Here is a 56,395-nt window from a genome sequence, read left to right on the forward strand (position 1 = left end):
GATGACGATAGCACCCGGCGAAACGTTTGCGCTTATCGTGCCGTCGCGGAACTTAACCTTGCGTCGCGGCACCAGGGTTTGCCTTAACCCCGCGCCGAGTGCCATTTCGTCGTTACCTTGCAGGCGGTTTACGGCGATATCGATTCATGCGGATTCGATATCCGGACCCATTGGGCCGTTTGAGGATTGCAGCAAGGATGCTAAAGTCACCAGCTACCAGCGGTTAGCCGAGGCGACGTTTCTCCGTTCCATGGTGTCTCCCATGACGACCGATCAAAAGACCGTTTCAAACGTCCTTGCCCAACTCTCGCTCAAGTCCGCCGTCGAACACGGCATGTCGCCGCACGATTTCACGCGCCTCACCGGCATAACGGAGGCGGAACTCGCCCATCCGGACGGGCGCATCCCCGCTCACAAGCACATTGCGATGCTCAATCTGCTGGAGCCTGGCTACCAGGCTTCGGAGCGGCTCGAAATTATCTCCAGTTATTCCTTTCGCGCACCCATTAGCACGTTATTGGCCATCGTCACGAATAGCCCGACGTTGACGAAGGCCTTTGACCAGTTTCTGCGCTACCGGGTGTTGATCGGAAATGTCGATTCTGTGAAGGTCAAGCGGGCAGGCCAGACGTTCGAATTCGAATACGTTCTGGACGGCCCGCGCAGAAGTTCGTCGAGCGCTTTCTATAATTTCCTGCTGCTCATTCGCCTCGCCGGGCAGTACAACGACGACGAGCCCTATCCCACCCAGATCGAGCTGACCGGCGAATCGTTTGCGCCCGTCTCCCAGCTCTCGCACCTGTGTGGCGCGACGGTGAAATTCAGGCAAAGCCGCAACCGCATGCTGATAAAAACGGGAGCGGCGGACCTGCCGTATCGCAAGTACAACGAGATCACCGAAAACATACTCTGCGGGCAGGCCGATGCCGATATCCGACGCTTCGTTGTCGGCCATTCGTTTTCTTCGAGAATCGAAGATTTCGTGACGAAGATGATTCGTGAGGCGCATTCCGGCCTGCCGTTTTCGAACCCCATGGAGGAGGTCTGCGGCCGCCTTGGCATTTCACGCTCGACCCTGCACCGGCGCTTGCAGGGTGAAGGGACGAACTTCCAGGCGATCCTGGCTCACGCGCGGCTCGAGGAGGCCAGGCGGTTGCTGCCGCTGGCCGATTATTCGGTGGCCGCGGTTAGCGATCTTCTCGGCTTTTCTTCTCCCTCCGCGTTCTCGCGTTTCTTTCTCGAGAACAGCGGCAAGTCCCCTTCGCGCTACAAGTTCGAAAACTGCAGGTTCTAGTGAGCTTTCTCGACAGACTGCGCCTGCGTTGTCCGCCCTCGAACCGAAAGGCGGAGGGCGGGATCGATGCGCGGTCTCCGATCGCAGACTCCGGGACAATCATAAAAGCATGCCGCGCGTTAATCTGGAGTCCACGAGGCAATGAGTACTTTCCCCTTCGTTCCCCTTTCCGGAGAAAAAGCGGACTACGACGCGTTGATTGGCGAGGCGCCGGCGTTTCGTCAGCTGGTCAGGATGATCGATCGCGTCGCGCCCACCGATCACGCCTTGCTCATCATCGGGCCGACGGGCTCGGGCAAGGAACTGGTCGCGCGCCGCGTGCACAGGCGCAGCCTGCGCCGCGATCAACCGTTCGTTGACGTCAACTGCGGGGCGATTCCCGAGCACCTCGTCGAAGCGGAACTGTTCGGGCACGTCAAAGGCGCTTTCACCGGCGCCGGCGAAAGTCGTCCCGGGCTCTTGCAGCAGGTCGGCAAAGGCACGCTGCTGCTCGACGAAATCGGCGAGCTGCCGCTCGCGCTGCAGCCCAAGCTCCTGCGTGCGCTGGAAACGCGGACGTTCCGCCCGGTCGGCGCCTCGTCGAGCGTGCGTTTCGAGGGGCGCGTGGTCGCCTCGACGCACCGGGATCTGCGCGAACTGGCGCGCCAGGGGCTGTTTCGCGAAGACCTGTTCTACCGGCTCGCGGTGTTCGTGCTGGCCGTGCCCGGGCTCGACCAGCGCGTCGAGGACATTCCTGCGCTCGCCGCCCATTTCGCCTCGCAACAGGAGCGCCGCATCGAGTTTTCGCCGGCTGCGCTGCGGCGGCTCGGCCGGCATGCCTGGCCGGGCCACATCCGGCAATTGCGCAACCTGGTCAGCCAGCTGAGCGTGCTTGCCGAAAAGCCGCTGATCGAGGAAGACACGCTCGAACCGTTTCTGCTCAGCGAAACGGCCGGAGCGGTTTCGCGCGCCGCGCTCGCCGACATGCTGCTGCAACTCGAGGGACGCGACAAACTCGCCGCCGCCGAAGACCTCCTCATCGACCGCGCGCTGGAGCGGACCACGGGGAACAAGAGCGCCGCCGCGACCTTGCTCGGGGTCGGTCGCAAAACAGTCGAACGCCGCCTGAAGTCGCGCGAGGAACACCATCGCGAAGCGCACAAGAGTCTCGAACATGCGATGGCGCTGATCGATGCGGCGCGCTTCGCCGAGGCCATTCCCCATTTGCGGCGTTGCCTCGACGTGCTGCAGACGAGCCGCGACGAGGCCGGCGCGCGCCGCGCCCAGTTCGATGCCTACCGGCTGCTCGGCATGAGCCTGCGCAGCGTGCATGGCTGGTTGTACGCAGAAGCCACGGCCTGCTACGCGGCGGCGCTCGAGGTCGGAGAAGGGATCTGCGAGCCTGGTGAAATCGCGGCGATCCAGTTCGGCGTCTGGACGACCCAGTTGACGACGCTCCAGCTCAAGCAGGCGCGCGCGAGCGCACAGGAGATGCTGCAGCGCGCCCAGAACAGCGGGGACCGCGTGTCGCTCGACGAAGCGCACGTCGCCATGGCCAACACGCTCTACTGGCTAGGCGACAGCGAAGAAGCCCTCGCCTGCCTCGCGCGCGGCAATCTGCTCGGCGTGACGCGCGACGATGCGCGCACGGGTTCGCAGGGAATCGATCTGGCGAGCCTCGCGTTGACATTCGAGGGGCTGGCCGCCTACCAGATCGGCGAGTTCGGGCAAGCCCGGCGCGCGATGGATATGCTGATCCTGCGCGCGGGCGAGCCGGGTGCGCATGCATTGGCGCACGTTCTCAACCTGCAGGGCGCCGCGTGGCTGGCGTCCCTTTTCGACGATCAGCGGAGCGGGCCGCTCGCGAGCGAACTCGAATCGGTGTCGATCGCCAACGGCTTCCCTTTCTATCGCGGCATGGGCCAGATCTTCCGCGGCGTCGATCTCAGCGCGCAAGGCTTGAACGCGGAAGCCGAAGCCGTGATGCTCGACGGTTACGACAACCACATGGTCTGCAACGGCGGCGCGCTGTTCCATTCCTTCAAGATGTGGCAACACGGCGAAGTCCTGCTGCGATCCGGCCGCGCACAACAATGCGCAACGATGCTGTCCGCCGCGGTCGACGAAACCCTCGCGCGCCAGGAGCGCGCCCACCTTGGCGAACTGCTGGTCACCCGCGCGCGGGCGCAGTGGGCGCTCGGCGATCTGACGTCTGCCGAGCAGGGATTGCGCACCGCCCTTTCGACGGCGCTCGCGTTCGGTTCGGTGCCCGCGCGCGTGGAGGCCGCGCGCTATCTCGCCAACCTCCTGCGCGCCACGGGCCGCCGCAGCGAAGCGATCGACACGCTCGCCCGCGCGTTGCGGGATCAATCGGCTGATTCCACCCGCCGCATAGCGGACGCTATCGCGTTGCTGGCCGAACTGCGCCATGAAGCGTCTGCCGACCCGGGCGAGCAGGGACCCGCCGCGGGCCGCTAAGCCGCGCAAGTTACGCCACGACGTCACCCAAGCCACGCCACGCTGGGAACTGGACGGAATCGTCCACTCCCGGCGATTTCTCCGGTCGAAATCGTCCTGCCCCGCCCTCCCACGCGCTGCCGTAACCCGTCACCACGGGGCTGCGCAGCGCGGGCACGATCGTTGCTTACTGTTGAATATTCGGGACCAGAAAGAAAGCCGACACGCGCACGAAACCACGACGGGGTCGATGAACAGAGCGCAATACGCGTGGATGGCGAATATCTTCGACGGCAAGGCAAAATAATGATAATTGCAATTGAACGGGAAACATCGCAGCGTCCGCAGTCCGCCAATCTAGATGCGAAGCGTGTGACCGCACGCGAGGACGCGAAAACCGGGGCACAGGGAGTCAGTCCGTATACGGCGAAAAATCTCGACGGCGCCATCACGCACCTCGAAATCGCCATCGCCTTCGACGGCAACATCGCCGTGTTCGGCCAGCGCTACTGGCTCGATCGCGTCCAGCGCATCGCGTCCACTCCGGAGATCATGCCCGCCCAGGCCCGGCGACTTCGGCACTTGCTGGATCAGCTCAAGGTCGCATGAGCGCCCGATCCACCCTGACGAAGGCGCCAGTCAATGCGCAGGGCCGAAGAAAGCCTGCGCACCTTCCGATGGCGTCAGTCCGGCGGAGAAATAGCCTTCGAGGCGTTCGGCCTTGGCGTCGTCGAGCAAGAACGGCGGACGCACGAGCCCTTGTGCAATCGCGTGGTCGTACCACCGGCTCATCCACTCGCGCAGCTCCGTTTCATAGGGGGACGGCAATTCGTCTGGCGCGATCTCTTCCATGCGCAATCTCCGCTCGCGGCCTGCCCGCCGCTATATTCTTGTCGCTACACGTGCTGCGCCCATCGAAGGACGCAGGATATCGGGTGGAAACACTTGCCATCCCCGGTCGGGATGGCGGAAGAAAAAAAGCGCGCGCGGTCCGTCCGCTGTCTGCGCCTCGATGAATACGCTCGCGATCCGCCCGGACGGCGAACGATGCACCGTCACGACCCGCACTGTCTGTCTGCTGGTGGGGTTCAGCCACTTCACGACTGCTGCCCCCAACGACTGCCGCACCGCCATCGCCGCCCCCCACGCTTCATGTGAAATCATCGTAGACAGCCGTAAAACCGGCCGCCATCGGGACGGGTAGATAGTTCCCTCGGGATTGTCTGGTTCGCTTGTCAGGATTTCCTTCTCGCCGCGCGTCACTCGCCGACCAGACCATGCCGGATCGCATAGCGGATCACCTCCGCGTTATTGCCCAGCCCGAGCTTTTGCATCAGCCGCATCTTGTGCGTGCTGATCGTCTTGGCGCTGAGCGCGCACGCATCGGCGATATCGTTGATGCTCTTGCCCGACGCCAGCATCTGCAGCACCTGGAATTCGCGGTCCGAGAGCACCTCGTGCGGGGGCACGTCGCCCGCATGCTTCTCGAACACCATGGCGTCCACGAGTTTCGGGTCGATAAAGCGCCCGCCGTCCGCGAGCTTGCGAATCGCGGCGAGCAGCACCTCGGGATCGCTGTCCTTCGTCACATAGCCTGTCGCGCCGGCCCGCAGCGCTCGCGATGCGACCTGGGCTTCGTTGTGGATGCTGAGCACGAGCACCGGCAACGCAGGTTCCTCGGCGCGCACGCGACGGATGAGATCGACGCCGCTGATGCCCGGCATCGTCATGTCCAGCAGCAGCAGGTCGACTTCGCAGGTCCTCAGCTTTTCGATCACCTCCGAACCCTGGCCGGCCTCCGCGGTCACGACCATGTCGGCAGTCGTCGCGAGGATCTGCTTGAGTCCGCCACGCACGATGGCATGGTCATCGGCGATGAGTATTCTGATCATGGGGGTTTTCAAGCGGAACGTGGATCGAAATCGTGGTGCCAGACGCAATGCCAATAGTCAGGTCTTTGCAGGGCTGACTGTCGATGCTCAACGTACCACCAATCAGTCGCGCGCGCTCTGTCATGCCAAGCAGGCCGTATGCGTACCTTGCATACGCGGCAGCCACGTCGAAGCCGCGGCCGTCGTCGCGCACACGCAAGTCGAGCGAGCCGGGCCCCGTAGTGAGCGCGACCTCGACGCGCTGCGCCGCCGCGTGGCGCGCGACGTTCGTCAACGCAGCCTCCACGATGCGGAAGAGCGCCGTGGCCTGCATGTCCGACAAGGCGGGCTCGCCGCTTGCCATGTGCAGTTCGCACGGGATGGCGTTGTGCCGGCTCCATTGACTGGTCAGCCATTCGAGCGCCGAAACGAGGCCGAAGTTTAGCGCAGCGGGCCGCAGGTGGCTTGCGACGTTGCGGACCATCCAGATCGTGCCTTCGACCAGTTCGCGCATGTCGTCGGCCCGGCCGACGGCCTCGGGATCGTCGGTGAGCCGCATCCTCAGCAGCGAGACATCCATTTTCAGCGCGGTCAGCAACTGGCCCAGTTCGTCCTGAATCTCCAGCGCGCTGCGCTTGCGCTCGTCTTCGCGAATCCCCTCCAGATAGGCCGACAGGGCCCGCTGCTGCTCGCGCGAGCGCACGAGTTCGTCTTCCACGCGCTTGCGGCCGGAAATATCGTGCAGGCCCACGTAGATGGCCGGTGCGCCATCGTAGTTCGACAGCCGTGCCGTCGCCATGGCCCAGAACTGCGTCCCGTCCGGCCGACGCAGTTTCACCTCGGCGTCGCCGAAGCTGCCTTGCGCCGCGAGACAACGCACCAGTCTTTCGCGCTCCAGCGGGTCGACGTAGAAGTCGACAATATTGACGTTCTTGCACGCCGCTTCATCGAGGCGCAGCAGTTCGCGAAACCGTGCGTTGGCATAGAGCAGATGGCCGTCGGGCATCGAGGTAATGCCCATGGCCACCGGGCCCGATTCGACGATCGCGCGAAAACGCGTTTCGCACGCTTTGAGGCCGCGCTGCTGCATGCCGAGCTGGCGGTGGGCCGAACGCAACGCGAGGTGCGTGCGGACCCTGGCCATCAGTTCCTCGACGTGCACGGGCTTGCGCACATGGTCGGCTGCGCCGGCGCTGAGACCATCGGCCAGGTCGCGATGATGGCCTGCCGGCATCATGAGCACCACCGGAATATCGCGCGTGCGCGCGTCCGACTTCAGGCTGCGGCAGGTGGCCAGCGCGCCCACGCTGGCGGCCTCTGAATCGAGCAGAATCAGTTCGGGCTGGGAGACGCACGAACGCTCCAGTACCTCGAGGCCGCTGTTCGCGGCGAGCACCTCGAAGCCCTCCCATACGAGGTGATCGGCGATCAAACGGGTCTCGTTCGGCGTACCGCCCGCGACCAGAATCGTGCAGGCGTTCGTTGTCGTGGCCTGCGAGTCAGTCATCTTGCCCACGGTTGCTCCGGCCCTGGTTGCTTTGTTTTGTCCTCGTCGCCAAAGCCATGGCCCTTCGGCAACCCTTTATCACGGATGCGGGTAATACGGATTCCGCGCCCCCGTCAGCCCTCCAGGCTCCAGGCGCCCTACGTGGCGAACGAATGTCTTGCAGAGATTTCCGCACGGTCGATCAGTTCGTCGAGACTGCTAGCGAGTTCGCCAAGCGCGTATAACGCATACAGATCGAGCTTGTCCGCATGGTTGCGGCGCAAGTCTTTCATGCTTTCCTGCAAGCGCCGGATCGTGCCCGCGCGGCTGTCCGGCAGCGGCCAGCAGTGCATCAAATAAGCCAGCGGCGTGAGATTGCGGGATTCGCACCATGTATCGAACAGGCGCATGCAGATCGAGTTCACGTCCTGCACGCGCGCCTTACGGTCGCCCCACTCGGAAATCATCGCGCGTCGCCTCTGCTGCTTCGAAAATTTGCTGACGTCATGATGATCCCGCCAATGATCGCGTGCAGTCGTCTTCGACTGCAAACGGTAAAGGGGAATTCTGAATTTTGTGTCAGGAAATCCTGAATGGCGGACTTCAACCGGCAATCGCACCCTTGAATGTCCGCCGCGAATTCCCGTCCTCGCCCGAAGTAAAGCGGATTGTCGGCGAGATTACGTCGCGTTATGCTGCGCGCGACTGCCCCTTCGGTTCCACACAATGCCGCGCATGGCATACGCAGATTTCGTATGAACAGAAGACAGATGATCGCGCAATGCGTCGGTATAGGCGCGAGCCTGGTAACGATGCGGGCGACCATGGCGTTGCCGGTCAGCCGCCCGCCAGCAAGCGTCGTATTTCTGAATCCCGGCGAAAGCGTGGAACACGATACGGGCCAGCACTGGCAACTCGTGTCGCGCTTCATGGGTGCGACTGCCAGACGCTTCGGCATGCAACTCGAAGTGCTTTATGCGGAGCGCGATCATCTGCTGATGCTGCGTCAGGCCGAATCGGTGGCGGCGCGTGCGGCGGCGCCCGACTATGTGGTGATCGTCAACGAAAAGATGGCCGCGCCCCAGATGCTGCAAACGCTGGCGCGCTCGGCCGCCAAAGTGCTGTTGATCCACAACGATCTGACCGAAGCCCAGCGTGCCCAGACCGGCAACGAGCGCGAACGGATCGCGAACTGGATCGGCACCGTCACCGCCGATGCCGGGCGCGGAAGCTTTCGGCTCATGGACTACCTGATCCGCTTGAACGGCAGCGGGCCCGCACGCGTGATCGGCATTACCGGCGACCCTGCCACGCCGGTTTCGGCGGAGCGCGCCGCGGGCGTGCAGGCCGCGCTGGCGCGCCGGCCGCAGGACCGCATCGATCAGCTCGTCTATGGCGACTGGAGCTTTTCCGACGGCCGCGACAAGGCGCGCGTGCTGCTCTCGCGCTATCCGGACGCCAATATCCTTTGGGCTGCCAACGATACGATGACGCTTGGCGCAATGAGTGCGGTGCAGGAACGGCATCTGTCCACCATCGTCGGCGGCCTCGGTGCGCTGCCCGAAGCCGTGGCTTCGGTCATTCGCGGCGAGCTGGCCGCGATCGTCGCAGGCGACCAGTTCATCGGCGCCTGCGCGATGGTCCTCATTCACGACTACCATTACGGCGCGGACTTCGCGCAAGTGGGCGGACCGCGTCAGCGGCTCGACTATCTGAAGGTGCTCGACAGCAGCGACGCCAGGCGTTACGCCGAGATTGCCTTTCAAGGCCGCACGTCCCCCGACTTCAGCGGTTTCTCACGCGTGCAAAGCCGGCGTGCCGGCGCCTACACGTTCGATCTCGACACCCTGCTCAATTCCGCTTCAAAGGCCGCGTGATGCTGCAAACCCTTTTGCGTGCGCGCTTCCCACGCAGCCTGCATGCGCAGCTCATGCTCTCGCTGCTGGTGCTCTGTACGCTGGTGGCGGGCACGTCGGCTTTCTTCCTGCTGGAGCATGCGCGCGAACGCCGGATCGCGGAACTCGACGAACGCGCGAACCGCATTGCCGATCTCTTCAGTCAGTCGCTCGCACAGCCGCTCTGGAATGTCGATCGCGAGGCGATCGCGCGGCAACTGAATGTGCTCAAACCGAATCCGGAGGTGGTGAGCTTCACCGTGACCGCGACCAACTACGGCGTGCTCGCCGACGCGAGCAACGCGCCGATGCCTGCCCCGCAGGCGCGCGTGGTTCGGGTGCGGCCGATAGAATTCACGCCGCCCGGCGACGCGCCGCCCGAAAAGATCGGCGAGGTCCGCGTGGTCTTGACGAGGGCCGCCGCCGACCGGGGCTTCGAGGCCGCGCGCGCGGCGGTGCTGGGAACACTCGCGCTCGTGCTCGCCGTGTTGTACGTCACGACCTTTCTGCTCATCAAACACCTGGTGCGCGAGCCCATCCGGCGCCTGGAGGAAATGGTCGACCGCATCGCGTCCGGCGATCTGGACAGCCGCTGCGCAATCGAATCCAGTGTCGAGCTGGGCCGGCTCGCCGCGCGCGTCAACGTGATGGCGGAACGGCTGCGCGACTCGACGGCATCGCTCAGGGAGAGCGAGCGCAAGTACCGCAGCATCATCGAGAACTCACTCGAAGGATTCTTCGTCCTCGATCGCAACGGCAAGCTCTGCGACGCCAATCCCGCGATGGCTCAACTGCTCGGCTATCGCGACGTTCGGGGCATGATGACGGCGCGAGGCTACGACGCGAGCGCGGTTCATGCTCCGCTACAGCCATTCACCAGCGGGAAGACCGCCCAACTCTTTGCGATGCTGCAACTGACCGGCAAGATCGCGGGGCTGGAAATCGAGCTGGCCCGCGCCGACGGCACCGCGGTATGGTGTCAGCTCAACGCCCGCGGCATACGCTACAACGGCGCGGGACCCCAATGCCTCGAAGGACAGTTGACCGATATCTCGGGCCGCAAGCAGGCGATGGAGATCCTTACGCGCCATCGCGATCAACTCGAGGAGGAAGTGCGCGAACGCACGCGAACCGAGCAGCTGCTGCGGCATTCGCGCGAACAGCTGCGCCAGCTTTCGTCCCATCAGGAATCGATCCGCGAAGAAGAGCGGCGGCAGATCGCCATGACGATTCACGACGAACTGGGCCAATTGCTCACCGCGATCAAGATCAATGTGTCCCTGCTCAAGCTCGCGCTGAGCCAGGGCGCCGAGTGGAAACAAAAGGTGGGCGACATCGGCGGGCTGGCTGAACGCACCATCGACATCGTGCGCAACGTCGCGAGCCACCTGCGGCCGGCCGCGCTGAACTTCGGCCTTCTTTCGGCGCTCGAATGGCTCGTTCAGGACTTCACACGGCACAACGCAACGGTCTGCACGTTCCGGCTCGAAGGCCGTGAACCGTCATTGGGCGACGACCGCGCGACGGCGGTGTTCCGCATCGTCCAGGAGGCGCTCACCAACGTCAGCCGGCACGCGCAGGCCTCGCATGCGGAGGTCGTCCTGCGCTGCATCCATAACCACTTCGAACTCGAGGTCCATGACGACGGCAACGGATTCGACGTGGCGAAAGCGATCCGTGGCAATTCGTACGGGCTACAGGGCATGCAGGAGCGCGCACGGATGATCGGCGCGCAGTTTCATATCGGGAGCCGGGACGGGCCGGGATCGACGGTTCGCATCGTGTTCAATGAGACGCCGGAAAACGCCAGTCGGGCCCTGACCGCCGACAACGAACTCAGGTAGTCATGCCTCATCCGCCTGGCGCTTTTCTAGCGCACGCAGCATCTCGTTGGTCTTGTCGAGAAACGCGGCGTGATAGGCGCCAGGCAGCGTGACGTCGTCCATGACCGACATGACGTCTTCCAGCACTCGCCTGAGCGCCCCATGGATCTCGCCGCATTGCGCCGGCGTCAGTTTCGGCAAGGCCAGCTCGATGAACTTCTGCATGACGAGCGACCTTGCCGCGAGTCGCCTCATGTTCCCGCGCCCGGCGTCGGCTGCGCGAGCCGCCACGCGAGATTGGCGCGTGCCGCCGCCTCGCAATGCGAATGAAAGTAATCGGTCAGGTAGATGCGCGGCCGCGCCAGCAGGGCTTCCAGAATCCGCCGCTCGTGCATGGCGTACGCGTGGTCGTCGAGGTCCGGGCGTTCGGCTCTCAGGCGCAGGCCGTTGTCCTGAAACTGGCGGCGCGGTGCGCCGAGCGACGCGAGATCGATGTCGCACGCGAAGCGCGCATCCAGTGCATCCGGCGCGCGGGTGTGCCGGGTCGCGAGAATCGCTTCGCAAATGCGCTCGCAAGCCGCGATATGATCGTCTGCGCAGCGCCGCAACCACTGCGCGCTGCGCTCCTCATTGTCCTGGGCGCCCGGAACGTAGATCACGTCGTGGCACCACAGCGCAAGCTCCACGAGATCGCCATGCGCAATGGCCTCGCGCGCCTGATCGAAGTCGCGCAGGCAGCGGCGCACGTGGCGCAACGTATGGTAGTGCCGCCCCGCTTCGCCATAACGACGCGCGAGATCGGCATAGACGGCCTCGGCGCGCGCGCCCCCGCTGCGCGACCATAACTCGACGAAGCGTCCCTGCGTGCGGTTCACCCCTGCTCCTTTGCGCACTGCGCGATGCTCAGAGAAATTCCTCGCGAATGTCGATGCTCGAGCGCTGGCCGATATCCGCGTAGTGCTGCGCGAGCCAGGCATCCGCTTCCTTGCGGCCGTTGTCGCGCAGCTCGCACAGGAAATCCCAGTCCGCGTTGTACTTGCTCGACACGCTGAGCGCGCACATGGCGGCGTCGGAGCGGATCGAATGAATCAGCATTTCCTTCATCTCGTCGCGAGCGAGCTTGCCTTGCTGGATCAACTCGGTGACGAACGCAATCGCGCGCATTTCGCGCATGAGAGACGAATTGAAACTGATCTCGCTGATGCGATTCAGAATGTCCGCCGCCGTGACCGGCACGCCGGCGCGCACGAGCGGGTTGATATGGACGATCACCACGTCACGCGTCTTGCAGTGATAGATCAGCGGATAAATGGCCGGGTTGCCCATATAACCGCCGTCCCAGTAGTGCTGGCCTGCGATCGCGACCGCATGGAACAGCGTCGGCACACATGCAGAGGCGAGCACGGCGTCCGCGCAGATGTCCTCGCCGGTAAAGAGGCGGATTTTGCCCGTCTCCACGTTAGTCGCGCACAGGTACAGCAGAATGGGGCACGCCTTGCGCAGCGCGGCGAAGTCGACCTGGCTTTCGAGCACCTGGCGCAGCGGGTTCAGGTTGCCCGGATTGAACTGGTAAGGCGAGAACACGCGCAGCATCATGTCGGCGATCGCATAGAGCGGCGAATGATCGAGCCCGAAGCTGTGCGAGCCCTTGAGCCACGGCACCCAGCGCAGCGGGTTGTAGCGCTCGGCCGACTCGGCAACCGCCTGCCAGAAGTCGTGCAGCGCCTGGCGCGCGCCGCCCACGCCTCCCTGTAACAGCCCGTACGCGAGCACCGCGCCGTTCATGGCGCCGGCGCTGGTCGCGCTCACGCCTTCGATCGCGAGCCGTTCGTCTTCGAGCAGACGGTCGAGCACGCCCCATGTGAACGCGCCGTGCATCCCGCCGCCCTGTAATGCGAGCGCGATCGGCCTGGGCGCCGCGGGGTCATGATCGCTTTTCTGGCTTCTTGTTCGCTTCGTCGCCATGGGTCGCCTCCTCGGGCGGCACGCTCATCCATGCACGTCATCGATCGCTCACGCATCGCTCGATACGAGCGTGTCCAGCAATGTCCTGGCTTCTCGCAGGTCGGCGGTGTCGAAGCCCTCTGTGAACGTGTCGAGAATTGCGGACAGCACCTGCCTCGCCTCGTCTGCTCGACCTGCACGCTGCCAGAGGCGCGCCAGGCTCGAAGCCGCGCGCAGCGCCAGCGACCTCGCGCCCTGCGCGCGGGCCACGGCAATCGCCTTGAGAAAGCACGCTTGCGCTTCGTCGCTCGACGCAGCGGGCAGCAGGGTCCCCTTGAGCCGATGCAATTCGGCCTCGTAGAAACGCTCGCCGGTTGTGTCCACGATCGCCATGGCTTGCGCCAGCGTGCGCAGGCCGCCTTCTGCGTCGCCGGCTCTGCCCTGGCAGTCGGCCAGCAAGCCCAGAAAGTACGAGCGGTGCTCCTCGCCGCCAGCGGACTGTTCGGCGTGCAAGCCTTGGCGCAACTGGGCGATGCCTTCCTGCAGGCTGCCCGGTTCGATGCGCGCCCAGCCCGACAAAATGGTTCCCCAGGCGAGCCAGTACGGCAAGCCGTGTTCGTTCGCAACGGCGAGGGCCGCTTCGGCGCGCTCCCGCGCCAGCGGCGCCTCGCGCCGCAACTGATGCAGTTCGGCCACGTAAGCGAGCGTGAATGCGAGCGTCGGCCCGTAGGCGAGCTTGCGCGCGAGCGCAAGCGCCTCCATGCTGCGCGCGTGCGCCTGATCGGGATAGCCTTGAAACCAGCGGATCAAGGCCAGAAAATTCAACGCCCGGCTGCCGGGATCCACGCCATGCGCGAACACATGGGCCTGATGGCGCTCGGGATCATAGAGGGAGAGCGCCTGTTCCAGGTGCGCACCGGCCACGTCCAGTTCGCCCTGCAGAAAGAGGCACGCCCCGAGTGCGCCGTGGGCCTCCAGCAGCCAGTCCAGATCCCCGGCATGCTCCGCCATGCGTAGCATGCGCTCGCCCAGTTCGCGCGCCACCGCGTAATTCGCGCGCGTCATGTTATGGATTCTCAACCCGAGCAGCGCCGCAAATAGCTGCGGCGTCTCGCTGAGCTGCTCGCCCAACTGCCGTGCGCGCGTGTAGGTCGCCGCGACCTCGGGCGCGCCATAGCCGCGCACGTTCATCAAGGCCGGCCCCAGTGCCAGCAGCAACGTCAGCTCGCGGGACGCGCGCGCGGGCGTATCGGGCAATCGCTCGAGCAGACCCAGGGCGGCGCCGAGGTGATGCATCGCGTCAGGGTCGGCCGCATGCCTGAGCGCCTGCTGCCCCGCGCGGTGCAGATATTCCACCGCCTTCGGAATATTGCCGCTCAGGCTGTAGTGATGCGCCAGTTCGCTGCAGTAGTCCGCGATGCGCGTGGGAAACAGCGCCTCGATCGCCTTCGCGGTGCGCTCGTGCAACGCGCTGCGACGTTCCGTGAGCAGCGAATGACCCGCCACTTCCTGCGTCAGCGCGTGCTTGAACGAGTACTCGACCTCCGGGTAAGCCGGCCGCTCGTAAATGAACTCCGCGGCTTCGAGGTGCGCGAGCAGCCCGCGCAGGTCGTCGTCGGTGCGCGCGAGCTGTCCGCCGCAAATACGCTGCATCAGGCTGAACGGAAAGTCCTTGCCGATCACGGCGAGCGTTTGCAGCAGGTCCTTCTGCGCGAGCGGAAGCCGGTCGATACGCGCGGCGAGCACGCCCTGCACCGTGGTCGGGATGTGCAGCGAGGCCGGTGTCCGCTCGATCCGGTAGCGCCCCGGCTCGCCGAGCAGCGAGCGCTCCTCCGCGAGCGTCTGCACCACTTCCTCCATGAAGAACGGATTGCCCTCCGTCTTTTCGAGAATGCGCTGCTTGAGGGGCGAGAGCGACGCATCGTCGCCGAGCAGTACCGTCAGGAGTCCCTGGGCTTCGCCCGGTCCGAGCGCTTCGAGCCGTAGCTGACTGCATTCCCACGCCGGCCGGTACTCCGGCCGGAAGTTCACGAGCAGCAGGATACGGGCGCCCGGCACGCGCTCGACAAGATAGACGAGGAACGCCTCGGTCTCACGGTCCAGCCATTGCAGGTCTTCGAACAGCAACTCGACAGGCTGGCTTTGGCTCTCGCGCGTGAGAATCTGCGTGATGGCGTCGAAGGTCCGGTCGCGGCGAATCTTCGGGTCCATGTCCGCCAGCGCCGGCGCGGATTCCCCGGTGCCGAGCAGATACAGCAGATAAGGCACGAGGTCCTCGAAACTGCGCTCGAGCGTCAACACCTTGCCGACGACTTTTTCGCGGCAACGCCGCTCATCGTCGCGCGCGGTGATCTGAAAATAGCTCTTCAGGAGTTCGATCAGCGGCAGATTGGCGAACGCCTTGCCGTGCGAGACCGAAAACGTTTCCAGCACCAGGCACCCTCGGCGGGAACGCTCCTTGAATTCGTGAAAGAGCCGCGACTTCCCGACACCGGCTTCGCCGACCACGCCGACGACCTGTCCCCGCCCCGCCCGCGCCGTCTCCAGCGCCCGGTTCAGGTGGGCCATTTCCGCCTCGCGCCCGACGAAGCGCGCGAGGCCGCGATGCGCAGCCAGTTGCAGTCGCGTGCGCAGCGCGCCCGGGCCCAGCACCTCGTACACCGGAAGCGGTTCGGGAACGCCCTTGACCTGGGCCGCCCCCAGCGCCTTGAACTCGAAGTAGCCCTCGGCGAGCTTGTGAGTCGATTCGCTCACGAGGATCGACGTGGGCGTGGCAATGCCCTCCATGCGCGATGCAATGTGGATCGTGTGGCCAACCGGGTCGTAATCGGTGTGCAAATCGTCGGTGCGGATCGAGCGCACGACGACCTCGCCGGTGTGCACGCCCACACGGATCTGCAGCGGAATGCCTTTTTCCAGCCGAATGCGGTCGCCATGCCGGCGCATGGCCTGCTGCATCCGCAAGGCCGCGAAAAGCGCGCGTTGCGGATGGTCTTCGTGAGCGATCGGCGCGCCAAACAGCGCGAGGATGCCGTCGCCCAGCGATTTGGCGACGTAGCCCTCGTAATAGTGGACGGCTTCCATCATCAATGCGACGACGGGTTCGATCAGATGGTGCGCCTCTTCCGGGTCGAGGCCGTGGATCAAGGCCGTGGAACCGGCCATGTCGGCGAACAGCGCGGTGACGGTCTTGCGCTCGCCTGCGGTCTCGCCTCTTGCTTCCATGGCGACGTGCTCGGCACGGATACGCTCGGCCAGGTGATGGGGGGTGTAATGAATTGGCGCAGGTGGCGGTTCCGCGGTGGATCGCGCAGACTCCGGCGTCGCGTCGAGTTGCGCCCCGCACTCGTTGCAGAATCGGGCGGCGGCGGCGGCCTCATGCCCGCAACGGGGACACGTGCGCGTGAGCAGGGTCCCGCAAGCTTCGCAGAATCTGGCCTGGTTGAGATTCTCGAATCCGCAGTTTGTGCAGCGCATACAACCTCGTCGCGGCCAGGGACCAACATGGGCTCATTATGCGCCGCATGCCCTGAGGGAACAGCCCCGATATTCACCTGGCATGGCGTTGGCAACATCGATGCAAACGTATACTCCCTGCCAGTATTCGCCTATACTGCCCCACAGTATCCTCAATCACCGCCGTCATGCCTCATTCCCCCGAAGAAAAGAAGCGCGTGCTCACGCGCGTGCGCAAGGTTCGCGGCCAGCTGGACGCGCTCGAGCGGGCGCTTGAGGAAGGCGCGGACTGCGCGCCGGTGCTCCAGCAGCTGGCAGCGATTCGCGGCGCGATCAACGGCGTGATGGCCGGTGTGCTCGAAAGCCACCTGCGCGAAGAATTCACCCACCTTGCGGGATCAGCGGAGTCCCCAGGATCGATCGACGATGTCGTGACCCTCGTTCGAACCTATTTACGCTAGCTCACTGCGGGATTTCCTGCGCCGATTTGGCCGAACCCCTTTTTTTACAGGACTACTATGAAATCGCGTGCTGCAGTTGCGTTTGCGCCGGGCAAGCCCCTCGAGATCGTCGAGATCGACGTCGAACCGCCCCGCAAGGGCGAGGTGCTGGTCAAGATCACGCATACCGGCGTTTGTCATACCGATGCCTTCACGCTCTCCGGCGACGACCCCGAAGGCCTCTTCCCTGTCGTGCTCGGCCATGAGGGTGCCGGGATCGTCGTGGAAGTGGGTGAAGGCGTGACCAGCGTGAAGCCCGGCGATCACGTGATCCCGCTCTACACCGCCGAATGCGGCGAGTGTCTGTTCTGCAAGAGCGGCAAGACCAATCTGTGCGTGTCCGTGCGCGCGACCCAGGGCAAGGGCGTGATGCCCGACGGCACGTCCCGCTTCAGCTACAACGGCCAGCCCCTCTATCACTACATGGGCTGCTCCACGTTCAGCGAGTACACGGTGGTGGCCGAAGTGTCGCTCGCCAAAATCAACCCGCAAGCCAATCCCGAGCAGGTGTGCCTGCTCGGCTGCGGCGTGACCACGGGCCTGGGCGCGGTGAAGAACACCGCAAAAGTCCAGGAAGGCGATACCGTCGCCGTGTTTGGCCTGGGCGGCATCGGACTTGCTGTTATCCAGGGCGCGAAGCTCGCCAAGGCTGGTCGCATCATCGCCGTCGACACCAATCCGGGCAAGTTCGACCTGGCTCGCGCCTTTGGCGCCACCGACTGCGTGAACCCCAAGGACCACGAAAAACCCATCCAGCAGGTGATCGTCGACATGACGGGCTGGGGCGTGGATCACAGCTTCGAATGTATCGGCAACGTCAACGTGATGCGCGCGGCGCTCGAATGCGCGCACCGTGGCTGGGGCCAGTCGGTCGTCATCGGCGTGGCCGGTGCGGGGCAGGAAATCTCCACGCGCCCGTTCCAGCTCGTGACCGGCCGCCGCTGGCTGGGCACGGCCTTCGGCGGCGTAAAGGGCCGCTCGCAATTGCCGGGCATGGTCGAAGACGCGATGGAGGGCAAGATCCAGCTCGCGCCGTTCGTCACCCACACGAAGCCGCTCTCGGGAATCAACGAAGCCTTCGACTTGATGCACGAGGGCAAATCGATCCGGACCGTCGTTCACTACTGATACGCAAGGAAGGAGAGAGACCATGGCCTCAGCCATTCACCCCACCGTTGACCGCGGCATCCAGAAAGGCGCCGAAAACTTCGCGGGCGGCACGCTGCGCTGCCAGTGCGCGCAAGATCCGGTCGAAGTGCGCATCGACTCGCAGGTCCTGTTCAACCACGCCTGTGGATGCACCCAGTGCTGGAAACCCGCCGGCGCGCTGTTCTCCGTCGTGGGCGTCGTGCCGCGCGACAAAGTGACGGTCGCGGCGCACGGTGAAAAGCTGAAGGTCGTGGACGACAAAGCCACGATCCTGCGTCACGCCTGCACGGCCTGCGGTACGCACCTGTATGGCCGCATCGAGAAGAAGGATCACGCGTTCTACGGTCTCGACTTCATCCACACCGAGTTGTCGAAAGACGCGGGCTGGGACGGCCCCGGCTTCGCGGCCTTCGTCTCCTCGATCATCGAGAGCGGCACGCCGCCTTCGGCCATGGCCGACGTGCGCCAGACGCTGCGCGACAAGGGCCTCGAGCCATACGACTGCCTGAGCCCCGCGCTCATGGATCTTCTCTCCACCCAGGCCGCCAAGGCCAAAGGCACTTACCGGGAGGCCTGAAACGCTTATGGAGCGCATTGAACGACACGTCAGCCACGGCGGAAGCCAGGAGGTCTGGAAGCACGCCTCTTCCACCGTTGGCGGCGACATGAAGTTTGGCATCTATCTGCCCGAGGCCGCGCTGCGCGGGCAGAAGTGTCCCGTGCTGTACTGGCTTTCGGGCCTGACCTGCACCGAGCAAAATTTCATCACCAAGGCCGGTGTGCAACGCTACGCGGCGGAACACGGGATTATCGTCGTCGCGCCGGACACCAGTCCGCGTGGCAGCGATGTGCCCGATTCGCCCGACTATGATCTCGGCCAGGGCGCGGGCTTCTACGTGAACGCCACGCGGGAACCGTGGGCGAAGCATTTCCGCATGTACGATTACGTGGTCTCCGAATTGCCCGCCGTCGTCGAAGCCGGGTTTGCAGCGAGCGACGCGCGCTCGATCAGCGGGCATTCGATGGGCGGGCACGGCGCGCTGGTCGTTGCATTGCGCAATCCGGGCCGGTATCGCAGCGTATCCGCGTTCTCGCCGATCGTCGCACCGAGCCAGGTGCCGTGGGGCGAGAAGGCGCTCACCGCCTACCTCGGCGATGACCGCGAGGCGTGGAGGCAGTATGACGCCGTGGAGCTGGTCGGCAACGCGAGGGCACACTTGCCGCTACTCGTGGATCAAGGCGGCGGCGACGAATTCCTCAATACGCAGCTACGGCCGGAACTGCTGCAGGCGGCCTGCGAAAAGGCGGGGCAACCGCTGGCGCTCAACGTTCGCGAAGGCTACGACCACAGCTATTACTTCATCGCCAGCTTTATCGGCGAGCATATGGCCTTTCACGCCAAAGCGCTGGCTTGAACCGCGCCCGGCGCCCGCCCGCTTGTTTCGGCGGCCGGGCGCGTTTTCTATAGTCGTTCATAGGCGAGGCGCCGAGGCCTCGTCTACGCATAACCCAGTGTAATGCGACTACGAAAATAAAGCGCATTGACGCTGTACTCGCCATCCTCCAATACTCAACGGCAACACACCATAAAAGCCAGCCAGGAGAAAGAGGATGACGAGCGCCCCGCTTTTCGATGCGGCACGCAACACAATCGAGCCGAACGGCAAAGACGCGGTTTTGCGTGACGTCCGGGCCTGGCGGCTCGCGCGCGTGCAGGAACAATTGCGCAAGCATAACGTGCCCGCCAGCACGCCGTCCGCTATTGCGCGGGTGGCCAGAACTTATGACGGATTGCAGCGCGAATCACGAGCTGATTCGAGTTCGAGGAAACGTCTGCCGCACCCGGAACATAGGCGACGTCGAGCACCGTTTGAGTCTTGTCGCCGCCAACGTGCTGATAGGCTCCCTGCAAATACAGATCCGTACGTTTCGACAGATTGTAGTCCGCCATCTCATCGAAGTCCTCCAAACCTGGTTGCCATTCGATAACGAATGTTCGTATGCAAGTTTTATGATTGATTAAATGCGTAGTTAACCTACGTATTTTCGCGCTGATAGTGTCCTTTTCTTGCAATCAATCTTTGGCACGACGAGGAAGCGGTGCGCGGAGTATTGAAGCAACGCCGCAGGCTGTCAACGTGATTTATTTTCCTTGTCGAATGACTTTAAGTTATGTGACCTCCCAGCACGTCTACCGCAATCTATGCGATTCGCCTCGCAGTTGGCGAGCCGGTGTCTCGACATATTCATCAGGCAACGGCGTATCCGCCTCCGGCGTTCCCAGTAGCGCCTCATGAGCATTTGGCAGCCGCGTCGTGCGATATTCGTTGGGCGACTCGCCAAACTCCTTGCGGAACTCGCGCCCAAGATGCGATGCGTCGGAGAAGCCGCATGACGAAGCGATATCCGCAACCGTGCGGTCCGAACTCGTCAACAGCCATGACGCCATGCGTATGCGGATCTGCCTCGCGTACGCGCCCGGCGATTTGCCGGTTTCCGTCGTGAAAAGGCGTTCGAGCTGGCGCACCGAAACATCGAGCCTGTGCGCCAGGTCCGGCAGACTCAGCGGCTGGCCAACGTGTTGCTCCATCAGCAGAATCGCGCGCCTGACCTTGGGATGCGTGGCAGGCTCGAGGCCCGGCGGATGCGGTTGCGGCGCGTTGCCTTTCTGCGCGTCGTCCACGAGCAGAATACGCAGCGCCTTGCGCACGATCGTGGCCTCGACGTGGCGCAGCAGAATCGCCGCGGCCACGTCGATCGACGCACGGCCGCCGGAACACGTAATGCGCCTTCTGTCGATCACGAAGAGCCGGTCGGCAACGAGGTCGCGCTCATCGGCTTGCGGAAAACGCTCGACGAAATCCCAGTAGTGGAACCAGCTCACGCAAATTCGATAGCCGTTCATCACGCCGGCCCGGGCGAGTGCGAACGCCCCCGTGCAGAGTCCCACGAGCGTGGCCGGCGTTTCGGCCATCGCGCGAATGAAGGAGAGTGTTGCGTCGCTCGCTGGCGGTCCCGAATGCAGCAGCCCGCCTACGATCACGACATAGTCGAACGCCTCGGCCGCATCGAAGGTCGTCCACGGCGTGATCTGGATTCCGCAGCTGGCGCGAACCGGAACGAGGTTTTCTCCGACGATGGTCCATGAGCACCGCACCGGCCGGCTCATGTCGCCTTCGTCGCTTGCGAGCCTGAGCAAATCGACGAAGCCGGAGAACGCGGTCAACGTGAAGTTGGGCAATAGCACGATCCCGAAACGCAGCCGCCTCGCCGCCGTGGCTTCGCTGTCAATCGCTTGGTGAACCATGAGGACCGCCTCTGTCAATGCATTCCAGACAATCGATACGGTCGAAATCCGTTGCCCGTTGATTAGCCTGTGTTAATTAGCCGGTGACCGCAACACCGGCATCGAGCCAGTCGCGCATCATCGCACCGGCTTCTTCGCTGAGCCAGGTCCGAAACTGCAGATACTCGGTGCGAGGCCGCGCATTCCGATGCGTAATCAGATAGTGGTAGCGGTCTCTAAAGACAAGCGCATCCGGAACAGGCCGTATCAGGCGTCCCTGCTCGACCTGAAGATGGAGCAGATGATGCCAGCCCAGCAGCGTCCCTTCGCCGGCTTCCGCCTGCGCGACGAGGAGCCGATAGTCGTTGCTCTCCAGGTTGCGGTTTTCAGCCAGCATGTCCGTGCCGTCGCCCTGCTGGAACCAGTTGCGCCACACTCGCCAATCCACGTGTTCGCACACCTGGGCGCGCCCGAGCAACGAGAGATTCAACGTGGGTTCGGAAAGCAGGTCGAGCGGCTTGAGTTTCTTGCCGCGAAAATACCGGTCGTAAAACGTCGGGCTGCAAACCGGATAAACGACATCATGAAACAGCGGCTCGACCTCGTATTCCGGCTCGCGAGGCGGATTCTTCGTGATGATGATGTCGGGCTCCATGAGCTCGTCCAGCTCCATGAAGTGCTCGGTCACCATCACATGCAGCCGGATATCCGGAAAGCGCGCGCGAAACGCCGGCAGGCGCTGCGATAACCACAGGGCCGAAAACGTATGCGAGACGCAAATCGTTAATGCGTGCCGGTCCGTGCGTCGCACCGCCTCCGCCGCTTCGGCGATATTCATGATGGAGAGGTACGACGCGTTGTACAGAATGCGTCCGGCATCGGTCAGCGCGATATGCCGGCCGGTGCGCTCGAACAGCGCGACATCGAGCGAATCTTCGAGCTCCTTGATTTGTCTGCTGATTGCGGCCTGCGTCACGCAGAGCACCTCCGCCGCCTGGGTGAAGCTTTCGTATCTCGCCGCCGTCACGAAGCAACGGAGTGCACGGAGCGATGGCATCTGGGCGAGGAGTCTGTCTGCGAATAGCTGCTTCTTTAACATGGCTTGCGCTCTTTAAACGGGTGCCCGCATGACGCGATCAGGCGCGCCACGAACCATAAAGGGATTCGGATGAGAATAGTTTGCGAGTCCGTTTGCCCGGTGGCAAGTAAGGTGTTCCATAGTAAGGGTCTTATAAATGGCAAAGCACCGCCCCTCCAATGTGGCGCCTGGCTTACGTCCCGCCGACGACCCGCTTCAACACCCTGTCGAGCGCCTCTCCATAGTGAGTGTAGGTGCCGCGCTCCGTTAGCTCGGCGTGCAATTGCGCGTTGAGGCCGCCGGGCGTCATGCAGTGCTCAAGTGCCGCCAGTTCGGCAGACGTTTTTTGCCGCGCGGAGAAAGCGTGATCCGCTCGAATGACATGCCCGAGCGCAGCGGCCCGGTCACCACGGCCTTTGTGATTGCCCCCGTTCCAACGAATCCGATGCGCATCTGCATGCAAGTCCTGTTCAGGTGTGGCGCAAGCCCGCCACGGAATGCGAGCCGGGCCTGACGGCCCGCTCGCGCGCTTTACCGCCGCCAGGTCAAGCGAGCTTCAACCAGGTCGTCTTTAGCTCGCAATACTGGTCGTGTGCGTAGACCGACTTGTCGCGGCCGCCAAAGCCCGATTGCCTGAAGCCGCCGAATGGCGTCGAAAGATCGCCCTCTCCGAAGCAGTTTACCGTGACCGTGCCCGCACGGATACGCGCCGCAACCTTATGCGCACTGTTCACGTTATCGGTCCACAGCGAAGCCGCCAGTCCGTAGCAGGTGTCGTTCGCGATACGGATGGCGTCTTCCACGTCGTCGTATTCGATAAAGCACACGACCGGTCCGAACACTTCTTCCCGCGCGATGGCCATATCCGGCGTGACCTGATCGAAGATGGTCGGCTCGACGAACCATCCGCCGGTCTCGGTCAGCACGGCACGTCCGCCGCAAATCACGCGCGCGCCCTGCTCCTTCGCTTTCTCGATGTGCGCCAGCACCTTTTCGTAATGCTTTTGCTCGATCAGCGCGCCGAGCTTCGCGTCCGGGTCGAGCGGGTCACCCGTCCTCCAGCCCGCGAGAACGGCCTGAACTTTCTCGACCAGTTCCGCCCGCTTGCTCGAAGGAACGAGAATGCGCGAGCCGGCGCTGCAGTTTTCTCCCATGTTCCAGAACGCAGCGGCGACGGCCTGTTCGGCGACCGCATCGAGATTCGCGACATCGGGAAGAATCACCTGCGGATTCTTGCCGCCGCATTCGAGCACCACACGCTTGAGGTTGGTATCCGCGGAATAGTGCAAAAAGCGCTTGCCGGTCGCGGTCGAGCCGGTGAACGCGACGAGATCGACATCGGGATGGCGGCCCAGCGCCTGTCCCGCGCTATCGCCGAAACCTGTGACGACGCTAAGCACGCCCGCCGGCACGCCGGCTTCGAGCGCGAGATCCGCGATGCGCAAGGTCGAGAGCGACGTTTGCTCCGCAGGCTTCACGACCACGGTATTGCCAACCGACAAAGCCGGACCGATCTTCCAGGCCAGCATCAACGCGGGGAAATTCCAGGGCAGGACCGCGCCCACCACGCCAATCGGTTCACGCGTAATCATGCTGACGACATCCGCGCCCGAAGGCGACAGCGCGTCGTATCGCTTGTCAGTCACTTCGGCATGCCAACGAATGCAGGCTGCCGACTCGGGAATATCCAGCGCGAGGCATTCGCTGATCGGCTTGCCCGCCTCCAGCGCTTCGAGCAGCGCTAGTTCGTCCGCGTGCTCGTCGATCAGTTGCGCGAGGCGAAGCAGGACCGCCTTGCGATGGGCCGGCGCGGCCTTCGACCACACGCCCGATTCGAATGCATTGCGGGCAGCGGCGACCGCGTGATCCACATCCTTTTCATCGCATTTCGCCACTTGCGCCAGCACCTTGCCCGACGCGGGGTTGAGCGTGGCGAACGTTTCTCCCGACGCCGCTCCACACCGCTCTCCGGCGATCAATGCCCGGCCGTCGAGCGCCAGGTCCGCGGCTTTCTGCTTCCACTGCTGATGCGTCGTCATCTCATGTCCTTGGTTAATTAAAGCTCGGCGCCCGCCGACATTTCCTTTGCCCAGATCGTGGCCGACACCGCCATGTCCACAATGGGCCGAACCGGCAGCGAGCGCGGATGGGGCTGGTTCAGAAGCTGGTGGACAAGCTTGTTGGTCTGGCCAAGCGCGTATTCGGCGATCAGCTTGCCCGACGACGATCCTCTGCTCAGCCCGAGCCCGTTGCAGCCCACCGCTTCCAGAATTCCATCGTCGCGCCGGCCGAACAGCGCGCCGTTATTCGCCGAGAGACACAGTGGACCACCCCATGTGTACTCCAGCTCGACGCCATCGAGCATGGGGAATCGACGGTCGAACGAGCGCTGATGCAGCGCTTTCGCCTTCGCGAGATCGGCGTCGGACACCTGCAGTCCCGGCCTGAACGCGAAATGGTTGCGCACGCAAATACGGTCCGTATCTAGACGGCGCACGGTCGTGCCCATGGGATCCGCCGGGATCAGCGACCACGACCGCGTTCCGCCCAGCCTTTCAACCTCGCCGGCGTTCATGACGCGGGTCATCGATGCAAATGTGTAGACGGGCAGCAAGCCATTCGGGTGGATGCCGAACGTCGCCGCATAAGCGTTCGTGCACAGAATCACCTGTTTGGCGACGATCTTTCCTCTAGCGAAATGTAGAACTTTTTCATTGTTGCGATTCTCGATTTCGGTGACGGCGCTCAGCTCGAAGACCGTGACGTTTTCCGGCTGCGTGGCCGCGAGGCCGCGCATGAGCGCAGCCGGCTGCACCGTGCTGCAGCCCGGCGTAAATAGCGCCCCCTGATAAAAGTCCGTGCCCGTTACCTTGCGGATGGCCGCCTGATCGAGCCATTCGAAACCTTCGTCGATGCGCGTCAGGCCCTGCGCAAAGTGCGAGAGTGCGTCGAGCCCCTTCTTGTTGACCGAGCCGTGGAATTTGCCCTCGTCGCGCCAATCGCAGTCGATGTCGTGTTGCCGTACGATCGAACGCACGTAGTCGATCCCGTGCCGCTGGAACCGCACGTCGGCCTTGTCCTCCGCCACGCTGCGCGAGTAGCTTTCACTGCTGATATCGTGCGGCAAGTCGACGAAGAATCCGGAATTGCGTCCGGCCGTCGTGCGCCCGATGCGATCGGCCTCGACGAGCGCGATCGACGCATCGGGCGCCAGTTCGGCAAGCCGGCGAGCCGCGCAAAGCCCGGTGATGCCTCCGCCCACAACGACCCAGTCGTATCGATGCTCCGACGACACGCTTCTGGCAGGCCCCGCTGGCGGGAGACTCTCCCACCACCCGTTGACGCCATCTGGAGCAGGAAACCGCGCGAATTCCAGGTTCGAGACCATTTTCAGTGATTACTGGGCGTTGCGAATGAGAGGTTTCACAAGCTGCGCAAACGCGCTGCGCTCCTCTTGCGTGAGCGAGCCGAGCGGTGCACGCGCCACGCCAACCGGCAGCCCCACCAGTTCGCAACCGTAGCGCACGTACTGGATGAATTTGCCGCTGCGCTCGAGCAGTTCGAGCACCGGCAACAGTTGCGTCATCAGCTTGCGGCCCAGAACGAAATCGTTCTGTTTGACGCACGCGTCGAACAGCGCCGTGTGCGCTTCCGGCAGGAAGTTGGAGGCGCCGCCTACCCAGCTCTTCGCGCCCCACGCGAAGAATTCGAGCGCCTGGTCGTCCATGCCGCAGCTGAGCACCAGGCGGTCCTTGAAGTGCGTGACGAGATGATGCAGATGCGAAATGTCGCCCGTGCTCTCCTTCATGGCGATGAAGTTCGGACGCTCGAGCAGCGTTGCCAGCACGCCATCGCTGATTTCCGTTCCCGTGCGGGCCGGAAAGTTGTACAGCATGATCGGCATGTCGAGCGCGTCGTCCACCTTCAGCATGTGGCTGAGCAGTTCTTCCTGCGTCGGCTGCGCGTAGTACGGCGCGGCAACCAGCAGCGACGACAAACCTGCACGCCTGGCCTCGAGGCCCAGGCGAATCACCTCCTTCGTCGTAGTCGCGTTGATGCCCGCGGTCAGATACGTTTTTCCACCCGCCGCCTCGGCAACGGTGTTGAAAGTCTTGACGCGTTCCTCGAAGCTCAACGCGTAGTATTCGCCCGTGGTGCCGCCGATCCCGAGTCCCGATACGCGGCCTGCGAGATTCGCTGCGTGCTTGCCGAGCAGAGCATGGTCGATTTCACCGTCTTCCTTGAACGGTGTGACCAGCGGAGTATGTACGCCCTCGAAGCTCATTTCGATTCCTCTCTTCAGTAATCTTCAAACAGATAAACGGGTTTTCACTGTATTCGCGCGCCGAGTGCCTGGCTCATGCCAGGGCGTCGGCGTGCGAATAAATCGGAAACTGGTTGCACAGATCCCGCACGCGGCTACGCACGGCGCGCTCGACATGGTCGTCGCCGCCCGGCTCGTGCTCGAGGCCCGCCAGCACTTCGAGAATCATTTCGCCGATCTGCTCGAATTGAGCGGTGCCGAATCCGCGCGTCGTACCGGCCGGCGTGCCAAGACGGATGCCGGAAGTCACGGTCGGGTTTTCCGTGTCGAACGGAATGCCGTTCTTGTTGCAGGTAATGCCCGCGCGCTCGAGGGCTTTCTCGGCCTGCGTGCCCGTAATGCCTTTGGAACGAAGATCGACGAGCAGCAGATGGTTGTCGGTGCCGCCCGTGACGAGCGAGAGTCCGCCGGATTGCAGCACGTTGCCGAGCGCCTCCGCATTACGCAGCACGCGGTCGATATAGCCCGCGAACTCCGGACGCAGCGCTTCGCCGAACGCCACCGCCTTGCCCGCGATGACATGCATGAGCGGACCGCCCTGCAGGCCGGGGAACACGGCGGAGTTGATCTTCTTGGCGAGGTCGCCGTTGTTGGTCAGGATGAAGCCGCCACGCGGGCCGCGCAGCGTCTTGTGCGTGGTCGACGTCACCACGTCCGCGTACTTGATCGGGTTTTCATGACGGCCGGCCGCGACGATGCCCGCGATATGCGCCATGTCGACCATCAGCAGGGCTCCGACGCTATCGGCGATCTCACGGAAAGCCGCAAAGTCGAGCGCGCGCGGATACGCCGAATAGCCCGCGATGATGAGCTTCGGCCGGTGCTCCTGCGTGAGCCGCCGCACCGCGTCGTAGTCGATACGATACGTCTGCGGGCTCACACCGTACTGCACGGCATTGAACCACTTGCCGGAAAGCGCCGGCCGCGCGCCATGCGTGAGGTGGCCGCCGGCGTCCAGCGACATGCCCATCACCGTGTCGCCCGGCTTGACCAGCGCGAGCATGACGGCGCCGTTTGCCTGCGCGCCGGAATGCGGCTGCACATTGGCGTACCCGGCGTCGAACAGCGCCTTCACGCGGTCGATCGCGAGCGCCTCGATGCGGTCGACGTGCTCGCAGCCGCCGTAATAGCGCTTCGACGGATAACCCTCGGCATACTTGTTGGTCAGCACCGTCCCTTGCGCTTCCATCACCGCCGCCGAAACGATGTTTTCGGAAGCGATCAATTCGATCTGCGTTTGTTGCCGGCGCAATTCGAGCGCGATCTCCGATGCAATAACCGGGTCACGGCTCTGGAGCGTTTCAGAAAAGAAGCACGAGTTTTCGCTCACAGGTCACTCCAGGAAGTAATCGTGTCAAGCAGGCCCTGCTGGAACATGAAAATCGTCGGGGCAGCGGGCCTTTCCTGCCCCCGTGAATACGAACCTGCTGGTTACTGCTGCAGCCAGGCTTTCAGCTTGTCCGGGTGCGCGTCGACGAACTTCTTCGCGGCGGTCGCATAGTCGTTCGTGCTGTTGCCTTCGAGTTCGATGGCTTCGACGTCAGCCAGCGTCAGCTTGAAGTGCTTGAAGAACACATCGGCGCGGGGAAACTTGGTGGCGAACTGTTTGGACGCGAACGCGTGGACCTGTTCTTCGCCGCCCAGCGTGCCCTTGGGGTCCTTCAGATAGCGCATCTGCCATTTCTGCCAGAGCCAGTGCGGGCTCCAGACCGTGGCGACGACCCACTGCTTCGTTTGATACGCGCGCGACACGGCAGCGAGCATCCCGGCTTCGCTCGACGACTGCAGGTTGTAGCCATTCAGGTCGTAGGCCTGAACCGACTTCTGGGAGGCCTGCATCAGGCCCGAGCCCGGACCAATGCCCTGGATCGTGCCGTCGAGCTTGCTTTTGACGTCCGGCTTGTTCAGGTCCGAAATCGACGACACTTCCGACTCCGGCACGTAGACGGGCACGGCCCAGCCGTTTCGGCCACCCGTGTAGATCACGCCGACATCATCCAGATCGTTCTTGTACTTCGCGTAGTACACAGCGTGCGTCACCGGCAGCCAGCCGCCCACCATGATGTCGAGGTCGCCGCGCGCCACGCCCTGGAACTGAATGCCGATGTCCGCATTGACGAACTTGACCGGCTGATTCAGTTTCGTTTCGAGCACGTACTTGGCAACGTTGGCCGTGGCGAGAACGTCGGCCCAGTCGGTGATCGCCAGCTTGATCGGCTCTGCCGCCACGGCAGACCCGACGCCGACACTCATGGCGACGACCGCCGATAGCGCAACCTTCGTCATGAATGATTTGAAAATATCGCTAAGCATGTTAGTACTCCGGATTTATATTGAAACTACCTATTCATCACGGATGCCTGCCTGTGATTTCAGGCAGGCATCCGGCTAGTCAGCTATGCGCCGCTTCGGTGGTGCCAGCTTTGCCCACTTTCGTGACGGGTCTCCTCTTCTTCGACTTCACGCCGAACGTCTCCGTCAGGCGGTCCAGCACGATGGCCAGCAGCACGACGCCGAGGCCACCTTCGAAGCCAATGCCGATGTCAAGCCGCTGAATGCCGCTCAACACATACTCGCCGAGGCCGCCCGCGCCGATCATCGAGGCGATCACGACCATCGAAAGCGACATCATGATGGTCTGGTTCACGCCGGCCATGATGGACGGCAATGCATTCGGCAACTGGATTTTCCAGAGCAGCTGCGCGTCGGTGCTGCCGAACGAGCGGCCCGCTTCCAGCAATTCCTCGCGGACCTGGCGGATGCCGAGCGTCGTGAGCCGCACCACGGGCGGCATGGCGAACACGACGGTCGCGATCACGGCAGGCACGCGGCCGAGGCCAAACAGGATCACGGCGGGAATCAAATAAACGAACGCCGGCATGGTCTGCATGAAATCGAGCAGCGAGCGCAGAATCAGTTCGACCCGCTTGTTGCGCGCGCCCCAGATGCCGAGCGGCACGCCGACGATGAGGCTGAACACCGTCGCGGCGACGACAAGGGCCAACGTCGCGACCGTTTGCGGCCACAGCCCCATGTAGTGAATGAGCAGCAGCGCGATGCCGACGAACACCGCGAAGGCGATCCCACGGCGCCACAATGCGAACGCCACGAGAAAGACGAGCATCGCGACGAAGGGAATCGCCCCGAGGCCGTCTTCGAGCAGCTTGACGACTGCGCCCAGCGCCGCGGAAAACGCGTTGAATCCGCCCTGAAAGTGATTGAAAAGAAAATTGACGGCGTTCTCTGCGAACTTGCCGATGACTGACGAATTCATGCTGCCCTCCGCTCCATAACCTGTTTGAGTATCGTTCGGCACGACACGACGCCCGCGAGCTTGCCTGCCGCGTCCGTCACCGGCACGTCGTGTTGCTGGCTCAGTGCGATCGCGGAGAGTTCGTGCAGGTCGGTGTCCAGCGAGACCGTGCTCAAGTCCTTGAGCAACGCGTCGCGCAGGGGTTGGGCACCCGCCTTGTGCAGCGACGCGGGCGTGACGCAGCCCTGGTAACGGCCGGCTTGATCGCACACGTAACCGCACTCGGCGCCGCTATCGATCAGTTGATTGAGGTAGCGCTCAGCGGGCGCGCCGACGTCGCCGGAAATCAGTCCGCGCTCGACGCGGGTCAGCAGGCTCTCAGCCTTGAGGAAACGCGACACGTCGACGTGACGGAAAAAGTCCCGCACGTAGTCGTCCGCCGGAGACTGGATCAGTTCGGCCGGCGTGCCGACTTGAATCAGGCAGCCGTCCTTCATGATGCCGATACGGCCGCCGATCTTGATGGCCTCTTCGATATCGTGCGAAATGAAGACGATGGTCCGCTGCTCCTCCTTCTGGAGCCGCAGCAGTTCGCTCTGCATTTCGAAGCGGATCAGCGGATCGAGCGCCGAGAAGGCTTCATCCATCAGCAGCACGGCAGGATTGACCGCCAGGGCGCGCGCAAGACCGACCCGCTGCTGCATGCCGCCCGAGAGTTCGCTGGGCAGAAGCTTTTCGTATGAGCCGAGTCCCACGCGCGTAAGCGCTGCCCGTGCGATTTCATAGCGCTCGGACTTCTTCATGCCCGCGACTTCCAGGCCATACGAGATGTTGTCGAGCACCGAGCGGTTCGGCAGCAGCGCAAACGACTGGAACACCATCGCCATCTTCTTGCGGCGCACTTCCCGCAGTTCGGGCGTGGACATCGGCGCAATGTCGCGCCCTTCGAGTACGACCTGGCCGGACGTCGGCTCGATCAGGCGATTGAGCAGCCGTACGAGCGTCGACTTGCCGGAACCCGAGAGTCCCATGATGACGAAGATCTCGCCGGCCTTCACGTTGAGGCTGACGTCGTTGACCGCCACCATGTTGCCGGTGCGCTTGAAGATCTCATCGCGTCCCAGGCCTTGCTTGACCAGTTGCGCGGCGACCTCGGGCTTCGGGCCGAAGATCTTCGACAGGTTCTTGACCGTCAGGATGTCGGTTCCTGATATGGCGATGGGCCGGGCCACCGAAGGCGTACCCGCTGTGTTGATTGCGCCTGGCGGCAACGCGTCGCCCGGTGCGAACGTCAGATGAGGGGCCATTTGTCATCCCAACTGGCTGGTTCAAAAAATTGGCGCTGGCGAACTCCGGTACGACCTGAAGTTCCAGCGTGGCGATTCAGCTAGCATCCCGGCTTCGAATCCAATACTTCGGCGGTTTCGGTTCTGGCGCGGCCGTTGATGCAGTGATTGCAGCGTAGCAATCCAAATTGCGCGCTCCAGCTACATTTTTTCGGCCCTTTCCCATACCTTTGGTAATGCGTGCGAGGCGCCAGGTGAGCAATGAAACGTTTAGCGAATAGGCGAGAGGCGCGTGGACCCTATATAGATTGCGGCTTTGCGGGCAGTCGAATGGCGGGAATGGCCGCGTTTGGCCAATGAACGGGAAACGGCGCGCGCCGTACCGAACAAGGGAAAGTCCTGGGGGGGATTGAGTCAGGGAAACTACCAGGAAAATGCGAGAAAAATGGGAGAAACTGCGAGGGAATCAGGCGAAAGCTCAGACGACAAAATGGAAATGCCCCGGCGCGCCACGCAACGCATTGCGGACCGGCCTGCGCGGCCGGTGCGGCGCTGGCCTCAGCGACTGGCGCTTCAGCACAGTCCACGGTCTGCGCGAAGTTGAAGCTTTCCTGATGGTAGCGGGCGGGGTCATGGCCGCCGTCCGCGAGCATCTTTCTGGAAGCGTCGGCATAGCGCGGCAACGCAATTACCGGAGCCCCCATGTATCAGCGGCATCAGAACCTCGAGCATTTCATTCGCGTTGCCCGAACGCTGTTTCAGGCGCCAGCCTTGCCGGAGGCTGGCCGTCAGATGGCCGCGAAAGTATTCGAGCGTCTCGAACAACCGTCCGACGACGGCAAGCGCAACCGCGAACGCTATCCCGCCTGCGATCTCCTCGATGCATCGCTCGCACCGCTGCTTGCTGACTCAACCAGTCTCGGCGACGCGGCCCGCGCTATCAAAACGCTCGAATCCGCTATCGGCTGGCAGCGGCGAACGTCCGGAGCGAATGGAAGCCAGGACTATGTCGAGCAGCACGTGAACGGCATGATTTGCGGCCCCGGCGGCATGGAAAGCCGATACGACGTGCAGCTAGGGTTTTCGCTGCTCGCGCCGCACACGCGATACCCCGATCATCGACATCCCCCTGAAGAGGCCTATGTGCTGCTCAGCGCAGGCGAATTCCGCCAGCGCGATGGAGACTGGTTCGATCCGGGCATCGGCGGCGGCCTGCACAATCCGCCCAACAGCCTGCACGCCATGCGCGCGGGCACCACCCCGCTCCTCGCGCTATGGTGCCTGCTGGTATGAGCGCGCTTTTCGAATATCGGCCGCCCGATCAAAGGCTCAGCAGCCCGCGATACAAGCCGTAGCCCGCCACGACCGCGGCCACGAGCACGGCTGCGAATACGATTTTCTCCAGGTGCGTAAACACGTGCTGCCCGGCCTCGCGCCTCGCCTTGGCGAACAGGACGACGCTCGGCGCGTAAAGCAGTGACGAAAGGAGAAGATATTTCACGCCGCCCGCATAAAGCAGCCAGACCGCGTAGAGTACGGAAACCGCAGCAATCGTCAAATCCCTGCGGCGCTCCTTTTGCGACAGTTCGTAGGTCTCGCCGCGAATGGCGAGCAGTAACGCATAGGTCGCCGACCAGAAGTAAGGCACGAGAATCATCGAGGTGGCGAGATAGATGAGTGAGAGGTACGTGCCTTTCGACACCAGCGTGATGAGCAGAAACATCTGCACCATGCCGTTGGTCAGCCATAAGGCGTTGGCCGGCACCTGTCTCGCGTTTTCCTTGCGCAGGAACGCGGGCATCGTGCGGTCACGCGCGGCCGAGAACAGAATCTCCGCGCACAGCATGACCCACGAAAGCAGTGCGCCAGCCAGCGAAATGGCGAGCCCCACGCTCACCAGCACCACGCCCCAATGTCCGATAGCGTGCTCGAGCACGCCTGCCATCGAGGGATTCTTCAAGCCGGCGAGTTGACGCTGCGTCATGATGCCGAGCGCCAGCACGTTGACGAGCACCAGCACGAGAAGCACGACGAAAAATCCGATCACCGTGGCCTTGCCGACGCTCTTGCGGTCCGCGGCGCGTGCCGAAAAAACAGTCGCCCCCTCGATGCCGACGAACACCCAGACCGTGACGAGCATCATGTTCCGGACCTGATCGAGCACACCGCCCAGCGCCGGATTCGAGCGCGCCCAGATATCGGCCGAGAAGACATCGAGCCGAAACGCGAGCAGGCAGATGAGAATGAAAAGGACGAGCGGAACGATCTTCGCAATCGTCGTGATCTGATTGATGAAGCTCGCCTCTTTGATGCCCCGTAGCACCAGAAAATGCACGCTCCACAGCAACACCGAAGAGCAGGCGATTGCGGGTAACGTATTGCCTTCGCCGAAGACGGGGAAAAAATACCCGAGCGTGCTGAATAGCAGCACGTAGTAGCCGACGTTGCCGAGCCACGCGCTGATCCAGTAGCCCCAAGCCGAGGCGAAGCCCATGTAATTGCCGAATCCGGCCTTGGCGTAAGCGTAGACGCCGCCATCGAGATTCGGCTTGCGGTTGGCGAGTGTCTGAAATACCAGCGCGAGGGCCAGCATGCCGAAGGCCGTAATGACCCAGCCAATCAGAACGGCGCCCACGCCGGCGGAAGCGGCCATATTCTGCGGCAACGAAAAGATGCCGCCGCCGATCATCGAGCCCACGACGAGGGCAACGAGCGCGCCCAGTCGCAGCCCGTTTGTGTCCCTGTGTTCCCCGGCGGCATCGAACCCGTGGGTAGCGTCGCTCATATCTGCTCCGTCTTCGCAGTGTCAGGTCGGGGGCATCCGGCTCCATTGCGAAATCAATGTTGGCAGGAATGCAGGCAAATGCAAGGAAAACGCAGTGCATCCGGAAACGACTGGAAACGTCGGGCAATGCGCAGCGCATCGCCGGCATTGCGATATGATCGCGCTTTACTGTGCCGGGATTCCCTACATGCAAGTGCTGGTCGACGCTGACGCCTGCCCCGCCGTCATCAAGGACATGTTGTTTCGGGCCGCGCGGCGTGCCGAAGTCCAGGTGACGCTGGTGGCAAACCAATATCTGCGCACACCGCCGTCGCCCTTCATCAAGTCGATTCAGGTGCCGGCGGGATTCGACGCGGCCGACGCCCGCATTGTCGAACTGGTCGAGGCGGGCGACCTCGTGATTACCGCCGACATTCCGCTTGCCGCCGCGGTGCTCGAAAAGAACGCGCAGGCGCTCGATCCGCGCGGCAACTGGTTCACGCGCGAAAATATTCAGGAACGGCTGACGATGCGCGACGTGATGGATCAACTGCGCAGTGCAGGCATCGAAACGGGCGGTCCGGCGCCGTTCAGCGCGCGTGACAGCAAGGCGTTTGCCAGCCAGCTCGATCGATTTCTCGCGCGGCATAGTCCGCCGCCGCGCAAGACTGGGTGATGGCTCAAAGCGCGAGACGTTTGGGATCGTCATGGCCCCGCACACGCGAATCGCGCGCGATTAGAGCCGAAATATTCACTGTGTGCTGCTAACCCCTGTCGCGCACAGGGTTTTTTATCAGATGATTTGACGCCAAAATTGGGGCGGCGCGACTGCGAACTCCGCTATTTCCCGAAAGTAGCCGATCCCCCGCCCGCCCCGGCGCAGCCGGACTTTGCCGCCGATCACGCATGCCGGCCATGATGCGTATTGGGCAGGCACGATAGTTCGGCCTCCTCACCGCCATGCGTTTCGCTCTTGCCATTGGGCGGCGTCTTTCCTATGATCTTCAAACGCGAATCACTCTCATTCGTATCGAAACGCCACCGCCCGCGCAAACGGTTGCGCGGTTGCGCCTCGTGAGCTTTCTCGCCGTCTTCGTCCTTCGATGAGGTAACCCGACATGGTCCTTTCCGCTCCAGGTGAAAGTTCAATCATGAGTACAACTAATGTCGAGCCAGGTCCGCCCTCGCCCGTGCTCGACTTCGTGGCGATCGGCCTCGGACCGTTCAATCTGAGTCTCGCCTGCCTGGCCGATCCGATCCGCGATCTGCGCGGCCTCTTCCTCGAACGCAACGAGGACTTCGACTGGCACCCGGGCATGCTGATCGACGACACGACGCTGCAAAACCCATTTCTTGCCGACCTCGTGAGCCTCGCGGATCCCCAAAGCAAGTTCAGCTTCCTCAATTACTGCAAGCAGGAAGGCAAGCTCTATGCGTATTACATCCGCGAGCGCTTCTATCTGAGCCGCGCCGAATATAACCGCTACTGCAAATGGGCCATCGGCCAGCTGTCGAGCATCGCGTTCGGCTCGAGTGTGGAGCACGTTGAATACGACGCGCAGCAAGGCCATTACGTGGTGCGCGGGCGGCACGTGCGCACCGGCCAGCCGTTCACGCATCGCGCCGCGCGCCTCGTGATCGGCGTGGGCTCCGTGCCGCAATTGCCACCCTGCTGCGGCGAGCTGCGCGAGCGCTGCATCCATAGCGCGCATTACGTGGCGCGCAAAGCCGAGCTGCAGCAAAAGCGGGCGATCGCCGTGATCGGCAGCGGCCAGAGCGCAGCCGAGATCTTCTATGACCTGCTCAAGGAAAGCGACGAGCACGACTACACGCTCACGTGGATCACGCGTTCGCCGCGTTTTTTCCAGATGGAGAACACGAAGCTCACGCTGGAAATGATCTCGCCCGACTATATCGACTACTTCTATAACCTGCCGGACGGCGTGCGAGAAAACATCATCGCCAAGCAGGACAGTCTCTACAAAGGCGTGAACGCCTCGCTCATCAACCAGATCTACGACCTGCTCGACGACCGCCGCAGCCGCGGCAGCAACAGCGCGCGCCTCATCACCAATTCCGAGCTGAGCGCCTGTCATCACGACCGCATCGACGACTGCTTTCACCTGCGCTTCGTGCAGCGCGACGAGGGCGTGCAGTACACCCATGTCACGGACGGCGCGATCTTCGCGACCGGCTATGGGCAGAACGTACCCGGTTTCATCGACGGCATTCGCGCCCGCATCCGCTGGGACGACAAGGGGCGCTACCGGCTCTCGCGCAACTACGCGATCGACGTGAGCGGGCGCGAGATCTTCGTGCAAAACGCGGGGCTCTACAGCCACGGCCTGACCAACCCCGACCTCGGCATGAGCTGCTATCGCAACTCCTGCATTCTGCGCGAGCTGACCGGCGTCGAACACTACAAGATCGAGCGGCGTATCGCGCTGCAGGACTTCTCGGTGCCCGACACGGAAGCGTTCGTGAAGATGCCGCTGGAGGCGCAATGAAGCTGCGCAGCACGATCATCCTGATGACGACCTTCGCCGTCGTCAGCGATGCGATCCTGATTCCGTTCTACCCGCAGTTCTTCGCCGCGCGCTATGGCGTCACGAGCCCCGTGCATGCGGGCGCTTACGTGGCGTTCATCTCCATTGTCGTGATGCTCACGCTGCCGCTCTGGGCGCGCATTGCGAAGCGCCTCGACGCCATGCATCTGCTCGTCTATACGCAGTGCGCCGCGGGCGTGCTTTCGCTCGCGAGCTATTTCGCGGCGACGGTGCCGCTCTTCTGGGTGCTCTCGCTCGCGATGTTCATGTGCAAAAGCAGCTATCTGCTGATGTACCCGTACATGATGCGGCTCGAAGCGAAAGAATCGCATGCGCATACCATCGGCGTGCTTTCGGTGGTGGTGCACTTCGGCGCGATTGCGGGCGCGGTGGCGGGCGGCTTCGTCATGCAGGTCTGGGACGCGCATCACTGCATCTTCGCGATGGCCGCCGGCGACTTCGTACAGATGGCGATCTGCCTTGCGCTGATCCGCACGCATGGCATTGCGCGGCGCTGCCGGTTCGCGGGCGATGCCGATGAAGCACACGTCAAGCCGGGTCTGCGTGCGCGCATGCCGATCCTGCGCCTCGCACTGCTCATGCTCGCGTTCGACTTCTGCGTGTATCTCATCCGACCGTTCATGGCGTCGTACTGGCAAGCGGTCACCCACGCGCCTGGCGAGCTGGTTCCAGGGCTCGTGTTTGCCATACCCGGCATGGTCGCGCTCGTCGCGCTGCGCCTGAACAAGCGCCTCGCCACGCAGGGCAAGCGAGTGCCCGACCACATGCTCGCGAACCTGCTGCTGTGCACCGCCGGCATGCTGCTGCAAGGCGTGGAGGCACCGCTGTGGATCGTGGTGGGTCGCATGATGTTCGGCTGGGCGCTGTTCCAGATCGTCGTGAAGCTCGACGTGACGATGTTCGCACTGAGCACGCCCGCCTCGTATGCCGCCGACTACAGCGTCATTAACTTCTTCCAGAACCTTGGCGTGCTGCTGGCCTCGTTCGCGGCCGGCGCCATTGTCGACGAAGCCGGCTTGCGTACGCCGTTCTTCGTGGCGTCCGTGGGCCTCGTTTTCACGGCGTTCGCGAGCGTCTGGCTGCTCGCCGGGCCGCGCGCCCAGGTCGCCGCCCTTTCCAATCCAATTACCGAAACAGGAGTCCCCGCCCGTGCGAACTGAAATCGCTGCCGACGAAATCGCGCTGCGTCATGTCCCGGCTGGACGCATGGCCGGAGCCAAGGCCTTTCACATCCGCCCGCTCGACGCGCAACGCGACGCGCCCGCGCTGCACCGCTGGTTCATCGAAGAACGCGCCGCCTTCTGGAACATGCGCGACAAGAGCGTGGCGGACGTGGCCGCTTTCTATCAGGCGATCGAGGACTCGGGGCACGCGCGCGCCTGGCTCGGCTTGCAGGATGACGTACCCGCCTTCCTGTTCGAAAGCTACGACCCGGCCCACGAAGAGATCGGCGAGCACTACGACGTGCGCGCGGGCGACCTCGGCATGCATCTGTTCGTCGGCCCCGCTGCCAGGCGAACATCCGGCTATACGCACCACGTGTTCGAAACACTCATGGCGTTCCTGTTCGAGCACCTTGACGCGCAACGCGTCGTCGTCGAGCCAGATGCGCGTAACGCACGCATCCACGCGCTGAATCGCGCGATCGGCTTCGTGTATACGAAGGACGTCGCGTTTCGCGAGAAGACCGCCTCGCTCGCGTTCTGCACACGAGCCGCTTTTTACGCTGCCATTAAGCAGGATCACTAAATTCCATAAGGACATCGCATCATGAATCACGTCGCAACTCAGGCTTCCATGCAACATGTTCCCCTCACGCCCCACGAGGCTACCGCCCACCTCACACCCGAGGTGTGGCAGCGCGCGAACCGCATGCTGGTGCGCAAGGCCATTGCTGAGTACGCGCACGAACTGATCGTCGAGCCGCAGCGCGTGGGCGATGCGCCCGGCGAGCACTACGCGCGCTATGCGCTGGAATCCGACGACGGCACACGCGTCTACACCTTCGATGCGCGCCTGCTCGCGCTGCGCCACTGGAGCATTCGCGCCGAAACCATCGTGTGCTCGCAGGACGGCGCGCCGCAACCGCTCGACGCGCTCGCCTTCATTCTCGACGTGAAAGCGCGGCTTGGCATCAAGGAGGAGATGCTGCCCATTTACCTCGATGAAATCAGCAGCACCCTGTATGGCGCGGCCTACAAAGCGGTGAAAGACGGCCCGGACACGGCCGAACTGCTCGATGCCGATTTTCAGGCGATCGAAACCGCGATGAGCGAAGGCCATCCGGGCTTCGTCGCCAACAACGGCAGGCTCGGCTTCGACGCGGGCGACTATCGCGCGTTCGCGCCCGAGGCGGGCTCGCCGCTCCAGATCGTCTGGCTCGCCGTGCACAAGGAGAACGCCGCGTTCCACAGCGCCGCCGACCTCGACTACGAACAGCTCATGGAAGAAGAACTGGGCGTGGAGACCATCGTGCGCTTTCGCTCGATCGTCGAAGCGCGCGGCGTGGACTTTGCCGACTATCGGCTGATGCCGGCGCACCCGTGGCAGTGGTTCAACAAGCTTTCGATCGCGTTTGCGAGCTATGTCGCGACCAACCGCATCATTTGCCTCGGCTTCGGCGAGGACCGCTATCTGGCCCAGCAGTCGATCCGCACGTTCTTCAATCTCTCGGACCGTTCGAAACGCTATGTGAAGACGTCACTCTCGATTCTCAACATGGGCTTCATGCGGGGGCTCTCGCCGTACTACATGTCGGGCACGCCCGCCATCAACGACTTCATCAAAGGCCTCGTGGCGAGCGATCCTTATCTGCAGGACAAAGGGTTCACCATTCTGCGCGAAGTCGCGTCCATCGGTTTTCGCAATCGCTATTACGAAGCGGCCGTCCAGGTGGATAGCCCCTATAAGAAGATGTTTTCGGCACTCTGGCGCGAGAATCCGCTCAGGCTCGCGGCACAAGGCCAGCGGCTCATGACCATGGCCGCGCTGCTGCATACGGACCGCCATGGCGAGGCGCTGCTGCCCGCGTTGATCGAAGCTTCGGGGCTCACGGCGCAAGCCTGGCTCGAGCGCTACATGGAGGCGTACCTGGCTCCCCTCGTCCATTGCTTTTACGCGCACGATCTCGTGTTCATGCCGCACGGCGAGAATCTCATCCTGGTGCTCGAAAATCATGTGCCTGTGCGCGCGATCATGAAGGACATCGCGGAAGAATCTGCCATCCTCAACAAGGACGCGCAGCTTCCGGAAAACGTCAAGCGCCTCGCCGTGGACGTGCCCGAGCGCGTCAAGCTGCTCGCGATCTTCATCGACGTGTTCGACGGCTATTTCCGCTACATGAATCAGGTACTCGTCGAGCACGGTTGCTGCACGGAAGACCAGTTCTGGGACTCGGTGGCGCGCTGCGTCGCGCGCTATCAGGACGAGCACCCGCAACTCGCGCGCAAATACGCCGATTACGACCTCTTCGCGCCCGTGTTCCTGCACTCATGCCTGAACCGTCTGCAGCTGGGAAACAACCTGCAGATGGTCAATCTCGCCGATCCCGCGGGCAATCTGAAGATGGCGGGCAATCTGCGCAATCCGCTGGCGGGCAGGCGCGGCGCGCCGCGAGACGCCGCGCAGGCGAATGGCATGAGCGCCGAAGCGGTCGCGGCATAAGCATGGCCGCAAACCGCGCGCTCGACGACATGCTGCATCTCGCCGCGCGGCTCGTACCGGGGTTGCAGGGCGTGGTAGCCGCGCGCCCCGCACAAGGCATCGTGCATACGCGCCCTGCACCGCCCAACAGCGAGACCAATCGCGCTGCGCTCGATGCGCTCTTTACCTTCTGGTCGCGCACCTACCCCGAAGCGGGCCGCCCCTACTGGTCGTCGCGCTGCTGGGGCATCCTGATCTGGCAACCGCTCTACTTGAGCGTGATCGGGGTGCATGCGGCTGGCGTGTCCCTGTCGCTGGCGGACATCGCGCAGCCCATTGCCGAGGGCTGGACCCGCGAGGTCCGCATACGCGATCACGAACCGGCGCAGGGCGACACGCACGCGCTGATCACGCACGCCGCACGCGAAATCCTCTCGAGTTGCGAGCAGATGGACGACGAGTTGATGCCGGTGATCCGTCTGAATCCAGCATCGGCGCGCGGCACGCAAGCCGACGTGGTGCTCGCCGCCCTGCTTGCGGCGCGCAAGGCGCAGCCCGCATGGAGTGACGCACAGGTCGAGGCGCACGGCCGGCAATGGCTCGCGGCGCTCGGCCTGCAAGGCTACTCAGGCTATTTCCCGTTCTCGCGCACGGACGGCGCAAGCGCGCTCGCGCTGGAACGGCGCACCTGCTGCTACCACTATCGCCGCCGCGACGGCGGACTCTGCAGCACCTGCCCGCGGCTCGCAAAGCATGAACGCATCGTGCGCCTGAACGCGCAACACGAAACAGGATGAAACCGACCGATGAACGATATCAGTGACCTCGCGCATCTCGCGCTGCCGCCCGATACGGAGGAAGCGCACGGGCAATTGCCCGCGAGCGCCTATTTCGACGAGGCGCTGTTCGAGCGCGAGATGGCGCGTATCTTCGCGCACTCGGCGCTATACGTGGGCCACGAACAGTCGGTGCCCGAGCGCGGCGACTGGCGGCACCTGCCGCAGGATGAAGCCGGCCGCGTGCTGGTGCGCGGCGAGAGCGGCGTGCAATTGCTCTCGAACGTCTGCCGCCATCGCCAGGCGCTCATGCTGGGCGGCATGGCTGGCAACGTCGCTGCGACCGGCAGTGCCCCCGCGCAAGGCAATCTCGCCGCGAGCGGCGGCAACATCGTGTGTCCTTTGCATCGCTGGACGTACACGCCTGGCGGCGAGCTGATCGGCGCGCCCGAGTTCGAGCGCAAACCGTGCCGCAATCTCGAACGTTTCGAACTGCGAAATTGCCATGGCCTGCTCTACGAAGGGCCACGCGAGCCCGCGCGCGACATGGCACGCGTGTTCGCCCGCCCGGAGTTCGACTTCTCCGAGTACGTGCTCGATCACGTGGAAAGGCATACCTGCCGGTACAACTGGAAGACTTTCATCGAAGTCTATCTGGAGGATTATCACGTCGCGCCATTCCACCCGGGGCTCGGACGCTTCGTGACCTGCGAAACGCTAGACTGGGAATTCGCCGAGACGTACAGCATGCAGCGCGTGGGCGTGCACGCCGCGCTTGCGCAGCCGGGTTCGGAAATCTATCGCGCGTGGCACGATAGATTGCTCGATTATCGCGGCGGCGAGGCGCCCGAGTTCGGCGCCATCTGGCTCGCGTATTTCCCCACGCAGACGATCGAGCTTTATCCGCACGTGCTCGTGGTCTCGACGCTATATCCGAAGAGTCCGCAGGAAACGCTCAACGTGGTGGAGTTCTACTACCCGGAAGAAATCGCGGCATTCGAACGCGAATTCATCGAAGCCCAGCGCGCGGCGTATCTGGAGACGATGATCGAGGACGACGAGATCGCCGAGCGCATGGACGCGGGACGACTGCGGCTCCACCGGCGCGGCATCAGCGACGCCGGGCCGTATCAGTCGCCGCTCGAAGACGGCATGCGCCATTTCCATGCGTGGTATCGGCGCGCCCTCGCGGGACCGCTCGGGTGAGCCATGAGAAACCGCGCAAGGCAGGCGGTTTCGCATTGGCGCGGCGAATGCAACGCACGCCCCGCGCCTGCTCGCCGCGTCAGGCGTCGGCCACTTCGCTCAGGCTGGGATAGTCCGTATAGCCTTGCGCGGCGCCCCCAAAGAAGCCGTTGCGATCCGCCGCGTTCATCACCGCGTTGCGCTGCAGGCGGGTGACGAAATCCGGATTCGCCAGCACCATCTGACCGTAGGACTCCAGATCCGCCAGCCCCGTGGCCGCATCGGCGCCAATCTGTTCGCGCGGGCGGCCGGCCCGGTTCACGATCAACGCGCCCTTCCACAGCTTGCGAATGTCACCCAGCAGCGCCTCGTCGCCCTGATGCGCGATGTGCAGATAGGCGAGCCCCAGCTTGTCGAGTTCGGCCACCAGATAGCGGTAAAGATCGGGGCCTTGCGCGCCTTCGTCGATGCCCCACAGCGTCGCGCCAGGCGAAAGCCGGATGGCCGTGCGGTCCGCGCCGATTTCCCCGGCAATGGCGGCCGCGACTTCAAGCGCAAAGCGTGCGCGGTTTTCAATCGAGCCGCCGTATTCGTCGGTACGCGTATTGGCGCTCGGCGCGAGGAACTGCTGAACCAGATAGGCATTCGCGCCGTGGATTTCGACACCGTCCGCGCCGGCATCGACCGCGCGGCGGGCGGCGGTACGGAAGTCCTGGACGGTGCGGCGGATTTCCTCGATGGTCAACGCACGCGGCACGGGAATGTCCTGCATGCCGCTGGCCGTGAACATGGCCGTGCCCGGCGCAATGGCGGAAGGCGCGACGCCCACGCGGTGGTGCCGCGTATTGTCGGGATGCGACATGCGGCCGGCGTGCATGAGCTGGATGAAGAGATGGCCGCCTCTCGCATGCACGGCCGAGGTGACTTTATTCCACCCGGCGACATGCGCGTCGCTATAAATGCCCGGGGTCGTGATGTAGCCCTGGCCATCATCCGAAGGCTGCGTGCCCTCGGTGACGATCAAGCCAACGCTCGCGCGCTGGGCGTAATACTCGGCGGCCAGTTCGCCGGGCGTGCCGTCGGCCAGCGCGCGCGAACGGGTCATGGGCGCCATGACCAGGCGGTTTGGCAGCGTGTAACGCCCGACGCGCACGGATTCGAAAAGCTTGCTCATGATGATCACCTCGACTGGTTTGGATGGGTGCATCATCGCCTGCTTCACGATTGGGATAAATATGGTAATTTGGATATCATTGATCCGTGCATGGAGCAGTCAAGGTGGAATTACTGAACGACATGGCCTTGTTCGTCGAGGTCGTCAAAGCCAAGGGGTTTCGCAGTGCCGCGGACGTGACGGGCATGCCGAACTCCACGATTTCGCGCCGAATCAGCGGTCTGGAAAAGGCGATCGGGCTGCGCCTGCTGCATCGCACGACGCGCAAGATCGAGTTGACCGAAGCAGGCCAGATCTATTTCGAGCGCTGCAAGCGCATTGTCGATGAAGCCCGCCTCGCGCACGAGCAGCTAGGCCACATGGTCGCGCAGCCCAGCGGCGTGCTGCGGGCCTCGTTTCCGGTCGATTTCGCCGTCACTTACCTCGCACCCCTGATCGCCGAATTCGCCGGCCTGTACCCCGCCATCACTTTCGATTTCGAACTGAATCCGCGGCGCGTCGATCTGGTGAGCGATCCGTTCGACGTGGCGATCCGCATGGGGGAGTCCGAAAGCTCGCAACTGATTGCGCGTCCGCTGGCGTCGCTCACGCCGTACGTTTATGCGTCGCCGGGCTATCTCGAGCGCGCGGGCGAGCCTGGCAAACCGGCCGAGCTGGAACAGCACGAATGCCTGGGCATCCTGAAGGCCGACACGTGGACCTTGCACGACGCCAAGCGCACGAGCACGGTGAAGGTGGGTGGACGCTTCACGCTCAACAGCGTCGGCATGATCCGCCGCCTCGCTACGCTCGATATGGGCATCGTGCTGGTGCCGGAAGAAATCGTGGCCGACGAAGTGGCCAGTGGAGCGTTGCGGCAGATTTTGCCGCAGTGGCATGGCACGCCCACGCCGGTCTACGCCATTACGGAAACGCGTCTGCTGCCAGCCAAGACGCAGCGCTTCATCGAGTTTCTGCGGGAGCGGCTGGCGCGGTAGCTCGCCGCCGAGGACACATGACCGCTGAGACATCCGCGAGCGGTGCTGCGGCCGCTCGCGGATACGGCACTACGGTTTAGAAGGCGACGTAGGCCGATGTGGCAACGCCAGAATTGCCGTCGGTGTTCGGATCGTAATTGACGTACACAGTGCGGCCATAGAAGAACGGCATGCCGAAATCGAAGGCGACGCCCGTCATGATTCCGCCGACGTTTGCGTACGCGAAGCCACCGTCCTCGAACAAACTCAGCGCGTTGGCGATGCTAAGCCCAGCCGAAACGCTGGTGCCGTTGAACCCTGTGACGGAAGGCGTCCGCGACACCGTCGAAGTCGGGCAGTAGAAGCCGATCGCGAGCTTGCACATCGTCGATGACAATGTGCTGTCGGGGAAGAACAACCCGTTTGAGCCTGTATCGAAGAATGCCGCCGACACGCTCGTACCGCTCAGCGATGCACTTTGCACGTTGCCATAATGGTCGGTCGTGAGCTTCTGAATGCCGGAAGTCGGCACAGCATTGTTCGATTGCGTACCGATGCCGAACGTCAGGAACCCGGTCGCGCTCGTCGAGCCCGACGACGTCACGGCCGGCATGTTCAGGATCACACCCGTGTTGTCGATCGGGAACAACCGGACCGGATTCGTCACTTGCGCCGTTTCCGCTACCCCCAGGTCCGTGCAGCTCGTCGAACTCCCCGACCCCGTGCAGCCGAAATAGACGCCGTTCGGCGGGGTCGCGCAGCCATTGCCGCAGTCGTATTCCGCGGGGCCGATGCCGAGAATACCGTGCGCGGCGATTGACGACGACGTGTCATTGAGCGAGCCAGTTGCGCAGCTGTTGTTAGTGCCGCCGGCTGCCGTTTGCGGCAGATCGCCCATGACATGGATGGGCACGCTCGAAGCCGTTTCACCGCCGATCGTCACATCCGCCGTACGAACGGAACCCCAGGCGTTGCCGTCGGCGAAACCGAAGCACTCGGCAACGGATTTGCCGCTCGCCGTCTCGACCGGCAACGCGGTCTGCATGGTGCTGTTCAGCGCATCCAGCGTGAGTCGCAACCCCCATGACCCCGTATCGACCTGAATGTTGTTGATCGTTTGGCAAGTGGTCGAGTTGTGGACGCAAATCGTGACGCTGACCGTCGGAATGTTCGGAGCGTTTTTGACGCCCGACGCCACGGTCACGGCAACCTGGTTGCTCGCGAGCGTCGCGGGCAAGCTCGATACCGGCGCGCCGGCAGCGAGGACCGTGCCGCCCGTGCTGTTGGCGGTGCCGCCCGTGCCGCCGCTGCCTGTCGACGTGCTCGCCGACGAATTGCCCGATCCGCCGCCGCCGCAACCCGCGACGAGAGCGACAGCCGCCGCCAGACCGAATGCGGCCAGCATTCGGGCCAGTTTCCCATTGATAATCAACATGGTTCGCCTTGTTTTTGTTTGTTATTGGATGTCGGTGGCGCTCACGCCAGCTGGCAACGACTGCGGCAGGTAGGCCTGCCCGGAGAACGCACCCATGTGGCCGCCGGAATGGACGACAAGATTGGGAAGCTCGACACTCAGCGGACCACGGCCCGGATTAGCCGTGCGCTGCGAGACGCGCGCGCTGTCGTATTGCGTGAAGTAGGTGCCGAGCAGTACGGGGAGATTCGGCATGATCGGCCCACTCCACGCAATGCCGAATACCGTTCCCGCCGCCGTGGCGTACTCACGCACGACCGTGCCGGTCGCGAAAGTCGTTTGCGTCACCGTGTACGAGGCGGCGCTCGTGGTACCGGCGACGTCCGATGCAGCATGGACGACGGCCGCATTGGCCGAACTGGAGACAGCTCCAGCCGGCGCGGGCGTGGGCATGCCGCCGAGTGCAGCCGAGGCAGGTGCCGCCGCGCCCAGCGCGGCGCAACTGAACGCCGCGCAAAGCGCGACGTGCAAGATCTGATTCGACATCAGGAGAGAACCTTTTTATGGTTGGTTTTATCGCGCACATCGGCGCGGGTTTGCCGTTGCCATCCTTGCGAAAATCAACGGCGAGAATCGAACCCTTACTTCACGCCAGGGCGTCCCGGAAATTACCCGGAATGCCTCGCGGCGCATACGGTCCGCAGAACGGTGTATCCATTTCTCTAGTCTCCCCAGTCGCCCCAATTTGCTCGCAGTCGGTTTCAATCATTGAGCTTTAGTCTGCCGAGGCGATCTCCGCCTCGATTATCCTGGCCGTTATCTTCGATCTGGTAAACGCGCGTACGCACCGCGGGAAGGTCGGGCGGCTCCTTAGCGATTCCCCATGCGCTCAGCAAGCCTTCGAACGACGCGCCGGCCGGTGCTGTCCGTGGCTCCGGCAGAGGCACGCCGGTCGAGCGGTAGCGCGCGGTTCCTCGCGCACTCGCGCCCTTGTTGACGCGCTCGGCGGCGCCGTTGCGCATGGCGTAGCGAACGACATCCGAGGCTTCGCGTGAACTCATCAATCCCGACGCAGTCATTTCGCTGACTGACGCACTTTCGCGTTGCGCCAGCCAATGCAGCAGCGTGAGCGCACTAGCGTGAACCTTCATTACTGGCCTCTCCCGTCTTTGTCTTGTCCCTGTCCCCGGCGCTGACCGCGCGACGCAATGGACGAATTCCGCATTCTCCGCAATGCCATAGCCTTATCCGCCCGCTGGAGTCGTGGCCGTGCCATCGGGTTTGAGTGCGGGGGTGAAAAGCGCGCGGGCGTGGGCCGCACGCGCAGACAGGCCATCGGCTTTGCATTCGTTTCAGTCCCCGCAGGCGCGGGCGTACGCGGTAACCCCGGAGCGGCTGGCACGCCGCGTGTTTGCATTCATATTTATCTGCTCATCCGAGGGTATCGGCAACCGTCAGACGAATCTTTAGCGCAAGCGATCAATTAATGAAGGCGGCTTCTTTTGTAATAAAAATGAAGGCATCCGAAATTCAATTGCATCAGCCACGGGAAGGTTTGGTCTGCCATCCCACATACTCCCAGCCCGCCGCTCGTCACAATCGACGCGGCCGCCCGGGCCAGCGGCGAATGATGCAAAACACATAAACGCCTGACTGGCGCCTCGAGGCGACCGCAAAAAAACAACGCGCAAGGGGTTCGAATGGAGTCGATCACATTTGGTCAGTGCGTGAAGGGCGCATGGCGCGACGGCTGGCGATACTTCCGCCACCGCCCCGTATTTGCGGTTTTGCTCCCGCTCTACGCGTGGCTGTCGTCGTCCGTCATGAACGGACTGCGCCCCGACAGCACGCCGCCGTTCCGGCTCCTCACCTACGTCCCGTTGGGCGTCTTCACACTGATGGACAGCGCACTATTTTCGCTTCTCATCATGCACGCCATACGCTTCGTATTGCTTGACAATGATTCGCCGAAGGCGCAGCCGATCCCGGCGCCGAGTTATTGGCGATTTCTTGGCTGCACCTGGGGACTGGCCATGCTCGCGCCGCTGCTCGTCTGCCTGGCGCTGGTGCCCATCTGCCTCGCCATGGCGCTGTATATCGGGCTGATGATCGGGCTCGCTCACACAGCGAAAATCGCGATTGTGCTGCATCCTGTCGAGGCGCGCATCCTGATAGCGTTCGTCGGGGCAGGTCTCGTGCTGTTTGCCGGAGGCCTCACTTGTTTCGTGCTCACGCGGCTGAGCCTGCTGCACACGCATGTCGCCATGGGTGGCACGCTCAGGATACGGGAAGTCTGGACCGATACGCGCGGGCATTGCTGGAGCCTCTGGCTCACACAGTGGTGCGCCGGACTGCCAACCTGGGTCCTGGTCGCCGCCTACGAACTCGCGTCGCGGCATCAGGGTCTCGCTTCGCTCAACACGCTCAATACGTTCAGCGCGCCCACTACGGCGCTCTCCGCTTTCGGCGCGCTCTACATTGGCGCGCCGTGTTCCGCCTGGCTATACCGGCGCTACGCCAACACACTCAAGGCCAGCCCGGCCCGCTGAAGCTTCTCACGCAGCCGGGGCGCGCCGCGTGAACAGGCGCCGCGCCAGGTCGAACGCCACGAGGTTGCCAGAAACGACCAGCAAAAGCCCGACGACGGCGAGCAAGGACCAGCGGTAGCCCTCGTAGACCGTCGAAACCGCCAGCGCCACGATCGGGAACAAGACCGTGCAATACGCGGCGCGCTCGGGCCCGATCCGGCCAACCAGCGTCAGATAGGCCGTGAACCCGATCACCGATCCTGCCACGACGAGCCAGGCCAGCGCGCAGAGGTAGCGCGCATCCATTTCGAGCCTGAACGGCAATCCGGCAACGGCACTCCCGGCCACGAGCACAGCGGTGCCGATCAGCATGGCCCAGCCATTCGTGACGAGCGGATTGAGCCCCATCGACTGCATGCGGCTCGACAGCAGATTGCCCGTGGAAAAACACAGCGTGCCGAGAAACGCCACGGCGAGCCCGAGCCACGCGGTCTGGTCGCCGATATGGCCGGCCATCTGCTGCAGGAAGAGGCAGACGATCCCGATCAGGCCAAGTACGGCGCCCCCCACGGCGGTGGGTTGCAGCGGCCGGCCCATGAAAATGCGTCCGTTGATCGAATTCAGCAGCGGCGCGGTTGAAAACACCACGGCGACGAGCCCGCTCGGCACGATGTTCTCGGCATAGTAAAAGCACAGAAAATTGAGGCAGAACAGCGCGAGCCCCTGGGCGACGAGATAGCGCCACGCCGCGCGCGGCGGCCAGATCGGGCGGCGCATCACGCCCAGCAGCGCGAACATCAGGAGCGCCGCGAGCCCGAAACGCCAGGCGATCGAGACAGGCGCGGGCACGACGCCAAGCTGCCACTTGATAGCGATCCAGGTGGTGCCCCAGATCAGGACGGTGAGCACGTAGAGTAAAAGATTCATTGCCGGAAAGGACCTCGAGTCGATGCCCCAACTATGGCGCACGGGGGCGGCGCGGACTTGTCCAGGATTGCGCATTTCTTGCCTGCGCCCTGCCACGGCCAGCAACTGCCGGGGCGCGAGCGTATACTTCGGAAACCTGCTTTTACAACCGCTTTGACGACCCCATCGCCGACTTGCAGCCCGCCGCCCCGACCATGAACGCCCAGGTGCCGCTTCCCGCGCCCGCTCTCGCCGAGACGCCCTTTGGGCTGCATTCGGTGTGCCGCACGCTGAGCGCGGCCAATGCGACGCTGGAGCGCTTTGCCTGGCTCGGCGACCAGTTTGCGGCCGCCGTCTGGACGCGCGTCACGCGCGAGGCCGAAACCGTCTATGACCGACCGGGCCATCACACGCTGTCGTGCTATCTCGACGGCGGCTACCGCACGGAGCGGCAGAAGCTGCCCGGCGTATACGGTGCGCCAAGCCGCCTGTGCGCGCTGCCCGGCGACCATGAATCGCGCTGGTGGGTGCGCGGCCACATGCATTTCATGCATCTGTATTTCCTCCCCGAGCACTTCACACAGCGCGCGGTGCGCGAACTCGACCGGGAACCGCGCGAACTCACGCTGGCCGATCGCACGTATTTCGAAGACGAGCGCATTGCCGTGCTCTGCCAGGCGCTGGCCAACGAGAACTGGGCCGATCCAGACGGACTCCTGCGCAGCAACGAAACGGCACACGAAGTGCTGAGCCTGCTGCTGCGCAGCCAGGGCGTGCGGCGCGCAGGCGCGGCCCTCAGGGGCGGGCTCGCCGTATCGACACGGCGGCGCCTGCGCGACTATATCGACGCCCACCTGAGCGAGACACTGACGCTCGGCGCACTGGCCGATGTCGCGTGCCTTTCCGAGTATCATCTCGCGCGCATGTTTCGCGCCTCGTTCGGGCTGCCGCCGCATGCGTGGATCGCCGCCCAGCGTCGGGAGCGGGCCCGCTTGCTGCTGCGCACGACCGCCCTGCCGCTCGCGCAGATTGCGGCAGAGTGCGGGTACGCGAACGCGAGCCACTTCAGCCATCGCTTTCGCGACGCGTTCGGCGCCGCACCGAATGTCTATCGTCAAGCATTCCTGAAGTAGTCGTATGTCCCTCGATCCCGTCCGTGCGTGGCCCCATGTTTTGAGGCACCACTGGGTCTTGTCGCGTCTACCGGGCCTGCCTATCGTGACGTCATGCCTTCGACGTTCACTGAAAAGAGCCCGCCATGTTCAGAACCATCGTCGAACAGACTTCGCGCTTGAGCGCGATTGCCCCCTTCTCGCCCGCTCTGCGCGCAATCTTGCGCGGCGTCGCGATTCTGGTTGCGGCAGTCATGGCGTTCACGCTTGCGCTCATGTTCGGGCCAGACAGCACCCGCGCCAATCTTGCACTGTGTCTTGCATCGCAGTCCGAATCACATTCGAAGAGCGGAAAGATCGATTCGCACAGCACCCAGTCCGCCCAGTCCCTCGCAATCGAACGTTGCCTCGACTAGCCGCGATGCTCCACCAGCAAAAATCCCCCATACGGCCGAGGCTTTGTCACAATGGGCGCTACGCGCCGGCAATGAGGCGCCTTGTCAAAGGAGATCGTGATGGCGGAGCTTGTGACTTGCCTGTGGTTCGATGACGGTAGAGCACGCGAAGCGGCGGAGTTCTATGCCGCGACGTTTCCGGACAGCCATGTCGGGGCTGGCCATGTTTCCCCGATACCCGGCATCGGCGCGGGGGCGGAACTGGTGGTCGAATTCACGGTGCTCGGCCGGCGCTTCGTGGGCCTGAACGGCGGCCCCAACTTCCAGGCGAACCAGGCCGTGAGCTTCATGGTCGAGACCCACAGCCAGGAAGAGACCGACCGCTACTGGAACGCCATCGTCGGCAACGGCGGCGAGGAGTCGGACTGTGGCTGGTGCAAGGATCGCTGGGGATTTTCGTGGCAGATCACGCCGAAGCGCCTGCTCGAATCCGTCTTCGGTGCCGATCGCGAGGCCGGCAAGCGCGCGATGGAAGCGATGATGACAATGCGCAAGATCGACATCGCCGCAATCGAGCGCGCCGCTGCCGCGAAGTAAGCGGCACGCCGGAGTCCTGCGGTCGCCATCCCGTTGCCGCATAGCTGGCATACGGATGGCGCCAGCATGACCTGAGCGGCTGGGCGTCGTTTGCCACGCATCCGGTGCGCGAAACCTTCCACGTCGTCTTGCTCGCCCGCCAGCCGTATCTGTCGAGCGTGCTGCCGATGTATGTCATATTTGCGCTGTGCGTGCCCGCTGCAGTGCCCTTCGCCCGCCGCGCGCCACTCGCCACGCTGGTCTGCAGCCTGCTGCTTTGGGCCTTCGCGCCGCTGCTGGCTGCGCTCGTCGGCGCGAGCACGTTCGCGAACTGGCCGTTGAACCCATTTGCGTGGCAGTTGATGTTCGTATTCGGCATGCTCTGCCGGCTGCACCCGGTTCCGCCCGGCTTCAGGACCTCGCAAACCGCGCGCTGGCTGGTACGATGCGCGTTCGCCGCGGTGGTGCTGTTCGCGGCGGTTAAATGGTTCGTCCTGACTCAACCCATACCTGGGACAATGAAACAGCATCTGGCCTTCGCGCGCGTCGTCAACTTTATCGGCATTGCCATGGTGGCGGCGTATTTCGTCCATCGCGGCACGATCGCGCGGATCGCCGCGCGCGTGCCCGCCGTCGTGACCGTGGGCCGCACCGGGCTAGTGTGCTTCGTCGGCGGCACGCTGATCTCGGTGATCGTCGGAACGGCCACGCCACACGCGCTGCACGGTGCGCCGGCGTTCGTGGCCGCGCTGGCCGGCGACATCGTCGCGATCGGCGCGACGCTCATGCTCGCCAGGGCCTGGCGCGGCACGCTCGGGCGCCAGAAGGAGAAGGCCCGTGCGCGCGTCAACGGAGCCGGCTGCGGATGATACGACGGGGCACGCGCGCACTCGAATCCCTCAAGGCGATCGCCATCGCCACGCTTACGCTCATCGCTAGCGGCCCCGCTTTCGCCCAGCACACGCCTTCGCTGCCGCTGCATTGCACCGACCTTGCCGGCGCGCTACTGCCGCCCGCGAGCATCGGCCTGCCGACCAACGGTGCGCTCGTGCAGAGCGCCGCGATGATCTCCGCGACCGCCACAGGCAATCTCAACGGCGACTTCTGCCGCTTGACCGGCGTGATCCGCGCCCAGAGCGCCGGGACGCCGGACATCCACTTCGAAGTGAACCTGCCGAGCCGCTGGAACGGCCGCGCGCTGCAATTCGGCGGTGGCGGCTACAGCGGCGTCGTGGTGACGGGAACCGGCCCGATGCGCTTCTCGCCCGACCGCGCGCCGCTCGCGCGCGGCTATGCGACCTTCGGTGACGATTCAGGCCACAACGGCACGTCGTCGGAGGCCAACTTCGGACTACTTGAAGAAGCCGTGACCAACTTTGGCTACGCGCATCTGAAGAAGGCGCATGACGTTGCGCTCGCACTGATCACGCTGGGCTATGGGCGGCCGCCGGAGCACATGTATTTCGCGGGCGGCTCGACGGGCGGCCGCGAAGGCTACACCGTGATCCAGCGCTATCCCGACGACTACGACGGCGTGATCGCGAATTCGCCCGCGCTGAACTTCTCGGGCGTGCGCTTGACAGGCGTCGTGGTGGGCCAGCACGAATACCGCACGCCGGGCGGCTATCTGTCGCCGCAACTGCTGGAGCATGTGTACGAGCGCGTGATGCAGGTATGCGATACGCTCGACGGCGCGGCGGACGGCCTCATCAGCGACGTCGAAGCCTGCCGCGCGAAAGAGCCCGAGATCATCGACTCGCTGCGTTGCTCCTCACAGGATCAGACGGATCGCCAGCACGCCCCCGACGACTGCCTCACGCCGCCGCAGATCGCGACGCTGGAAAGCTTGCGCGACGGCCTGCGCCTGCCCTACGCGCTTGCCTGGAATACCGACACGTATCGCGGCTACAACGTCTTCCAGGGCACGCGCTTCACGAGCATGCTGGGTCTTGCGCATTCACCACAGCGGCTGACCCAGCTGGGGTTCGTCACCAATGGCTACCTGTACGCGCAGGGCGATGCCTACCTCAAATACTTCATCACGCACGACCCGACTTTCGATTCGACGAACTTCGACGTGATGCATCCCGGCCGTTACCGCGAGCGGCTCTTTACGCTGTCGACGACGATCGGCGCGATGAATCCCGACGTGTCGCGCTACATCGCACGAGGCGGCAAGCTCATCACCTTGCAGGGACTCGCCGACGAGGTCATCAGCCCGAACCAGACCATCGCGTATTACCAGGGGCTGGTGGAGCGCTACGGCGAAGAGCGCGTGGACAGCTTCATGCGGCTTTACATGGTGCCGGGCTATCAGCACGGCAACGGTGTGTTCATTCCATCCGTCGATCTGCTCGGCGCGCTCGACGACTGGGTCACGCGCGGCAGCGCGCCGGAAACGCTGTTCACGACCGACATTGCCCAGCCCACGAACGGCCGCACGCGGCCGCTGTGCCGCTACCCGGCGTTTCCGCGCTACTTGGGCAAGGGCAATCTGAATCGCGCGACCAGTTTCACGTGCGTGATGCCGCAATGACCCATGCGCGCTACGCGTCGCGCGTCCGGCTAGCGGCACGCTGAGGCAGCACCACGATGCAGCCGACGATAAAGATCACCAGCAGCGCGGACGCGTAAAAGCGGCTGAAGTGCAGGCCACCATCGGCGACAGGCTTGTCGAGCAGATCGCCCAGCGTCGCGCCGAGCGGACGCGTGAGCACGAACGCGAACCAGAAAATCGCCGTGCGCGACACGCGCGGCCACAACCACAGCAGCGCCACGACAACGAGACCCGCGCCGAAGATCGCAGCGCCGTATTCGTAGCCCACGCCAAGGCCACCGCGGTCTTCGCCCGCCACCCAGTCGCCCAGCGCGGTGCCGAGCGTTTGGGAAAACAGGATCGTAATCCAGTAAAACCACTCGACGCGCGGCGTCGCGACGCTCTCGATCGAAACCGTGCCTTCCACGCGGTACCAGATCGCGAGACTGGCCACGAGCAACAGGAGAATGATCGATACGCCGCCGGGATAGCCTACGCCGAGCGAGCGGTCGCAAAAGTCGGCGAGCGTCGTGCCGAGCGTGGTCGTGGCGACGATCGTCGCCCAATAGAGCCACGGGTAGAAGCGCTGTGCGCGGATCTGTGCCGTAACCAGCACGACGAAGCACGCGAAAAAAATGAGCGTGCCGACCAGATAGCCCAGATTCAGTGACATCGTCACCCAGTCACCGCCGGTTTCGCCGAGCGTGGTGCAAGCAATCTTGATGATCCAGAAGCCGAACGTCACGGCGGGGACCTTGCTGACCGCATCTTCGATGAGACTTTGCGTGGTGGTGGACATGAATACTCCTTGCGCCGCATGAGGGGCGGAACGAAACAACCTGGGACTATAAACTGCCGTTGCTTAACTAAGCCTTAACCACGGCTGAATATGCGCTAAACGCGAACCGTTGCCTGCGCATAAGCAAACTCTAAGGTTGGCTGCGTAGTCTGGGGACATGCGCCGTAAGGATCGGACTGCGCAAGAACGAATGAGCGTCTGCAAAAACGTTTTTGCAATCCGCGCATTTTTTAGTCATCCGAATCAATTTTATTATTTGGAGTCGTACATCATGAAACTTCTACTTGCTACTGCTATTGTCTCGATCGGCGTCGTATTGTCCCCCGCCGTCTTCGCACAGAACACCGAACCCGCGGCACAAACCAGACAGATGCAGCAACCGGCAAACCCGCAGCACGCCAGCACGCAACGCACCGACGACTCCGGCTATGGGATGGAAAGCTCGGGCACGTCGAATGCCTCGGTGGCGCAAACGTCGCGCCACGGCGCATTCATGTCACACGAGGGCCGCAACGATCTGTTCGCGCATCATTGATGGGCGAACAGATCGCGCCGGCTGGCATGCCATTGGCCTGAAGCGCGGCACATGCGTGATTTCACCCGCCGCCGCGCCGCTTGTCGTGCGCCAGTTCGTTCGGCGGCATGGCGTCGCTTTCCTGCAGGGGTTCGCCGGCAAGGCGGCGCTTGCCGGCCTGATCGCTGGCGACACGCGACGTTTCTCCTTCTGCGTCATATTCGGCGGCAACCTGTTTTTCGGCGCGGCTCCAGTATTCATCCGCCCGACCTTCCGGCGCGCCGTCGTCTTCCCAGAGTTGATAAGCGCGTCGGCGAACGCGCTCTTCCCGTTGGTCATCCATGGTCATTCCCTCCAATGTGCGCGCGTAAGCAGTGCTGCAACCGCCTGGCCCGGGTTGCCGATGGCGCGCTGCCTGTGCAGCGAGCAAACACGGTGCCCGACGCGTGCGTCATACTTACGCCACTCTCATCGAATCCCTGTTGAAGAAGATCGCTCATGACCGAAACGAACACGCTACGTCCCTTCGCTTTCGTCCTTGCCGTCCAGGACCTCGAGCGCAACGCCGCATACTTTCGCGACATGCTCGGCTTTCGCGTGGATTGGGCCGACTCGACCGACTGGCGCATCGTCGCGAGGGGCGACGTACGGATCATGCTCGGCCATTGCCCCGATGCGTTGTCCCCAGCGGCAACGGGAGACCATAGCTACTTTGGTTATCTGGAAGTCGACGACGTGAACGCGTTACATCAGGAAATCGTGCAGAAAGGGGCCATCGTCCTGCAGCCTCCGGTCGATCGCCCGTACGGCATGCGCGAATGCACCGTGGCCACACCGGATGGCCACAGGTTCGTAGTGGGTCAATCCATGGCTTGAGCAACGCTCGACCACAAGCGTTTCCTAACATCCGCACGCCCTATCAACGCGACACGGCGAAACCAATGCGCGCCGCCCAGCGGTGCTGGTTGTAATCGAGAAGATCCTCGGCGTAGCCGTTGAAATAGTTGAGAAACAGATACCCGCCCCATGCATTGCCGAATAGCTTGGCGAGTGGGTATGTAAATTGCACATCGACGCTTCCATAGGTCGATCTCGTGCCCTTTCTCAGGGTCGTCGCGAGTTGCCAGCCGTCAGGGCTGCCATATTTGAACAGCAGATCGACATAGCCGCGATAGTGGGCAATATCGCCATTCGTCTCCTGGATGTGCTCGTAGGCGTAGATTTTCGGCTCGATGGTCAGGTGGTTGGCGTTGAGGTCGCCGAAATCCCAGATCGGCTTCACGTAAATGATGTCGACGCCGCGCGACCCGGGACCGGCGGTCCCGTTCGACTCGTGCTCGTAGCCCGACTCGATGCCCATCCGGGTGAACCAGTTGGTCCGCCACCCCGTGTCCTCGAGGTAGTAGAAAAGCGCGGGCATGTAGCTCGTATCGTGGAACGGCGACTCATCCCCGCGGATATCCCAGAGCG

Annotated in this window: 53 protein-coding genes and 1 pseudogene (1 of these 54 cut by a window edge); 26 read left to right on the top strand and 28 right to left on the bottom strand. The window is 63.5% G+C overall.

Annotated elements, in window-relative coordinates:
* The first annotated feature begins 262 nt into the window (after nt 1-262).
* From M3I56_RS13820 to M3I56_RS13830, 3 genes are all read left to right on the top strand, one after another.
* Nucleotides 263-1,294: an AraC family transcriptional regulator gene (locus tag M3I56_RS13820; RefSeq protein ID WP_254354425.1), complete on the top strand. Its 1,032-nt coding sequence runs from the start codon at nt 263-265 to the stop codon at nt 1,292-1,294.
* Nucleotides 1,295-1,435: 141 nt separating this feature from the next.
* Nucleotides 1,436-3,751, top strand: a complete 2,316-nt coding sequence (locus tag M3I56_RS13825) for a sigma 54-interacting transcriptional regulator (protein ID WP_254354426.1) — start codon at nt 1,436-1,438, stop codon at nt 3,749-3,751.
* A gap of 249 nt (nt 3,752-4,000) precedes the next feature.
* On the top strand, nt 4,001-4,339 hold the full coding sequence (locus M3I56_RS13830) for a hypothetical protein (protein WP_254354427.1): 339 nt from the start codon (nt 4,001-4,003) through the stop codon (nt 4,337-4,339).
* 30 nt (nt 4,340-4,369) lie between these two features.
* Here the strand turns inward: M3I56_RS13830 and M3I56_RS13835 are convergent, their stop codons facing one another.
* The 4 genes from M3I56_RS13835 to M3I56_RS13850 form a co-directional block, all read right to left on the bottom strand.
* Nucleotides 4,370-4,582, bottom strand: a complete 213-nt coding sequence (locus M3I56_RS13835) for a hypothetical protein (RefSeq protein ID WP_254354428.1) — start codon at nt 4,580-4,582, stop codon at nt 4,370-4,372.
* Nucleotides 4,583-4,989: 407 nt separating this feature from the next.
* Entirely contained in the window at nt 4,990-5,622 is a 633-nt protein-coding gene (locus M3I56_RS13840; protein ID WP_028203894.1) for a response regulator transcription factor, read from the bottom strand.
* Nucleotides 5,597-7,108: a PAS domain S-box protein gene (locus M3I56_RS13845; RefSeq protein ID WP_254354476.1), complete on the bottom strand. Its 1,512-nt coding sequence runs from the start codon at nt 7,106-7,108 to the stop codon at nt 5,597-5,599. Before M3I56_RS13845 ends, M3I56_RS13840 begins: the two co-directional genes overlap by 26 nt.
* 137 nt (nt 7,109-7,245) lie before the next feature.
* On the bottom strand, nt 7,246-7,554 hold the full coding sequence (locus M3I56_RS13850; RefSeq protein WP_254354429.1) for a hypothetical protein: 309 nt from the start codon (nt 7,552-7,554) through the stop codon (nt 7,246-7,248).
* 288 nt (nt 7,555-7,842) lie between these two features.
* On the opposite strand from M3I56_RS13850, the gene M3I56_RS13855 reads away from it, so the two are divergent.
* Nucleotides 7,843-8,964: an ABC transporter substrate-binding protein gene (locus M3I56_RS13855; RefSeq protein WP_254354430.1), complete on the top strand. Its 1,122-nt coding sequence runs from the start codon at nt 7,843-7,845 to the stop codon at nt 8,962-8,964.
* On the top strand, nt 8,964-10,826 hold the full coding sequence (locus tag M3I56_RS13860) for a PAS domain S-box protein (RefSeq protein WP_254354431.1): 1,863 nt from the start codon (nt 8,964-8,966) through the stop codon (nt 10,824-10,826). The genes M3I56_RS13855 and M3I56_RS13860 overlap by 1 nt, the downstream gene beginning before the upstream one ends.
* Here M3I56_RS13860 and M3I56_RS13865 read toward each other — a convergent pair whose 3' ends face one another.
* From M3I56_RS13865 to M3I56_RS13880, 4 genes are read right to left on the bottom strand one after another with little or no spacing between them, the layout of a single operon-like run.
* A complete protein-coding gene (locus tag M3I56_RS13865; RefSeq protein ID WP_254354432.1) occupies nt 10,827-11,060 on the bottom strand; it encodes a hypothetical protein in 234 nt (77 codons plus the stop codon). It lies immediately after the preceding gene.
* Entirely contained in the window at nt 11,057-11,680 is a 624-nt protein-coding gene (locus tag M3I56_RS13870) for a hypothetical protein (RefSeq protein ID WP_254354433.1), read from the bottom strand. Before M3I56_RS13870 ends, M3I56_RS13865 begins: the two co-directional genes overlap by 4 nt.
* Nucleotides 11,681-11,708: 28 nt before the next feature.
* Nucleotides 11,709-12,770 carry a patatin-like phospholipase family protein gene (locus M3I56_RS13875; RefSeq protein WP_254354434.1) on the bottom strand — a complete coding sequence of 354 codons (1,062 nt, stop codon included), beginning with the start codon at nt 12,768-12,770 and terminating at the stop codon, nt 11,709-11,711.
* Nucleotides 12,771-12,818: 48 nt separating this feature from the next.
* Nucleotides 12,819-16,226 carry an adenylate/guanylate cyclase domain-containing protein gene (locus M3I56_RS13880; RefSeq protein WP_254354435.1) on the bottom strand — a complete coding sequence of 1,136 codons (3,408 nt, stop codon included), beginning with the start codon at nt 16,224-16,226 and terminating at the stop codon, nt 12,819-12,821.
* A gap of 167 nt (nt 16,227-16,393) precedes the next feature.
* On the opposite strand from M3I56_RS13880, the gene frmR reads away from it, so the two are divergent.
* From frmR to fghA, 4 genes are read left to right on the top strand one after another with little or no spacing between them, the layout of a single operon-like run.
* The gene (gene frmR, locus M3I56_RS13885) at nt 16,394-16,666 is read left to right on the top strand and encodes a formaldehyde-responsive transcriptional repressor FrmR (RefSeq protein ID WP_028203886.1); all 273 of its coding nucleotides are present in this window, start codon (nt 16,394-16,396) and stop codon (nt 16,664-16,666) included.
* A 57-nt stretch (nt 16,667-16,723) separates the two neighbouring features.
* On the top strand, nt 16,724-17,833 hold the full coding sequence (locus M3I56_RS13890; RefSeq protein WP_254342225.1) for an S-(hydroxymethyl)glutathione dehydrogenase/class III alcohol dehydrogenase: 1,110 nt from the start codon (nt 16,724-16,726) through the stop codon (nt 17,831-17,833).
* 22 nt (nt 17,834-17,855) lie between these two features.
* Nucleotides 17,856-18,431, top strand: coding sequence for an S-(hydroxymethyl)glutathione synthase (gene gfa, locus M3I56_RS13895; RefSeq protein WP_254354436.1), 576 nt, complete (start codon nt 17,856-17,858; stop codon nt 18,429-18,431).
* Between the two features lie 7 nt (nt 18,432-18,438).
* The gene (fghA, locus tag M3I56_RS13900; RefSeq protein ID WP_254354437.1) at nt 18,439-19,269 is read left to right on the top strand and encodes an S-formylglutathione hydrolase; all 831 of its coding nucleotides are present in this window, start codon (nt 18,439-18,441) and stop codon (nt 19,267-19,269) included.
* Between the two features lie 344 nt (nt 19,270-19,613).
* Here the strand turns inward: fghA and M3I56_RS13905 are convergent.
* The 11 genes and pseudogenes from M3I56_RS13905 to M3I56_RS13955 form a co-directional block, all read right to left on the bottom strand.
* A pseudogene (locus M3I56_RS13905) lies at nt 19,614-19,808 on the bottom strand (porin); the annotation flags it as partial.
* A 237-nt stretch (nt 19,809-20,045) separates the two neighbouring features.
* Nucleotides 20,046-21,161, bottom strand: coding sequence for a GlxA family transcriptional regulator (locus M3I56_RS13910; protein ID WP_254354438.1), 1,116 nt, complete (start codon nt 21,159-21,161; stop codon nt 20,046-20,048).
* A gap of 76 nt (nt 21,162-21,237) precedes the next feature.
* Entirely contained in the window at nt 21,238-22,239 is a 1,002-nt protein-coding gene (locus tag M3I56_RS13915; protein ID WP_254354439.1) for a LysR substrate-binding domain-containing protein, read from the bottom strand.
* A gap of 285 nt (nt 22,240-22,524) precedes the next feature.
* Entirely contained in the window at nt 22,525-22,677 is a 153-nt protein-coding gene (locus M3I56_RS13920) for a hypothetical protein (protein ID WP_254354440.1), read from the bottom strand.
* A gap of 86 nt (nt 22,678-22,763) precedes the next feature.
* The gene (locus tag M3I56_RS13925; RefSeq protein ID WP_254354441.1) at nt 22,764-24,257 is read right to left on the bottom strand and encodes an aldehyde dehydrogenase; all 1,494 of its coding nucleotides are present in this window, start codon (nt 24,255-24,257) and stop codon (nt 22,764-22,766) included.
* Between the two features lie 17 nt (nt 24,258-24,274).
* Nucleotides 24,275-25,606: an FAD-binding oxidoreductase gene (locus tag M3I56_RS13930; RefSeq protein ID WP_254354442.1), complete on the bottom strand. Its 1,332-nt coding sequence runs from the start codon at nt 25,604-25,606 to the stop codon at nt 24,275-24,277.
* Nucleotides 25,607-25,615: 9 nt separating this feature from the next.
* A complete protein-coding gene (locus M3I56_RS13935) occupies nt 25,616-26,503 on the bottom strand; it encodes a dihydrodipicolinate synthase family protein (protein ID WP_254354443.1) in 888 nt (295 codons plus the stop codon).
* Nucleotides 26,504-26,576: 73 nt separating this feature from the next.
* The gene (gene glyA, locus M3I56_RS13940; RefSeq protein WP_309249155.1) at nt 26,577-27,872 is read right to left on the bottom strand and encodes a serine hydroxymethyltransferase; all 1,296 of its coding nucleotides are present in this window, start codon (nt 27,870-27,872) and stop codon (nt 26,577-26,579) included.
* A gap of 101 nt (nt 27,873-27,973) precedes the next feature.
* On the bottom strand, nt 27,974-28,855 hold the full coding sequence (locus M3I56_RS13945) for a glycine betaine ABC transporter substrate-binding protein (RefSeq protein ID WP_254354444.1): 882 nt from the start codon (nt 28,853-28,855) through the stop codon (nt 27,974-27,976).
* A 79-nt stretch (nt 28,856-28,934) separates the two neighbouring features.
* Entirely contained in the window at nt 28,935-29,816 is an 882-nt protein-coding gene (locus M3I56_RS13950; protein ID WP_028203873.1) for a proline/glycine betaine ABC transporter permease, read from the bottom strand.
* The gene (locus tag M3I56_RS13955) at nt 29,813-31,102 is read right to left on the bottom strand and encodes a glycine betaine/L-proline ABC transporter ATP-binding protein (protein ID WP_028203872.1); all 1,290 of its coding nucleotides are present in this window, start codon (nt 31,100-31,102) and stop codon (nt 29,813-29,815) included. The genes M3I56_RS13950 and M3I56_RS13955 overlap by 4 nt, the downstream gene beginning before the upstream one ends.
* Before the next feature lie 681 nt (nt 31,103-31,783).
* Here M3I56_RS13955 and M3I56_RS13960 point away from each other — a divergent pair.
* Complete coding sequence (locus M3I56_RS13960) at nt 31,784-32,374, top strand: dimethylsulfoniopropionate lyase (RefSeq protein ID WP_254354445.1); 591 nt, start codon at nt 31,784-31,786, stop codon at nt 32,372-32,374.
* A 28-nt stretch (nt 32,375-32,402) separates the two neighbouring features.
* On the opposite strand, the gene arcD is transcribed toward M3I56_RS13960, so the two are convergent.
* Nucleotides 32,403-33,866 carry an arginine-ornithine antiporter gene (arcD, locus tag M3I56_RS13965; protein ID WP_254354446.1) on the bottom strand — a complete coding sequence of 488 codons (1,464 nt, stop codon included), beginning with the start codon at nt 33,864-33,866 and terminating at the stop codon, nt 32,403-32,405.
* 187 nt (nt 33,867-34,053) lie between these two features.
* On the opposite strand from arcD, the gene M3I56_RS13970 reads away from it, so the two are divergent.
* The 7 genes from M3I56_RS13970 (at nt 34,054) to M3I56_RS14000 (ending at nt 42,036) form a co-directional block, all read left to right on the top strand.
* Nucleotides 34,054-34,521 (top strand): YaiI/YqxD family protein, encoded by a 468-nt coding sequence (locus M3I56_RS13970; RefSeq protein ID WP_254354447.1) that lies wholly within the window; start codon nt 34,054-34,056, stop codon nt 34,519-34,521.
* Between the two features lie 475 nt (nt 34,522-34,996).
* Entirely contained in the window at nt 34,997-36,352 is a 1,356-nt protein-coding gene (locus tag M3I56_RS13975; RefSeq protein ID WP_254354448.1) for a lysine N(6)-hydroxylase/L-ornithine N(5)-oxygenase family protein, read from the top strand.
* A complete protein-coding gene (locus tag M3I56_RS13980) occupies nt 36,349-37,572 on the top strand; it encodes an MFS transporter (RefSeq protein ID WP_254354449.1) in 1,224 nt (407 codons plus the stop codon). The genes M3I56_RS13975 and M3I56_RS13980 overlap by 4 nt, the downstream gene beginning before the upstream one ends.
* Nucleotides 37,562-38,161, top strand: coding sequence for a GNAT family N-acetyltransferase (locus tag M3I56_RS13985; RefSeq protein WP_254354450.1), 600 nt, complete (start codon nt 37,562-37,564; stop codon nt 38,159-38,161). The genes M3I56_RS13980 and M3I56_RS13985 overlap by 11 nt, the downstream gene beginning before the upstream one ends.
* 21 nt (nt 38,162-38,182) lie before the next feature.
* Nucleotides 38,183-40,075, top strand: a complete 1,893-nt coding sequence (locus M3I56_RS13990) for an IucA/IucC family protein (RefSeq protein WP_375541724.1) — start codon at nt 38,183-38,185, stop codon at nt 40,073-40,075.
* 2 nt (nt 40,076-40,077) lie between these two features.
* Complete coding sequence (locus tag M3I56_RS13995) at nt 40,078-40,851, top strand: siderophore ferric iron reductase (RefSeq protein WP_254354451.1); 774 nt, start codon at nt 40,078-40,080, stop codon at nt 40,849-40,851.
* Between the two features lie 9 nt (nt 40,852-40,860).
* Nucleotides 40,861-42,036, top strand: a complete 1,176-nt coding sequence (locus M3I56_RS14000) for an aromatic ring-hydroxylating dioxygenase subunit alpha (RefSeq protein ID WP_254354452.1) — start codon at nt 40,861-40,863, stop codon at nt 42,034-42,036.
* 79 nt (nt 42,037-42,115) lie between these two features.
* Here the strand turns inward: M3I56_RS14000 and M3I56_RS14005 are convergent, their stop codons facing one another.
* Nucleotides 42,116-43,189 (bottom strand): alkene reductase, encoded by a 1,074-nt coding sequence (locus tag M3I56_RS14005; protein WP_254354453.1) that lies wholly within the window; start codon nt 43,187-43,189, stop codon nt 42,116-42,118.
* Between the two features lie 104 nt (nt 43,190-43,293).
* Here M3I56_RS14005 and M3I56_RS14010 point away from each other — a divergent pair, with 104 nt between their 5' ends.
* The gene (locus tag M3I56_RS14010; RefSeq protein WP_254354454.1) at nt 43,294-44,166 is read left to right on the top strand and encodes a LysR family transcriptional regulator; all 873 of its coding nucleotides are present in this window, start codon (nt 43,294-43,296) and stop codon (nt 44,164-44,166) included.
* A 76-nt stretch (nt 44,167-44,242) separates the two neighbouring features.
* Here the strand turns inward: M3I56_RS14010 and M3I56_RS14015 are convergent, their stop codons facing one another.
* The 3 genes from M3I56_RS14015 to M3I56_RS14025 all read right to left on the bottom strand — a co-directional run bounded on the left by M3I56_RS14015 (nt 44,243) and on the right by M3I56_RS14025 (nt 46,710).
* Nucleotides 44,243-45,550 (bottom strand): DUF3443 family protein, encoded by a 1,308-nt coding sequence (locus M3I56_RS14015; RefSeq protein WP_254354455.1) that lies wholly within the window; start codon nt 45,548-45,550, stop codon nt 44,243-44,245.
* Nucleotides 45,551-45,601: 51 nt separating this feature from the next.
* The gene (locus M3I56_RS14020) at nt 45,602-46,105 is read right to left on the bottom strand and encodes a DUF2844 domain-containing protein (protein WP_051481414.1); all 504 of its coding nucleotides are present in this window, start codon (nt 46,103-46,105) and stop codon (nt 45,602-45,604) included.
* 215 nt (nt 46,106-46,320) lie between these two features.
* Nucleotides 46,321-46,710: a hypothetical protein gene (locus tag M3I56_RS14025; protein ID WP_254354456.1), complete on the bottom strand. Its 390-nt coding sequence runs from the start codon at nt 46,708-46,710 to the stop codon at nt 46,321-46,323.
* A 549-nt stretch (nt 46,711-47,259) separates the two neighbouring features.
* Here M3I56_RS14025 and M3I56_RS14030 point away from each other — a divergent pair.
* Nucleotides 47,260-48,108: a hypothetical protein gene (locus M3I56_RS14030; protein ID WP_254354457.1), complete on the top strand. Its 849-nt coding sequence runs from the start codon at nt 47,260-47,262 to the stop codon at nt 48,106-48,108.
* Between the two features lie 6 nt (nt 48,109-48,114).
* On the opposite strand, the gene M3I56_RS14035 is transcribed toward M3I56_RS14030, so the two are convergent.
* Nucleotides 48,115-49,014 (bottom strand): DMT family transporter, encoded by a 900-nt coding sequence (locus tag M3I56_RS14035; RefSeq protein WP_254354458.1) that lies wholly within the window; start codon nt 49,012-49,014, stop codon nt 48,115-48,117.
* A 194-nt stretch (nt 49,015-49,208) separates the two neighbouring features.
* Between M3I56_RS14035 and M3I56_RS14040 the strand changes: the two genes are divergently transcribed.
* From M3I56_RS14040 to M3I56_RS14060, 5 genes are all read left to right on the top strand, one after another.
* Nucleotides 49,209-50,126 (top strand): AraC family transcriptional regulator, encoded by a 918-nt coding sequence (locus M3I56_RS14040; protein ID WP_254354459.1) that lies wholly within the window; start codon nt 49,209-49,211, stop codon nt 50,124-50,126.
* 125 nt (nt 50,127-50,251) lie between these two features.
* Complete coding sequence (locus M3I56_RS14045; RefSeq protein ID WP_254354460.1) at nt 50,252-50,521, top strand: hypothetical protein; 270 nt, start codon at nt 50,252-50,254, stop codon at nt 50,519-50,521.
* Nucleotides 50,522-50,620: 99 nt separating this feature from the next.
* Complete coding sequence (locus M3I56_RS14050; RefSeq protein ID WP_254354461.1) at nt 50,621-51,097, top strand: VOC family protein; 477 nt, start codon at nt 50,621-50,623, stop codon at nt 51,095-51,097.
* 71 nt (nt 51,098-51,168) lie between these two features.
* Nucleotides 51,169-51,945: an OpgC domain-containing protein gene (opgC, locus tag M3I56_RS14055; protein ID WP_302056837.1), complete on the top strand. Its 777-nt coding sequence runs from the start codon at nt 51,169-51,171 to the stop codon at nt 51,943-51,945.
* On the top strand, nt 51,942-53,612 hold the full coding sequence (locus tag M3I56_RS14060) for a tannase/feruloyl esterase family alpha/beta hydrolase (protein ID WP_254354463.1): 1,671 nt from the start codon (nt 51,942-51,944) through the stop codon (nt 53,610-53,612). The genes opgC and M3I56_RS14060 overlap by 4 nt, the downstream gene beginning before the upstream one ends.
* Before the next feature lie 10 nt (nt 53,613-53,622).
* On the opposite strand, the gene M3I56_RS14065 is transcribed toward M3I56_RS14060, so the two are convergent.
* Entirely contained in the window at nt 53,623-54,411 is a 789-nt protein-coding gene (locus M3I56_RS14065) for a hypothetical protein (RefSeq protein ID WP_254354464.1), read from the bottom strand.
* 271 nt (nt 54,412-54,682) lie between these two features.
* On the opposite strand from M3I56_RS14065, the gene M3I56_RS14070 reads away from it, so the two are divergent.
* On the top strand, nt 54,683-54,946 hold the full coding sequence (locus M3I56_RS14070) for a hypothetical protein (protein ID WP_254354465.1): 264 nt from the start codon (nt 54,683-54,685) through the stop codon (nt 54,944-54,946).
* 61 nt (nt 54,947-55,007) lie between these two features.
* Here M3I56_RS14070 and M3I56_RS14075 read toward each other — a convergent pair whose 3' ends face one another.
* Nucleotides 55,008-55,274, bottom strand: coding sequence for a DUF2934 domain-containing protein (locus tag M3I56_RS14075; protein ID WP_254354466.1), 267 nt, complete (start codon nt 55,272-55,274; stop codon nt 55,008-55,010).
* A gap of 149 nt (nt 55,275-55,423) precedes the next feature.
* Between M3I56_RS14075 and M3I56_RS14080 the strand changes: the two genes are divergently transcribed.
* Nucleotides 55,424-55,801: a VOC family protein gene (locus tag M3I56_RS14080; protein WP_254354467.1), complete on the top strand. Its 378-nt coding sequence runs from the start codon at nt 55,424-55,426 to the stop codon at nt 55,799-55,801.
* 43 nt (nt 55,802-55,844) lie between these two features.
* Here M3I56_RS14080 and M3I56_RS14085 read toward each other — a convergent pair whose 3' ends face one another.
* A protein-coding gene (locus tag M3I56_RS14085) for a phospholipase A (RefSeq protein ID WP_254354468.1) crosses the window boundary here: on the bottom strand, nt 55,845-56,395 show its final stretch. Its footprint extends 730 nt past the window's final position; 551 of the gene's 1,281 nt are visible here — the last part of the coding sequence; its start codon lies off the right edge, out of view; its stop codon occupies nt 55,845-55,847.

This window comes from Paraburkholderia sp. CNPSo 3281 (assembly GCF_024206515.1).
Classification (GTDB): Bacteria; Pseudomonadota; Gammaproteobacteria; order Burkholderiales; family Burkholderiaceae; genus Paraburkholderia; species Paraburkholderia nodosa.

Excerpts from the sequence above, each read along its gene's own strand:
- M3I56_RS13910 (WP_254354438.1), bottom strand. The coding sequence starts at position 21,161 with ATGGTTCACCAAGCGATTGACAGCGAAGCCACGGCGGCGAGGCGGCTG.
- M3I56_RS13995 (WP_254354451.1), top strand. The coding sequence starts at position 40,078 with ATGGCCGCAAACCGCGCGCTCGACGACATGCTGCATCTCGCCGCGCGG.
- M3I56_RS14080 (WP_254354467.1), top strand. The coding sequence starts at position 55,424 with ATGACCGAAACGAACACGCTACGTCCCTTCGCTTTCGTCCTTGCCGTC.
- M3I56_RS13835 (WP_254354428.1), bottom strand. The coding sequence starts at position 4,582 with ATGGAAGAGATCGCGCCAGACGAATTGCCGTCCCCCTATGAAACGGAG.
- M3I56_RS14005 (WP_254354453.1), bottom strand. The coding sequence starts at position 43,189 with ATGAGCAAGCTTTTCGAATCCGTGCGCGTCGGGCGTTACACGCTGCCA.
- M3I56_RS13855 (WP_254354430.1), top strand. The coding sequence starts at position 7,843 with ATGAACAGAAGACAGATGATCGCGCAATGCGTCGGTATAGGCGCGAGC.
- M3I56_RS14045 (WP_254354460.1), top strand. The coding sequence starts at position 50,252 with ATGTTCAGAACCATCGTCGAACAGACTTCGCGCTTGAGCGCGATTGCC.
- M3I56_RS14035 (WP_254354458.1), bottom strand. The coding sequence starts at position 49,014 with ATGAATCTTTTACTCTACGTGCTCACCGTCCTGATCTGGGGCACCACC.
- M3I56_RS13930 (WP_254354442.1), bottom strand. The coding sequence starts at position 25,606 with ATGGTCTCGAACCTGGAATTCGCGCGGTTTCCTGCTCCAGATGGCGTC.
- M3I56_RS13970 (WP_254354447.1), top strand. The coding sequence starts at position 34,054 with ATGCAAGTGCTGGTCGACGCTGACGCCTGCCCCGCCGTCATCAAGGAC.
- M3I56_RS13990 (WP_375541724.1), top strand. The coding sequence starts at position 38,183 with ATGAATCACGTCGCAACTCAGGCTTCCATGCAACATGTTCCCCTCACG.
- M3I56_RS13840 (WP_028203894.1), bottom strand. The coding sequence starts at position 5,622 with ATGATCAGAATACTCATCGCCGATGACCATGCCATCGTGCGTGGCGGA.
- M3I56_RS13825 (WP_254354426.1), top strand. The coding sequence starts at position 1,436 with ATGAGTACTTTCCCCTTCGTTCCCCTTTCCGGAGAAAAAGCGGACTAC.
- M3I56_RS13980 (WP_254354449.1), top strand. The coding sequence starts at position 36,349 with ATGAAGCTGCGCAGCACGATCATCCTGATGACGACCTTCGCCGTCGTC.
- arcD (WP_254354446.1), bottom strand. The coding sequence starts at position 33,866 with ATGAGCGACGCTACCCACGGGTTCGATGCCGCCGGGGAACACAGGGAC.
- M3I56_RS14050 (WP_254354461.1), top strand. The coding sequence starts at position 50,621 with ATGGCGGAGCTTGTGACTTGCCTGTGGTTCGATGACGGTAGAGCACGC.
- M3I56_RS14075 (WP_254354466.1), bottom strand. The coding sequence starts at position 55,274 with ATGACCATGGATGACCAACGGGAAGAGCGCGTTCGCCGACGCGCTTAT.
- M3I56_RS13925 (WP_254354441.1), bottom strand. The coding sequence starts at position 24,257 with ATGACGACGCATCAGCAGTGGAAGCAGAAAGCCGCGGACCTGGCGCTC.
- M3I56_RS13850 (WP_254354429.1), bottom strand. The coding sequence starts at position 7,554 with ATGATTTCCGAGTGGGGCGACCGTAAGGCGCGCGTGCAGGACGTGAAC.
- M3I56_RS13875 (WP_254354434.1), bottom strand. The coding sequence starts at position 12,770 with ATGGCGACGAAGCGAACAAGAAGCCAGAAAAGCGATCATGACCCCGCG.
- M3I56_RS14060 (WP_254354463.1), top strand. The coding sequence starts at position 51,942 with ATGATACGACGGGGCACGCGCGCACTCGAATCCCTCAAGGCGATCGCC.
- M3I56_RS13865 (WP_254354432.1), bottom strand. The coding sequence starts at position 11,060 with ATGAGGCGACTCGCGGCAAGGTCGCTCGTCATGCAGAAGTTCATCGAG.
- gfa (WP_254354436.1), top strand. The coding sequence starts at position 17,856 with ATGGCCTCAGCCATTCACCCCACCGTTGACCGCGGCATCCAGAAAGGC.
- M3I56_RS13820 (WP_254354425.1), top strand. The coding sequence starts at position 263 with ATGACGACCGATCAAAAGACCGTTTCAAACGTCCTTGCCCAACTCTCG.
- frmR (WP_028203886.1), top strand. The coding sequence starts at position 16,394 with ATGCCTCATTCCCCCGAAGAAAAGAAGCGCGTGCTCACGCGCGTGCGC.
- M3I56_RS14040 (WP_254354459.1), top strand. The coding sequence starts at position 49,209 with ATGAACGCCCAGGTGCCGCTTCCCGCGCCCGCTCTCGCCGAGACGCCC.
- M3I56_RS14000 (WP_254354452.1), top strand. The coding sequence starts at position 40,861 with ATGAACGATATCAGTGACCTCGCGCATCTCGCGCTGCCGCCCGATACG.
- M3I56_RS14020 (WP_051481414.1), bottom strand. The coding sequence starts at position 46,105 with ATGTCGAATCAGATCTTGCACGTCGCGCTTTGCGCGGCGTTCAGTTGC.
- M3I56_RS13935 (WP_254354443.1), bottom strand. The coding sequence starts at position 26,503 with ATGAGCTTCGAGGGCGTACATACTCCGCTGGTCACACCGTTCAAGGAA.
- M3I56_RS13960 (WP_254354445.1), top strand. The coding sequence starts at position 31,784 with ATGTATCAGCGGCATCAGAACCTCGAGCATTTCATTCGCGTTGCCCGA.
- M3I56_RS13950 (WP_028203873.1), bottom strand. The coding sequence starts at position 29,816 with ATGAATTCGTCAGTCATCGGCAAGTTCGCAGAGAACGCCGTCAATTTT.
- M3I56_RS13915 (WP_254354439.1), bottom strand. The coding sequence starts at position 22,239 with ATGTTAAAGAAGCAGCTATTCGCAGACAGACTCCTCGCCCAGATGCCA.
- M3I56_RS13975 (WP_254354448.1), top strand. The coding sequence starts at position 34,997 with ATGAGTACAACTAATGTCGAGCCAGGTCCGCCCTCGCCCGTGCTCGAC.
- M3I56_RS13955 (WP_028203872.1), bottom strand. The coding sequence starts at position 31,102 with ATGGCCCCTCATCTGACGTTCGCACCGGGCGACGCGTTGCCGCCAGGC.
- M3I56_RS13920 (WP_254354440.1), bottom strand. The coding sequence starts at position 22,677 with ATGCAGATGCGCATCGGATTCGTTGGAACGGGGGCAATCACAAAGGCC.
- M3I56_RS14065 (WP_254354464.1), bottom strand. The coding sequence starts at position 54,411 with ATGTCCACCACCACGCAAAGTCTCATCGAAGATGCGGTCAGCAAGGTC.
- M3I56_RS14015 (WP_254354455.1), bottom strand. The coding sequence starts at position 45,550 with ATGCTGGCCGCATTCGGTCTGGCGGCGGCTGTCGCTCTCGTCGCGGGT.
- M3I56_RS13945 (WP_254354444.1), bottom strand. The coding sequence starts at position 28,855 with ATGCTTAGCGATATTTTCAAATCATTCATGACGAAGGTTGCGCTATCG.
- fghA (WP_254354437.1), top strand. The coding sequence starts at position 18,439 with ATGGAGCGCATTGAACGACACGTCAGCCACGGCGGAAGCCAGGAGGTC.
- M3I56_RS14070 (WP_254354465.1), top strand. The coding sequence starts at position 54,683 with ATGAAACTTCTACTTGCTACTGCTATTGTCTCGATCGGCGTCGTATTG.
- M3I56_RS14030 (WP_254354457.1), top strand. The coding sequence starts at position 47,260 with ATGGAGTCGATCACATTTGGTCAGTGCGTGAAGGGCGCATGGCGCGAC.
- M3I56_RS13890 (WP_254342225.1), top strand. The coding sequence starts at position 16,724 with ATGAAATCGCGTGCTGCAGTTGCGTTTGCGCCGGGCAAGCCCCTCGAG.
- M3I56_RS13860 (WP_254354431.1), top strand. The coding sequence starts at position 8,964 with ATGCTGCAAACCCTTTTGCGTGCGCGCTTCCCACGCAGCCTGCATGCG.
- M3I56_RS14025 (WP_254354456.1), bottom strand. The coding sequence starts at position 46,710 with ATGAAGGTTCACGCTAGTGCGCTCACGCTGCTGCATTGGCTGGCGCAA.
- M3I56_RS13845 (WP_254354476.1), bottom strand. The coding sequence starts at position 7,108 with ATGACTGACTCGCAGGCCACGACAACGAACGCCTGCACGATTCTGGTC.
- M3I56_RS13880 (WP_254354435.1), bottom strand. The coding sequence starts at position 16,226 with ATGCGCTGCACAAACTGCGGATTCGAGAATCTCAACCAGGCCAGATTC.